We start from the raw sequence: 57671 nt of genomic DNA, 5'->3' as shown, positions 1-57671 counted from the left end.
CGACCCGCACGTCGGTGAAGTTCACATCGGCGGTGCCGGAGCCCTGCTGCCCCATCTTCGCGTCCTTGACACCCACCTCGATTCCCGCCGTGTCGGCGGGAACCAGAAATACCGCGATGCCGTTGCCGCTCTTCGGTTTCGGATCCAACTTGGCGAAGACGACGAACATGTTCGCGATCGGCGCATTGGTGATGTAGCGCTTGCTGCCGTTAATGACCCACCCGGTGCCATCCACCTTCGCGGTCGTCCTCAGACCCGCCGGATTGGAACCAGCCCCGTCCTCGGTCAGCGCGAAGGAGGCGACGATGTCGCCGGTTGCCATGCCCGGCAACCACTTCGACTTCTGCTCCTCGGTACCGAAGCCAACGAGCACCTGCCCGGCGATCCCGTTGTTGGTACCGAACATCGAGCGCAGCGACAGCGAGGTGTAGCCGAGTTCCATCGCAAACTCGACGTCCTGGATCAGATTGAGACCCAGCCCGCCCCACTCCTGCGGAATCGCGTAGCCGAACAGCCCCATCTCGGCAGACTGTTTCCGCAGATCGTCGGGAATCGAATCGGTGTTCATGATCTCGAGTTCACGCGACACGACACGTGACCGAACGAAATGCGAGATCTGCTTCAGCACGTCCGCGAAGACGTCATCCGGTACATCGGGATTCAGCGTATCCATGGGACAACTATCGGTTACTGCATTACCATCAGTCCAATACTTAATTGGTACTTCTGTTTTGACAATTTTGGCAACAAAGGAGCTCGAGTGGACGTCGAACAGCTTCGCGCGTTCCTCGCGGTGGCCGAGGAGCTCCACTTCGGACGTGCGGCCGCGCGTCTGCACGTCGCGCAGCCGCCGTTGAGTCGCACCATCAAGCAGCTCGAGAAATACCTCGGTGCCACCCTGTTCGACCGAAACACCCGTTCGGTGAAACTGACTGCCAGCGGCCAGGCCTTGATAGATCCCGCCCGGGCAGTGCTCGAAGCGATGCGCACCGCTGAGAACGCGGTCGTATCGGCCGACGGCGGCGAGACCGGACTCGTGCGGATCGCGTTCGCGGGTGTGTCGACACACCGCATGGTCGCCAGACTGGCTCGACTCGTTCGATCGCAGCACCCGGGTATCGAACTCGAACTCTCGAGCCAAAACTTCGCTCAGCCGGCCATGAAGAGGCTTCTGAGCGGGGACACTGACATCGCGCTCGGTAGATGGGACGTCATTCCGTCCACCGTCGAGTCCCAGGTCGTGATGCCCGACCACCTCGTCGTCGCGTTCGCCGACACACATCCTCTGGCCGATGCACGACACATCGGAATCGAACAACTGGCCCAGGAACACTTCGTGTCGTTGCCATTGCACGAAGGATCGGTACTCCCCGATCGACTACGCCGCTTGGCCGACGCGCACGGTTTCGTCCCCGACGTCGTTCAGATCGCGCCCGACACCCAGACCGCCCTCGCTCTGGTATCCGCCGAGGTGGGGTGCCACCTGACACTTTCCTCCGTAGCCAGCAACGTCACCGATCCGCACGTAGTGTTCGTTCCTCTGGACGACACCACAGCAGACGTGGACATGCGAGCCGCGTGGCGCCGAGACAACACCAACCCAGCGCTGCGCGTGGTACTGAACAAGGTTGTCGCTCTCGACGAGGGCGACTCGTGAGCGGCACCTACAGTGACGCCTCACCATCGTCCAACCCGAGCTGACGTAAACGGCGATAGAGGGTCGTTCGGCCGATCCCGAGTAGCTCTGCCGCCACCGACTTGTTCCCACCAGCGCGGTCCATTGCCTCGACGATGGCATCGCGCTCCGCCGATTCCATCATCGTCATCTTTCGACGTGCGGGAGCCCGTTGCAGGTGCTCAGGAAGGTGGTGGCGTTCGATCACCGACGCCGTCACGCTCGAAGCCAGGGTGGTCACGGTCGCCGTCAATTCCGCGATATTGCCGGGCCAATCCCACTGCATCAACGACTGCAGGGCTGTCGGCGACATCGAATGCCGCCGAGTTGTGTCCACCTGATCGAGAATGCTGCGGACCAGCCCCGGGATGCGATCCGGTGCGTCGGCGAGGGCCTCCGTCCTGGCGTCGATGCCCCAATGCTTCACCAGTGCAGCGACTTCCGGTGAGGACGCTTCGGCACAGGTGGTGATGAACAGGCGATTCCGCCGACCTGCGGCGACGGCCTCGCGGTGATCCTGCACCAGCGCAGCGACCGGACCGGCTTCGTGATCCCGCACCGATTCCAGTCTTCGTACGAGGACGTCACGGCCGCCGCCGAGGAGGTCAGCCACAGCGGACCAGGGTGTTGCGGTGTCTGTGGACAGAATGACGACCTCGAGTTCTCGGCCTCCTCCCAGACCGGCCCGCACATCCAGTGCACGAGATGCACGACCGGATCCACGCGGACCGTCGATCACCGTCACGGCTGCCTTGACTGCCTCCCGGGAAGCAACATCGACGTGCGTGCGCGGACCGCTGGGACCGGCCGTCGGAACCTCGTCTCGAGGAACGGGAGCGAAGTGCAGCACGTAGTAGTCGCGTGCTCCCTCGACGACTCGACGAGCTGTGACTGCCACCGCGCCTGCGTCGATATCCCAGCGAGCTGTGTTCGCGAGCGCCCAATTGTGTGCGCTGAGGCGATCCCAGAGAACTACATGCGAATCGACGCTCACATAGGGCAACCCGGGTGTATTCGCCAGCAGCGTCTCTCGGTCCATGATGACCGTGGGACGACGAGAGTTGGCGTAGCGCATGAACGACATTGCCAAAGCAAGGTCCTGCGGTCGTGCAGCCGCCTTCAGTCGTTCTTCGATCTGCTGACCGATTTCCTTGGTCAGGGTGACCATCAGCGAACTCGCAGTGGCCAACGGTCCCCCGAGCGACACCGATCCGATCACCAGACCCGACGGCGTGTAAACCGGAACGGCCGCGCACGCCAGTACGGACAGCGACTCGTTGAAGTGTTGGCTACCTTCGATATACACCGCTCGGCCTTCGATCATCGAGGTACCGAGACCGTTGGTTCCGATCGAGTCTTCCGAGTAGTCGAACCCTTCTGCCGCATTGACCCGATCTAGCTTTCGCTGCAGTCCCCGATCGCTTGCGCGCCTGGCCACGATACTGCCGGCACGGTCACTGAGGAACAGCGTTGTGCCGGTGTCCACGAGCTGGTCCTGCCAGCGGTCGAGTACCGGATCTGCCGCGCGGCGCAGGATCGAGTCGGTATCGATCTCGTCGAACTTCTGCGACGGCATCGTCGCGTCAGCGCTGTTGCCGATCGAGCGACGCCAGCTCCTCAAAATCAGGTCCGGAACAACCCCCTCGTCAGGAGCACCGGACAGCAGGCCTGCGCGCATCAGATGCCGCTTTGCCTCGCGCACCGCATCGCTCATAGGTTCTCGCCCTCTAACCATTCGTTCATACGCAACCTGAACACTCACAAGTCGCAACAATCATCACGCCATTGCTACTGCGCGAGCATAACTGCAGTTCAGAGCCCACATATCCGGGTGTTCCAGATTGGCACACACCAGACACCTGTGCCCCACCTCACCATTGTGACCAGAGGAAGTGAACTACACCACATAGGTCGCGAGACCGGAGGAGCAATCACATGGCGTCACACGAACCCGATCAGATCCGTGAGATCGACGCGCTTGTCGTCGGATGCGGCTTCGGCGGGATCTACATGCTCTACAAGCTACGGCGTGAACTCGGCCTGACCGCCATCGCGATCGACAAGGCTTCCGGTGTCGGCGGCACCTGGTTCTGGAACAAGTACCCGGGTGCCCTGTCGGATTCGGAGAGCTTCGTCTACCAGTACTCGTTCGACCGCGACCTGTACGACCAGACCACCTGGAACACCAAGTTCGTCCGTCAGCCCCAGATCTTGGAGTACCTCAACGGTGTCGTCGACCGCTACTCGCTGCGCGAAGACGTTGCGCTCGAGACCACCATGACCGCGGCCCGCTTCGACGAGGCCGCCGGCATCTGGACCGTCACCACCGACCGCGGAGTCACCTACAAGGCCAAGTACCTCGTCAACGGCCTCGGACTGCTCTCAGCGACGAACGTGCCCAACTTCCCCGGTATCGACAACTTCGAGGGCCGGTTGGTGCACACCGGTGCGTGGCCCGAGGATTTGGATCTGACGGGCAAGCGCGTCGGTGTCATCGGCAACGGATCGACAGGCGGTCAGGTGATCACAGCTGTCGCACCGATCGCCGGACATCTGACCTCGTTCCAGCGCACCCCTCAGTACAGCGTTCCCGCCGGCAACCGGGTGCTGTCCAACGAAGAGTTGGCCCGCCAGAAGGAGAACTTCGAGGCCAACTGGGACCAGGTCCGTAACTCCAGTGTTGCAATGGGATTCGTCGAAAGTGAGGTCGAGACGTTCAGCGTTTCCGACGAGGAGCGCCAGCAGATCTTTCAGCGGACATGGGACGAGGGCGGTGGCTTCCGTTTCATGTTCGAGACGTTCTGCGACATCGCTACCAATCCAGAAGCGAACGAGGAAGCGGCGAAGTTCATTCGGGGCAAGATCGCGGAGATCGTCAAGGATCCGGAGACCCGGCGCAAATTGACGCCCACAGATCTCTACGCTCGCCGACCCCTGTGCGACTCGGGACTGTACGAAACGTTCAACCGAGACAACGTCTCTCTCGTACACGTGGGCGAGAACCCCATCCGCGAGCTGACGGCCGACGGCATTGTCACCGAGGACGGCGTGCTCCACGAGCTCGACGTGTTGATCTGTGCCACTGGCTTCGACGCTGTCGACGGCAATTACGTCAAGGTCGACATCCGCGGGCGCAACAACGAAAGTCTGAAAGAGCACTGGCAGGACGGGCCGACCAGTTACCTCGGAATGGCCACCACCGGCTTCCCGAACATGTTCATGATCCTCGGCCCCAACGGACCGTTCACGAACCTGCCGCCTTCGATCGAGACGCAGGTCGAGTGGATCTCCGACACCATCGGGGCCATCGAGAAGAACTCCATGGGCTGGATCGAGGCGAAGCCGAACATCGAGACCGAATGGACCGACATCTGCGCCGACATCGCCGACCAGACGCTCTTCCCGAAGGCTGCGTCGTGGATCTTCGGTGCCAACATCCCCGGCAAGAAGCGCACGGTCATGTTCTACCTCGGCGGCATCAAGGAATATCGCTCGGTCCTCGACAACGAAAAGGCATCAGGCTACCCGAGCTTCTTGACGCAATCGGACGCGCTCGAACCTGCCTGACCCCTCCCTCGAGGACACTGCATCGACCACGCCGGCCGGGTGACCCACACCGGTCGCCCGGCCGGCGTCCTGCAACGAAAGACATGCCGATGAGCAAGTACGCAAGCACCGATCCCACTACAGGCGCCATCGTGGCGAAGTTCGAGACCCTGTCGGACCAGCAGGTCATGGCATCGCTCTCCGCCGCCGACAGCGCGTATCGAACGTGGCGGACCACCGGAGTGGCCGAACGCGCTGCGATTCTTCAGCGCGTCGCCGATCTGCATCGGGAGCGCGAAACCGTACTCGCCGAGCTGATGACACTCGAGATGGGCAAGCCGATCGCTCAGGCCCGCGGCGAAGTGAAGCTCTCGGCGTCGATCTTCGAGTATTACGCGACCAAGGGTCAGGACCTGCTCGCGGACGAGGAACTCGACATTGCCGGTTCCGGACGGGCACTGGTGCGTACGGCACCTATCGGAGCACTCGTCGGCGTCATGCCCTGGAATTTCCCGTACTACCAAGTCGCGCGATTCGTCGCTCCGAACCTCTTGCTGGGCAACACGATCCTTCTCAAACATGCAAGCAACTGCCCACAGCAAGCGTTGGCCATCGAGTCGATGCTGCGTGATGCAGGAAGCCCCGAGGGTGTGTACCAGAACATTTTTGCCGCCAGCGACCAGATCGCGGATCTCATCGCCGATCCGCGCATACAGGGCGTATCGCTCACCGGTTCGGAACGCGCAGGCAGCATCATCGGGCAACTCGCCGGGAAGTACATGAAGAAGGCCGTGCTCGAACTCGGTGGATCGGACCCGTTCATTGTGCTCGCCGACGCAGACCTCGGTGATGCGGTCGCCGCGGCCGTCCCCGGCCGGTTCGGCAACGCGGGCCAAGCATGCACGTCGTCCAAGCGAATGATTGTCGACGCCTCGGTGTGGGACGACTTCCTCGATGGGTTCGTGTCGGCGGCGCAGTCCTGGACGATGGGCGACCCGACGGATCCCGCGACGCGACTGGGTCCGATGTCGTCCATCGGCGGACGCGACGAAATCGCAGAGCAGGTCGCGGATGCCGTCTCGAAGGGTGCCACGGTGCACCTCGGTGGATCCGTCCCCGACGGCGACGGCGCGTATTACCCCGCGACCGTGCTTTCCGGTGTCACCCCGGACATGCGGGCATATCGGGAGGAACTGTTCGGTCCGGTTGCTGTGCTGCACAAGGTCGACTCGACCGACGCCGCAATCGATCTCGCCAACGATTCCCCGTTCGGCCTCGGAAGTGCCGTGTTCACCACGGACGACACTGAAGCTGCGTACGTCGCCGACCGACTGGACGTCGGCATGGTCGGCATCAACACCACCATCAAGAGCGCGCCCGACATGCCGTTCGGCGGAGTCAAGACTTCCGGCATCGGCCGAGAGCTCGGTCGATTCGGGCTCGACGAATTCGCGAACAAGAAGCTCGTTCGCACCCTCTGACTCGTCAACTGCATCAACTAATCTCAGGAGAAGAACCATGCGCGCAGCTGTGTACTACGGCAATCACAAGGTAGAGATTGAAGACGTGCCCGAGCCCGAAGCCGGTCCGGGGCAGGTCAAGATCCGCGTGTCCCGTAACGGTATCTGCGGCACCGATCTTCACGAGTTCTACGACGGTCCTATCTTCATCCCGCCGTCCGACCCGCATCCGTTGACTCACAAAGCCATGCCGGTGGTTCTCGGGCACGAGTTCTCGGGCATTGTGACCGCTGTCGGAGCGGGCGTCGACGACGTCGCCGAGGGTGATGCGGTCACCATCGAACCCATCTACCGCTGCGGCGAATGCCGCCCGTGTCGCAACGGCCAGTACAACCTGTGCAAATCGATCGGCTTCCACGGTTTGATGGCCGACGGCGGGATGGCCGAGTACACGGTGGTTCCCTGCAACCAGGTTCACAAGCTTCCGGATTCGATTCCGGTCGAGATGGGGGCGTTGGTCGAACCCATGTCGGTGGCCTATCACGCAGCCGTACTGGGCGAGGTCGGCGACCAGAGCCGCGCACTGGTCTACGGCGCCGGCCCCATCGGCATCGGCATCTGGTTTGCGTTGCGCGGCATGGGATTGACCGAGATCGATGTCGTCGAACCCTCGGAAACTCGCCGTAGGTCCATCGAAGCCCTCGGGGCTCGCACCCTCGATCCGATGTCGGTCGACGTTCCCGCCCTCATCGCCGATCGCACCGACGGAGACGGCGTCGACGCCGCGTTCGACGCAGCCGGCGTAGCTCCCGCAGTCGAGTCGGCACTGGACTGTGTCGGCGAGCGTCGCCCCTTGATCAGTGTGGCGATCTACGACAAGCCGCTCTCGACACCCCTGATCAACCTCGTTTTACGCGAGCGGCGCATTCAGGGGACCATCTGCTACACCAGCGACGACTACCGCTCGGTGATCGACCTGATGGCCAAGGGGCACTACGACACCACGGGGTGGGTCGACACGATCGCTCTCGGAGACGTCGTCGACGGCGGGTTCGAGGAACTGCGGGCCGGACGCAAGATGAAGCTCCTCGTCGATCCGACAGCCTGACATTCACCACTTCACAGCTCACACAACACGATTCAGGAGACGACCATGACCGTCGCACACATCACCGGCTCGGCACGCGGAATCGGCAAGGCCATCGCGCTGCGCCTCGCGCAGGACGGACACGACATCGCACTGTCCGACCTGCCTTCGATGTCGGAGGAGCTGGAGAAAACTCGCAGCGAGGTCGCAGCACACGGAGTCAAGACAGCCGCGCTGACCGGCGACGTCAGCGATCCCGATTCGGTGCGGGCATTGATGACCGACACCGCCGAACAGCTGGGATCACTCGACATCCTGGTCGCCAACGCCGGAATCGCGCAAACGAAAGCACTTCTCGACGTGACGCCGGAGGAATACGATCGCCTCCACGCTGTCAACGGCCGCGGCATCTTCCTCTGCTACACCGAAGCAGCTCGTCAGATGATCAAGCAGGGGCACGGCGGAAAGATTATCGGGGCCTCGTCGATCGCCGGCCACAAGGGATTTGCGTTGCTCGGCATCTACAGCTCGACCAAGTTCGGTGTCCGCGCGCTGACCCAGGCAGCCGCACAGGAGTGGGCGGAACACGGCATCACCGTCAACGCCTACTGCCCCGGCATCGTGGATACCAACATGTGGGTCGAGGTAGACCGCGACCTCGGTGCCATCAACGGTGTCGGGAAGGGCGAGTCGATGAAGGCAATGGCTGCCGGCATCACCCTGGGCCGCGTCTCGACCGGCGATGATGTCGCGGCGTACGTCTCGTACCTGGCCGGACCCGACTCCAATTACATGACAGGACAGTCCGCCCTCATCGACGGCGGCATGCTTTTCGTTTGATGTTCGCCTTACTCAACGTGGAGGAATGATGAACTCGCTCAACCCGTCTGCATCGAACTACCAGGTTCCAACGTTCGGTTTGTGGTATGACTTTCGCAATCCGGAGCAATGGCGAAAGCCACTAGGCTCTCTCTACAGGGAATCGGTGGACCAGGTCGTCTGGGCCGAATCACTCGGCTTCGGGTCGGCATGGTTGAGCGAGCATCATTTCGCCGAGGACGATTACGCATCGTCTCCCCTGGTCGTTGCTGCCGCGATCGGTGCTCGGACGAAGACAATGCGCATTGGTACCAACATCATCGTGGCAGGACTGCACGAACCGATGCGTCTGGCCGAGGATGCTGCCGCGCTCTCGTTCCTCACCGACAACCGATTCGAGCTGGGATTGGGACTCGGCTACCACGAGAAGGAATTCGCGGCGTTCGGGCGAAAAGTGAAGCAGCGCCCCAGTCTTCTCGAGGATGCCATCGCTGTGATTCGGCATGCCTGGGCAGGCACCGGCGAGGCCTACGAGGGCAAGAGATTCTCGGTACCTGCGTTGCCGGTGACCCCGCTACCCGAGACGGCCCCGAGGATCCTGATCGGCGCTCAGTCTCCGGTGGGAATCGATCGCGCCGCTCGTCTCGCAGACGGCGTGATCACACTTCAAAACGCACACTTCACGGACTACCAGCAGTCGATCGAGCGGCACGGGAAGAGTGTGGACGATGCCCGCATCTACGCCAGCCAGTGGACGGTGGTGGCCGAGGATCCGGAACGCACGTGGGCCGAGATCGGCGAGCACGCGCTCTACCAGATGAACAAGTACATCGAGTGGGGCTCGTTCGAGGGCCCCGATCAGCCGTCGTCGTTCGACAGCCCGCAGCATTTACTCGATGCCGGTGCCTACAAACTCATGGATGCCTCGATGGCGGTCGACGAACTGGTGACCATGGCCACCGACTTTCCCCAGATTCGCGACTTCCACTACTGGGCTCAGTTGCCCGGCGAGTCCGTCGAATCCGGTTCAGCTCGAATCCAATACATCGCCGACAAAGTCATTCCCGAGGTCACCCGCAAGCTGGGTGGTTGATCACTCCGGTATCTGCAGGACAACTCTCGACCGAGTGCCCGCGTCGACTCGGTCGTGAGCGTCGGCGATTCGGTCGAGAGGCATAGGGTCGTCCACGGAGATGGACATGGCTCCGACCGACACGGCTTCGGTGAGGTCGCGGGCAGCCATCATCTTCACCTCCCGCGAGAAATCGTCGCTACCCAGCAGCCGAATGGTGACGTTGTCGAACAACATCGGCCAGAACGGCAGGCTGGGACGATCCTCTCGGGTACCGTACGCGGCGATCACGGTGTCGTTCTTCGCCACTGCGGCATCGAAATCGATGTTCTCCGAGAACGCAACTTCCACGATGCGGTCGACACCACCTCCGGCGAACTCACGTACCTGAAGTGCTGCGTTCGGATCATCCAGTGCGACAGCCATATCCGTTCCTGACGCCCGAGCCTGCTCGAGATCCGCGGCAGTGCGCACTGTTCCGATTACCGTCGCACCCTTCCACCGCGCGAGCTGAGCAGCCAACGACCCCACACCGCCCAGTACTCCCTGGACCAGAACAGTTTTTCCCTCGACACTTCCGTCGCCGAACACTGCGCGGTGGGCAGTGATGCCCGGAATTCCCAGGCAAGCAGCCACTTCGGTCGCTACGGAATCCGGCAGTGCAATCGCCTGCCATTCGGGCACGACGGTGAACTGTGCAGCTGTTCCGAATGCCCGATACGACTGCGCACCGAATACCCAGACGCGCTCCCCCACGCGCGACTGCTCGACACCCGAACCGACAGCGTCGACGATTCCTGAACCGTCGCTGTGTGGCACGACCCGCGGATAGGTCATCGATGACCCCAGCCATCCGCGTCGCTTCTTGGTATCACCGGGATTGATCGAGGACAACGACAGTCGGACTCGCACCTCCCCCGGCCCAGGACGGGGCGTCGCAAGTTCTCCGAGCTGCAGAACATCCTGGGCCGGCCCTTGCGAGTCGTACCACGCGGCGATCATGCGGTTGCGGTCTGCGCGAGAACCTCTGCCGTGGTTGCGAACTCGGAGATGTTGGTCAGTGCGAAGCTTTCGGCCGCATGCTGCCATTCCTCACTGAGGCTCGAGGTCGCATCGGTGACAAGAATCGGACGGTAGCCATGGTCGGCAGCGTCCCGAACACTGTGCTCGACAGCCATGTTCGTCCAGACGCCCGCTACGAGCACATCCGTCACTCCCAGGTTGCGAAGGAGTGTGTCCAGCATGGTGCCATTAAATGCGCTCATACGGTTTCGAATCAGGACCGGCTCGTCTTCCCGCGCTTCGAGACCGTCGAGCGCCGCCGCTCCCCAGGAACCGAGCTTCAGCGAGTCCGGTCCGATCAGCTTGAAGATCGGGGCGTTGCTCCCGCCGAAGGGCCGGCCGGGCAGAGACACGATGTGATTGTGGATCACCGGGATGGATTTCTCGCGAGCGAAGGCCAGCAGCTCGCGCACGTGCTCTTCGAGGTTCTGGTGCTGTGCGTGATCGGCCGCGCCGAACGAGGCATATGCACCGTCCACATGGACGTTGTCGTTCTGCAGATCCACAAGAACCAGCGCGGTGTGTTCGAGATCGAAAGTGGTAGTCATCAAAGCCCTTACAGAGGAGGAGAGGCAAGCCGTCGGTACACGCCAACTGTACCTCGTTTCGATGTACACATCGAAAAGAGGTAGTTCTGTCACAATGGCTGCATGTTGGAACTCACCATCCTCGGGTTTCTGTCCGAAGGGCCATTGCACGGATACGAACTCAAGCGGCGGGTCGTCCAACTGACGGGGTACGCAAGGCCGGTGAGCGACGGCACGCTGTATCCGGCGATCAAACGCCTGCATCGGGACGGTTTGATCGAACGACGTTCCGAACCCGGCGCAGGCCCGGCGCGTTACGTGCTGACCATCACCGGCGACGGGCGAGAGGCATTGGTGGCACGTCTGCGAGATCCACAAGCCAACGAAGTCTCGGACTTCTCGCGATTCATCGTGGTGTTGACCTTCTTGTCCCTCGTACCGTCGGTCGAGGAACAGCACTCGGTGCTGCGCCGAAGACTGGACTTCCTGGAGCAGCCGGCCAGCTTCTTCTACGACGAGGATCGAACCGTTCGAGCCGAAGAGGTTACCGACGTCTACCGGCGTGGGCTATTGCTCGTCGCGCGCGAAACGAGCCGCGCGGAGCGAGCCTGGCTCACCTCGGTACTCGACGGTTCTGCTCCGCGTCACTGATCTGCCGTCTCACAGCCACCGAGGCGGTTCGTCTATCGCGCCGTCGACCGTCGAACCGATCGATCCACGCCCTGCCGCCCACCTGGTCACTGCTTCGAGTCCACCGCTGACCGTAGTGGTCGTCGCGTCGTCGGTCACTGCGACCGGCTCGCGTCCGTCCACTGCCAGGACCAACCCACTTCCCTCACTCTTCTTGCGCCACATCCCGACGATGTCGCTGAGCAAGCCCTCTTTCACCACCTCGGGAAAGTCCGCGAACCGCCCACCGTTGCCGAGATCCACTGCGTGGATCCACACTTCGCGGGTCCGCATCCAGATCGTTTCCGACGCTGGGACCGTGCGGCCCTGAGCCGTCCTGACCTCGGCCGCCCACGCCGACTCGGACGCAGTTCGCCACTTCTCGTCGAGCCGAGCAACCGTGTGATCGAACAGGTTTCGGAGAGCTGCGGCCGACAGCGTGGCACCCTCGTCGATCTCACGGCCACGCTGCTGCGGTGACTCGTACATCGGCGTCTCCACACCCGACGACGCCCAGTCCATCAATCTGCACAAAGCCGCAGCGTTGTAGCCGACGTGCGCAACCAGGTGGCGTCTGGTCCATCCCGCCAGCAGGGTCTCGCCGTCGAGTTCGGAATCGGTGAGCTCGGAGAGCCGCTGAGCGAAATACGAGGTACCGCGCCGGGCGATCAGAAGCCGCTCGACGAGCGACATGTCGTGAAAGGTCACCTCGAACGCGCCTTACTTGACGATGGTCTTGTTGCGGACCGAGCCGAGACCGTCGATGGCCACCTCGACAGTCTGCCCATCCTGGATGTAGACGCCAGGCTTGCGGGCATGTCCGACGCCTCCCGGGGTACCGGTGATCACGACGTCTCCCGGCTGCAAAGTCACGATGTGCGAGATGTACTCGACCAGCTTTGCAGGCGTGAACACGAGGTCGTCGGTGGTGGTCGTCTGCATGACTTTCCCCTCCAACGTCGTCTCGAGTGTGCCGCCGAAGGTGTACGAATCCGTCGTGGTGAGGAAGGGGCCGAAGCCGCTGGTCTTCTCGAACGTCTTGCCCTGGTCCCACTGCAGTGTGCGGTACTGGTAGTCCCGCATCGTGTAATCGTTCATGATCGAGTAGCCCGCAATGTATTGCTCGGCATCGGCCTCGGCCACTTGGTAAGCCTGCTTGCCGACGACGAAGGCCAGCTCTCCTTCCCAATCTAACTGTGCTGCTGCGTAACTCGGGACAACGACGTCGTCGTACGGGCCCGTCAGTGCTTCACGGAACTTGGCGAAGAGCGTCGGATACTCGGGGAGCTCGCGGCCCATTTCCTTGATGTGGTTCGCGTAGTTCAACCCGACGCAGATGATCTTGCCCGGACGCGGAACCACGGGAGCGTAATCCGCATCGTCCAATCGGAGCTGTTCCCCGTGCGCATTCTCGGCCAGTTCACGCCAGTTCGCTTCGTCCAGAAGGGCGGACAGATCGACGTAGCCGTCGATGACGGTGGCAGAGTCGTCGCTGTCGACGCGCACTGCGGTAGTGGTGCCGTTTCGGCGCAGAGTAGCGAGTTTCATGGCGGGTCAGGCTCCTTCGGAAAATACTGTGCGGGCAAAGTGCAGCTTTTCGACGATCGGTGCGTCCGAGAACGCGAAAAGGTCGAACTGTGTGTCGGCTTCGATGGACCATTCCGTCCATGACGGGACGACGATCATGTCGCCCTTCGACACCGAACGCTGTTCGCCTGCGAGAACGAACCGTCCGCTCCCCTCGAACACCTGGTACACCGTCGAGCCGACGTCACGTCGGGGTCGGGTGTGCGCACCCTGACGAAGTCGGTGGAACTCGGCGCGGATCGTCGGCATGACGTCACCGCCGTTGGTGGGATTGGTGTAGCGAACCGCGGCATGACCCGGTTCGGTGGTCGCCGCGAATCCCTCGTCCTCGAGGTCCAACTGTGCCTTCAACGCCGCGTCGGTGTGCTCCCACCGGTACGCGGCGATCGGCGAACTGGATTTGCTGTCGAGCCCGACGAGCGGACGCAGGCCCGGATGAGCCCACAGACGCTCGGACCGAGAGATGTCCGGTGTCGAATCGTCGGTGACGTTCTCGGACCCGAACTCGAAGAAGCCGGTGTCGGTGTAATGAACGAACGGAATGTCGAGTCCGTCGATCCAGGCCATGGGCTGATCGGTCTCGTTGTGGTGCCCGTGGAAGTTCCAACCCGGGGTGAGCAGGAAGTCGCCGCGCCGCATGGCGACGGGGTCGCCGTTGACCACGGTCCACACCCCTTCGCCCTCGACGACGAAGCGGAATGCGTTCTGCGCGTGGCGATGTTCCGGTGCCACCTCTTTGGGCCCGAGATATTGGATGGCCGCCCACAGCGTGGGAGTGATGTACGGAACTCCCGCCAGGCCGGGGTTGGCCAGCGCGATGGCGCGACGCTCACCACCTCGACCGACGGCAACGAGATCGCCTGCGCGCTGCGCCAACGGGTACAGCGTCGACCACTTCCACACGAAGGGAACAGCTTTGGATTTCGGTGACATCGGCATCAAGTCGCCGAGCTGGGTCCACAGCGGCATGAGATTCTCGGACTCGAAGTCACGGTAGAGCTGCTCGAGTGCGGGGTCTTCGGGGTGCACTTCGGTGTCGGTCATCGGTTGCCTTCCTGATCTGCGTCGAGTCGTGTGCGGATGTCCTCACGCATTGCCTTCTTGTCCAACTTGCCTACTTTTGTGGTCGGTATCGCATCCACGACCACCAACCGCTCGGGGAGTTTGAACCGAGCGACACCCGCGGAATTCATCACCGCGAGAACGTCGTCCAGAGTCACGTGGGCACCCGCGGTAACGGAGACGTACAGGCACAGGCGCTCGCCCAGGACTGGGTCCGGCATGGCCACGGCCGCAGCCATCTCGATGCCGGCGACCTGGTAGGCGAAGTTCTCCACTTCCTCGGCCGAGATCTTTTCGCCGCCGCGATTGATCATGTCCTTGTCGCGACCTGCTACGACGAGGTTCCCGTCGGGTCGGCGGATCACGATGTCGCCACTGGCGTACCACCCGTCCGCAGTGAAGGCACGAGAGTTGTGCTCGGGCGCGCGGAAGTAGCCGCGTGGGGTGTACGGACCGCGGGTCAGTAGCGCTCCGGGAGTTCCGTCGCCGACAGGCTCTCCGAGCTCGTCGACAACAGCGATCTCGTCGGCCTCGCTGACCGGCCGCCCTTGAGTGTTGGTGATGACCTCGAGGTCGTCGTTCAATCGGGTCATGTTGATCAGGCCTTCCGCCATCCCGAAGACCTGCTGAAGGCGTGCACCCAAGACCGGTTCCACTCGCGCTGCCAGCTCGTCCGGCATCCGCGAACCGCCGACCTGGAGAACTTTCAAGCTGGATCCGGTCAAGGTGCCATGCTCACGCTGATACTCGATCCAGGATTGGGCCACCGCGGGTACCACCGTCGCCACGGTGACCGACTCGCTGTCGATCGCGTGCAATGCCCGATCCGGTCTCGCCGACGGAAGCATCACCGTGCGTCCACCCGCGAACAAGGTGCCCAGAATTCCAGGACAGGCCAACGGGAAATTGTGACTACTCGGTAGCGCACCAAGATACACGGTGTCCGAGGTTATTTCGGAGATCGCGTTGCAGCGGATGATGTTGTAGGCGTAGTCGTCATGGGTACGAACGATCAGTTTGGGCAGCCCGGTCGTCCCACCGGACAACAGGAAGCACGCAACATCCTCACCTGCGGGGTCGTACTCGTCATCGGAGAACGAGGGAATTGTCGTGGATGCATCCGCCAGGCTGAACTCGGGAGTCGTAGCATTTTCATCGGTCGACAGCTCTCCATGGACCAGCACCGCGCGAACGGACGGAACTTCGGCGGCAACCTCCTGGGCGGTGGACCTCAGGTCGGTGTCCTTGTCGGTGTCTGCGACCACGATGGCCACCGCGTCCGACAGTTCCGCCAGGTGCGTCAGCTCGTGTCGTCGGTGAGCTGGCAGCGCCATCACCGGCACGGCACCGATGCGGAAGCACCCCAGTGTGAGAGCGACGAACTCCCACGAATTGGGAAGTTGCAGAACAATTCTGTCACCGGGCGTCACCTCGAGATTCAACAAAGCTTGCGCCATCGAGGCCGACCGGTCCCACAGTTGGCGGTACGTCAACCTGATCGAGCCGTCGACCAGCGCCTCGGCGTCTGGATGCAGTTCGACCTGCTCCACGATGTGCGAGCCCAACGATCGACCGCTCCAATACCCGGCCTCGCGATAACGGCGAGCATCGTCGGCAGGCCACGGCACGACACCGTCGATCGAGACGGGGGTCCGGGTACTCATCACCGATCTCCTTCTGTAGCAGTGCGTCCGGCCCCGACGACGACGGCGTCGAGCGCGATCAGACCGTCCGAGGTCAGTCGCAACGGATTGATTTCGAGATCGCCGATCTCGTCGTGATTCGAGACGTAGGCCGCCAACGCGACTGCTGCGCGGCCGAACTCGTTTCTGTCAAGGCTCGGTCCTCCGCGCCATCCATGCAGGAGAGCGGCCGTGTGGAGATCGTCGAGCATCGCCGTCGCAGCGGACAGCGTGAGCTCACCACTGCGGATGGCCACGTCGCCGATTGCCTCTGCCGCGGTCCCACCCAAGCCGGCCACGACGATCGGCCCGAACACCTCGTCTCTACGCACACCGAGGAAAAGATCGACGCCGGATCCGGCCATGGCTTCGAGCAGGTATGCCGGCGCTTCGATCGAATCGAGGGCGTCCAGTGCGGTGTCCAACTCTTTGGTCGTACGAACAAACAGGTGGACGCCGCCGATCTCGGTCTTGTGCAGCACCGACGCGTCGAGAATTTTGACTGCGACGGGATGCTCGAGTTCCGCGAGCGCTCGGTGCGCATCCTCTCTGGTGTGGGCCACACGCCGATCGGGCGTACGAATACCCAACGCGTCGAGCAAGTCCTTGCCTTCCGCCTCGTCGACAGGAAGCGTGATGGAAGGTCCGGTGGGAGGTACGAACGCCTCGGTACGCACCCGACCGTAACGGAGCTTTGCGTCGTCGACGAGGGCGCGCACGCCGTTGGCCAACGACGTCGGGCTCGAGAGCACCGGCAGGTCGAGGATTGCGGCGGAGACGGTAGCTACGGACACCGCCTCTCTCGGTCCGCCGATACCGAGCACGACAGGCAATCCCTTGTGCACCGACGACTTTCCGACAGCGTCGGCAAGATCGATCGCATCGGGTTCTGCCAGGGCGTACACGGCCAGCGCGTCGACTTCCGGGTCGTCCGCGGTGGCCTGGAGGACGTCTGCGAAGGTGGCCGCCGGCCTGCCGGTGTCGACGGGATTTGCCTGATAGGTCAACGGCGGCAGCAGGTCGGACAGCCGACGCTGTGTCGCATCGGAGAGCGTCGGAACACGCACTCCCCCGGCCAACAGCGCATCCAGAATCATCAGGCCGGGCCCCGCCTGCGCAGTGACGAGTCCTATTCCTGGAGAGGCAGAAGCGGGCAGACGCGTACGGGCGAGTACGGCGAGCGCGTCGACCAAGTGGCGTTCGTCCTCGGCGACCACGGCACCCGCTTCGGTGAGCAGTGCGCGCGTGGCCCGCCAGGACGTGGCGAGCGCACCTGTGTGGGACTCCGAGAACGCGGAGACATCACTTCGACCCACCACGATGGCCACCACCGGTTTCACTGCACTCACGTCTGCGACCGCCGACAACAGTGCGCGGCCGTCTTCGACGGACTCGACGTGCAATGCGATTGCCGTGATCGCATCGTCGTGCTGGAGGTAGCGCAGCACGTCGACATTCGTGACGTCCACGCTGTTTCCGAGACCGACACCGAGGCCCACACCGATGCCGTTCTCGGACAACAGGAACGACAGTGCGTGGTTCATGCCACCACTCGCTGCGACGACGGCGACCGTACCCGCGGCGATGTGTTCGACAGTCGGGACGAAGCTGACCGTGGAATGACCGGGACGAAAGAAGCCGGATGTATTGGGACCGAGCAATCGGATGCCGGTTTCGGACGTGATGTCCTTCAGCCGGCGTTGCAGCTCGATGCCGTCGTCGCCGGCCTCGGCGAAGCCACCGGAACAGATCAACGCTGCCCGCACCCCGGCGTCGGCCGCTTCCTGCAGCGCTGCGGGGGTCGCAGCGGCAGGAATGCACAGAACCGCCAGATCTATTGCTGTGCCGTGGGATCGAACTGCGTCTGCGATCGACGTGCTGAATCCCTCGGCGGTACCGCGTGGATTGATTCCGTACGTAGTGACAGCGCCGCGGCTTCCTCTGTCGATGGCGGCGAGCATCACCGAGCCGAGCTTTTCGGGTGCACTCGAGGCACCGAACACCGCAATCGACGTTGGACTGAACAGCGCGGAGAGGGAATCTGCAGCATCTTCCGCGCCCGGGACAGACAGCGGAACGTGAGTCGTTGTCATAGTTCCGACCTCGACGGTGCAGCGGCGCTCTCGGATTCGTCCAGCGTGTCGAAAGCGACCGCATCAGCGCGGCCGGACAGGACCAGTGTTGCTGCACAATCTTTTCGGTCGACCGCGCGGCGGGAGCGGACAGACGATTGCTGCTCGATTACGATCGCCGCGACGTGGTGTTGCAGCCGTACGTACTCCGAGGCCAGTACCCGCGACAACTCGGTTCCCCCTTTGATGATCACGGCCCCCGGTCCGCCAGCACACAGCTCGTCGAGGCGTGAGAGAGAGTCTTCGTCCAGAGCGGTGCGGTCGGAGTCGGGTGCCGAGAACAGTGGCTCGGCTTCGTGCGCAGCCTGGTTCGCAACGAGAATCGACGTGCCGTCGGTGAGTGTCACGGAGTCAGCCGTGCCAGCGGTGACGGAGAGAAGCCGCGAGTCGAGCGCGACTGCCCCTGCTTTCAGAGGAGTCTCGAGCGTTGCGGCACCGTGGTGTTCGTGCCAGGCGCGTTCGGCAACCTCGACGAACTGCGGGTCTCGAACTCGAATCTTCTCGGCGGAGATGGACCGCGTAAAGAAATGGAACCCGAACTGCCACGGTTCCAGTTCGCGGTAGTACTCCCCGAAGTGGTCCCACCACGCGAGGCTGGGAACCGACGAATTCTGGACCTTGGCCACCTGGGGACGCCGAATATGCTCGAACTCCGACAGAGCCGCATCGAGATCGGACGCGTGTTCGGCGACGGTCTGCGCGAGAACGGCTGCATCCTCCATGGCCATCTTTGTTCCCGACCCGACCGAGAAGTGGGCAGTGTGCATGGCGTCGCCGAGGAACACCACAGGCGTTCCTCGTTCGGTCCGGCTGTGCCAACGCGCGGTGCGGCGAGTTTTGAAGTTCGCCCAACGCGAATTGTTCGCCACCAGCTTCGCACCGTCGATGCGATCGGCGAACAACTCCTCCAGGTAACGCTGGGACACGGCATCGGACTCCCCAGGAGGGGACGACATGTCGAATCCGTCCAGACCGGCTCTGCGCCAGGTATCTTCGTCGGTCTCGACGATGAACGTACTCAGATCGGATCCGATCGGGTATGCGTGCACGGCGAAATTTCCATGCTCGGACTGCTTGTGCAGAAAGGTCAGGCCGTCGAATTGAAACGTCGTGCCGAACCAGATAAACTTCACTGTTGCTTCTTCGACCGAATGGTCCAGGTCCGCCGCGAACGAATCTCGCGAAGCGGAGTTGGTGCCGTCGGCTGCGACAATCAGGTCGTACCCGCCGTCCTCGTCGAGCGATTGCACAGATGCGGTGGTCGAGTAGTGCAGTTTCGCGGCCAATTCGAGAGCACGGTGCCGAAGTGCACCGAGCAACACCCGACGATGCACGGCGGACATGCCGTTGCCCCCGGCCGCAGTGACCTCCCCTTTGGCGTGGACTTCGATGCTGTCCCAATGGCGGCCGTGATCGGCAAGAGTGTCACGCAGAATGGGGTCGACTCGATCGATGTTGTCGAGCGTGGCATCGGAGAATACGACACCGAAGCCGAATACGTCGCTCTCGTGGTTTCGCTCGAAAACCTCGACCGTCGCGTCGGGTGCACTGTGCGCCAACGCGATTGCGGTGAAGAGACCGCCTGGGCCGCCTCCGATGCACGCAATTCGGAGCGGCGTCGAAGCGGCTGTTCGGTGTTGTTCTGGGATGGACATCGATGTCGGCCCCTAGCGTGGAGTGAGGGCCCGGATCTCGGGCGACCAATTTATTGTGTGTCATAAAACTACCCAAAGTCAATATATTTGTTACATAAAAGCCGTCTAGGGCTTCGCCGCCGGCGCATCTCCCGAGGCCTCGAGCACGAACGCCTCGGCACTCGTACGCAGTTCGTCGTGACATTCGGTGAACACCTCGTGCGCAGCACGGCCACGCCAACCCGGCGGCAACAGAGCGTCGGGCAGGTCGGGATCACGGAACGGGTAACGACGGTAGTTCTGAATCAGTTTCATTCGTTCGACCAGCGCCTGCCGACCACCGAGACCACGACGGAAGCCCGCCAATCGCGGCTGGAACTCCTCGATGAAGGCCTGGTACTCACCCCCGAGTTCGGCGAGGTCCCAGCAACGATCGGCTATGGAGCGATCGTTCGTCAGCCCGGATGTCTGACTCCGCAGGAATTGGATCCGTAGCTCGTCTTCACCACTGAGCATTTCGCGCAACTGCTTCTCCCTGTCATGCGGCGAGAACCATGTCGCAGAACCGTATTCGCCGAACCCGTACCAGTTCAGGGCCGTCTCGATGCGCTTGCGCTGCTCTCGCCCCAGCCCTTCCTCATCGACCAGGGCCTGCGTCCACGTGCGGTCCCAGTCGTCGAAGTGCCGTTCGAAGATGCGAGCCCGACCGTCGTCGAGCAGCCGCCAACTCTTTTCGTTGAGCAGGTAGGACACCTCTCGACCACTCTTGGTCGAGTCGAACCAACCCTCTTTGCGCAGCCGCGCCATCACGACGCGCACCGTCGCCGATTCGATACCGAAGACCTCCATCAACTCCGTCAGAGTGCCCAACTTGGCCGCTCCGCCGGTGTAACGGAAGTACTCCCCGTACAGGTCGAACACCAGAGCACGTGGTCGCATCGACCCCTCCTCCCACCTGTGTCGATCACCGATCGACTTAAATGTGTCATTCCTCTTGACTTTCAAGACCATTCTGTCACATAGTGACTGTACTCACATAGCCGACTCGCACATTTGGGGTCATCCGAATCTGCGCGAGATCGCATCGGCCGGTGTTCGAACACCTATCATCGGAGGAATCAGGTGAACCCCCTGGCCACGAATGGGCCAAGCCCGTCGGGCGCCCGCCGTTCCAGCTCGACCGTCGTAGCTCTCTGCTTCGTGATCATCGTCTTCGACGGTTACGACCTGGTCGTCTACGGAACCACTGTCCCGTCTCTACTCGCCTATCAGCAATGGGAACTGACACCGGGCCAGGTCGGCACCATCGGTAGCTATGCGCTGATGGGAATGCTCCTCGGCGCCCTGCTGTCCGGCTGGCTGGCACCCCGAGTCGGAGCCCGCGCGATCATTCTGACCTCGTTGATCTCGTTCTCCGTTCTCATGGGTCTGACCGCGCTGGCCCCCAACCCGGAGATCTTCGGTCTTCTCCGCTTCCTCGGCGGGCTGGGACTAGGCGGTGTCGTTCCGACTGTCATCGCGCTGACAATCGAGTACTCGCCCCCTGCACGTCGCCAGTTCAACAACGCTCTGATGTACAGCGGTTACTCGGTGGGCGGCGTGCTCGCCGCGCTTTCGGCCCTGGCATTGCTTCCCGAAAACAGTTTCCGCGTCATGTACGCGCTCGGTCTGCTTCCGCTCGTCACGATCGTGCCGCTGACGTGGCGCTACCTTCCTGAATCGGCTGCATTCCTTGTCGGCAAGGGCAGGATCGACGAAGCCCATGCTCTCGCCGAGAAATTCGGCATCACTGCCGCCCCGGCCACTACATCCGAGAGCCGCGGCACCATGTCATCGTTGTTCACCGGGGCACGCAGAGTTCCGCTGGCGTTGCTCGTCGTGGCATCTTTCTGCGGTTTGCTGCTCGTCTACGGCGTCAATACCTGGCTACCGAATATCATGCGCCAAGCCGGTTATTCGCTCGGCAGTTCACTGACATTCCTTCTCGTACTCAATCTCGGCGCGATAGCCGGCGCTCTGATCGCCTCCCGGATCGCAGACCGATTCGGAAGCAAGCCGGTGACCGTGACCTCCTTCCTGCTCGCCGTTCTCGCCATACTCTCCCTGAGCCTCGGATTGCCGCTCTACGCCGCCATGATCGTGGTCGCCATCGCGGGACTCGGCACAGTGGGGACGCAGATACTCGTCAACGGTTACGTTGCAACGTATTTCGGCGACAGAGATCGAACGTCCGCCCTCGGATTGTCCCTGGGACTCGGACGCGTGGGCGCGATATTCGGGCCGATTCTCGGAGGATGGATCGCATCCTCGGCACTGGGCGTCGACTGGAACTTCTACTCGTTCGCAGCATTCGCCGGAATCGGTTGCCTCGCTGTCCTACTCGTCAGTGATCGACACTCCGCTACCCGACAGCACTCCGACCATTCCACCGCCACCACTGTGTCACCCGCTATGCGGGTGGACACCGAATCGAAAGAAGCACACTCGTGAGCACCACCGTTACTGCCGCTGTAGCCCGCGCCACCGGCGATCCTCTCACCATCGAGAAGCTCGAGCTCGACGACCTCCGAGCCAACGAGGTACGGGTCCGCATCGTCGCGTCCGGCGTGTGCCACACGGACGCCATCGTCCGCGACGGCATCTACCCGACGCCCCTGCCCGCCGTCCTAGGGCACGAGGGTGCGGGCGTCGTCGAAGCCATCGGCTCCGATATCACCACCGTCGAGATCGGCGATCACGTCGTACTCTCCGCCGCCTACTGCGGCAAGTGTGTGCAGTGCCGATCGGGACGAGTTGCTTACTGCGAGAACTTGTTCGCCGAGGATTTCGGTGGTGCGCGACGCGACGGCTCGACCTCACTGTCTGCCGGAGAGGAGGCCATTTCCTCGCACTTCTTCGGGCAGTCCGCATTCTCCACCTACGCCAACGTGGTGGAGACCAGCGTGATCAAGGTGGACAAGAAGGCACCGCTCGAGATCATCGCGCCGCTCGGCTGCGGCTTGCAGACCGGCGCAGGCGCGATACTCAACGACTTGCGGCCGGCACCCGGCACTTCGATCGCGGTATTCGGCACCGGCGCCGTTGGATCTGCCGCCATCATGGCCGCCCAGATCGCAGGATGCACCACGGTGGTGGCGATCGATCTGCACGACTCGCGACTCGAACTGGCCAAGACGATCGGAGCCACTCACACCATCAACGGCAAGAGCGAGGATGTGCTCGCCGAACTGGACAAGATCACCGGAGGCAAGGGGCTCGACTACGCGTTGGACACCACAGCGGTTCCCTCGGTGCTGCAGCAGGCGGCGGCGTCCCTGGGGATCGGAGGAACTGTGGCGCTGGTCGGTGCGGCAGCACCGGGTACGGACGTCACTTTCGAGATCGGCGCGTCACTGGTCAAGGGATGGACGTTCAAGACCATCATCCAAGGGAGTTCGGTTCCCCAGCAGTTCATTCCGCGTCTGGTTCTTCTCTGGGAGCAGGGACGCTTCCCCTTCGACAAGCTCATCAAGAACTACACGCTCGACGACATCAACACAGCGTTCGCAGATTCCGAGAACGGATCGACCGTCAAACCCGTTGTCGTCTTCTGATTTTCGTCACCCTCACGTCGCACACAACCAGGAGAAACGCACATGACCACCATGAACGACCTGCTCACTGTCGGCCATCTCATCGACAACGAGTTGACCGATTCCGATCGGTACGACGACGTCGTGGATCCGGGCAGGTTGAGTGACGTAGCCGCCCGCGTCGCCGTCGGCACGCCCGACGATGTCGATCGCGCAGTGAAGGCAGCGCACCGCGCCTATCTGTCCTGGCGCAACGTGGACCCGGCGGAACGCGCACGCTTGATGCTCGCGGCTGCGGATGCGTTGGCGGGGAGCGGTTCCGATCTCGCCGCACAGCTCGTGCGCGAGCACGGAGGAATGCTGTGGGAAGCCCAGACCGACTTCGGCCTCGGCACCGGCGTCATGCAACATACTGCCAGCCTCGTCGACGGATTCTTCGATCCCGTCCAGTTCGACGACGACGAAAGCTTCATCAGTGTCGAGCGGGTTCCCCGCGGCGTCGTCGGTGCCGTCGTTCCGTGGAACATGCCCGTGGTGCTGACCATGATGAAGCTGGCTCCCGCGCTGGCCACAGGGAACACGATCGTCATCAAGCCGTCGCCTTTCGCGCCGGCCGCACTGACCGTGGCATTGCATCGTATGGCGCAAACCCTCCCTGCCGGCGTCATCAACGTCGTTCACGGCAATGCCGATGTGGGACAGGCCCTCACCTCGCATCCGCTCGTTCGCAAGATCGGCTTCACCGGGGGTACGGCTACTGCAGGCCGGGTGATGGCGGCAGCTGCGGGGACCATCAAGAACCTGACCCTCGAACTCGGCGGCAACGACCCGGCCATCGTGCTCGACGATGTCGACATCGATGCCGCCCTGGACCGGATGCTCAAGGGTGTGTTCACTCGCTCGGGCCAGATCTGCTTCGCCGTGAAGCGAATCTACGTTCCACGCGCCTTGTACGGCACATTTGCCGACGCCTTCTGCGAGCGTGTGGACCAGTACTCCGTCGGCCACGGCCTCGACGAAGGTGCCAGCTTCGGACCGATGAACAACAAGACTCAGTACGACTCGGTGAACGCACTTATCGAAGAGACGAAGAATTCGTCCGCGAAGATCGTGCAGCTCGGACGTAAGCTCGATTCTGCATCCGACGGTTACTACATTCTTCCTCACGTGGTCCGCGACGTGGAACACTCCGCTCCGGTCAGCAGCTGCGAGCAGTTCGGACCGGTCATCCCGTTGATCGCGTACGACGACGAGAACCAGGTCGTCGAGTGGGCGAACGACTCCGAGTACGGGCTCGGCTCCTCGGTGTGGACCACCGATCCCGATCGCGGTCTGGCCATTGCGCGTCGAATCGAAGCCGGCAGCACGTTCATCAACACTCACGCCTTCGAGTCACTCGATCTGCGGATGCCGTTCGGCGGAGTGAAGCAGAGCGGCATCGGCCGTGAATTCGGTGAAGCTGGAATGCGCGAGTACGTCGACGAGCACTCAATTCGCCTGCTCAAGTGACCGACCCTCCGTATCCTGATTGAACTTCGATGTTAGGAGTGTCCCTATGGCACAGCCTGATTCACCCTTAGAGGACATCACCACCGAGATGGTCACGTCGACCGACGGAACGTCGCTCGGGGTACATTGCCTCGGTTCCGGTTCGCCTGTCGTGATAGTGCACGGCAGCATCTCGACTGCGGAGTCGTGGCTGCAGGTGGCTTCGCATCTCGCAGTCGACCACCGTGTCTTCGTTCTCGATCGCCGGGGTCGAGGCCTGAGCGGCGATGCACCGGAGTACACACTCGCGACCGAGGCCGCCGACATCGCGGCAGTCCTCGCCCTGGCAGTCGAGTCGACCGGGGGCATACCGACCCTGGTCGGTCACTCCTACGGCGCGATATGCACCCTCGAAGCCGTTCGACAAGGTTCGCAGGTGGCGTCCCTGGTGTTGTACGAGCCGCCACTACCGGTGGAGGGGCCGGTCGCGGGGCAGTATCTCGCCCCGTATGCGGCAGCGATCGCAGCGTCCGACAACGACGCGGCGATGCGAATTGCTATGGAGCACTTCATTCGAGCACCCGCAGCCGAGACGGAAGCCATTGCGGCGACACCGTTGTGGGGATTGTTTCTCTCGCTCGCACCCACCTGGACTCGCGAGTTGGAACAGATCGATTCAAGCGCGTCGGTCATGCCGGAGTACGGCGAATCGACAACCAGGACTCTGCTTCTCGTGGGCGAACATAGTCCGAAGCATCTCGTCGGTGCTTCTGCCTACTTGGATTCCAGGCTCCGCGACGTATCGAAACACGTTTTGACGGGACAAGCCCACTTTGCGAACCTCGTGGATCCGGGTCAGGTCGCCTCGACGATCAACACGTTCCTCGACCGCTGACACTGGTACAGAGGCCTGCGACACCGCCGCCCCGGCACTCACTTCCAGGAGTGCCGGGGCGGCGGTGTCGATCCGGGGTCCGCTGAGAGCCCAAGTGGCACGACGTCAGCGCATCAATCGAAGACCAAGCCGCCGTCGACATTCATGGACTGCCCGGTTACCGAATTCGCCATGAGCAGATACGCAACGGCGGCAGCGATATCGGACGGTTCGCTGAAGCGGCGCAGCGGTACGTGTGCCACCATTTCCTCGATTCGGCCCTGTGCTTCGGGCGTATTGTGCACGTTCAGCAGCGGCGAGTTCGTAGGACCCGGGCACACGGCATTGACACGGATATTGAACGGGGCCAGCTGAATCGCAGCAACCTTGGTGAGTGCGAGAACAGCGCCCTTGGTTGCGGCGTAGGCAGCGTTGGATGTCTGCCGATAACCTTTACCTGCAACGGAGGCGATGTTGACGATGCTTCCGCCGGTTCCTGCATCCCTCATCCGGGCACCTGCGGCCTGCATGACGTGCATTGTCCCCAACGCATTTATATCCATCATCCACTGCCAGTCCTCTGTCGAGATTTCGAAGAAGTCCATCAACCGAGTAACGCCGGCACAGTTGACGACACCACGGATGGCGGAGTGCTCGCGGACAACGGTTGCGACGACATCCTCGACGCTCTCACGGTTGCGGAGATCGACCGTCGCGTAGTCGCATTTCAGGCGGCCGGCAACGTCCTTCGCGGCCTGCTCGTTCGCGTCTGCGACCACAACGGAGAGTCCCATGTCCACCAGACGCTCACAGATGGCAGCACCGATAGCGCCGGCCCCACCTGTAACCAGGTAGGCACCCTCATGTCGGGCAGTACTCACTTTGAACTCCTGAAGTCGATGGCCGCCACCGTCATCTGGGCATCGATGACCACACGGCGCTGCGCGGTGTTGCGCTGGCTTCGAGCGTTCACCCCACAGTGGATGTCGTCCAATACTCGATTGCGACGTATTCATATCAACGACGGATAACCGAGCCTGTCCGGATCAACGGCCTCGTCGACTGTCGACGTAGCCCGCCTCTTCGGGATTCATCAAATTTTGCACTGAAAGTACAGCTGATTGGTATTGGTCAGAGATGGCCGCGCATACCTATAGTCGCCTGAGCAGCAAGTGCTGTGGATCACACGAGCACGTAGAACGCGGCGCGCGGGAGTCCCATCCGCAACACCCCGCCTGCAGCCGCCACAGCACCGGACACGCACCGCACAATCGTATTCCCGAGGAGCCAACCGATGAAAAACCAACTCACGTCGGACGATTCACCCGTCGACGACATCGAAGTCCGGATCTACAAGAAGACTCTTCGGCGGGTGATCCCGGTCATCATGCTGGGAATGTTCATCTCGTATATCGACAGAGCCAACATCGGTGTTCTGGCCGGACCGATGTCGGAGGACCTAGGACTGTCCGCCGCAACATTCGGGCTGGCCGCTGGGTTGTTCTACATCGGCTACTGCTTCTTCGAGATCCCGTCCAACATGGCAATGGCCAAATTCGGAGCTCGAGTATGGCTTGCCCGCATCATGGTCAGCTGGGGTGCCTGCACGATGCTCATGGGGTTCGTCCAGAACGACGTCACGCTCTACATAGTGCGAATAATGCTCGGCGTCGCCGAGGCTGGATTCTCACCCGGTGCGCTGCTGTTCCTGGCCTTCTGGTGTCCCCCACGCATGCTCCCCAAGACTTACTCGATGTTGAACCTGGCGGTGCCCATCGCACTCGCCGTCGGATCCATCCTGACCTCGTCGCTGCTGTCGTTGGATGGACTTTTCGGACTGGCAGGATGGCGCTGGGCGTTCCTGATCGAGGGCATTCCCGCCATCGCCCTCGCGGCCTACATCTACCTCCGCCTTCCCAACGGACCGTCGGAGGCCAAGTGGCTCGATGCGTCCGAAAAGGAATACCTCGCCAAGCACTCTGCACAGCGTCCCGACGGCCCCGGCCACGAGATCAAGTACCTGTGGGCTGTGCTGCGTCGCCCCGCTGCATGGGCGTTCACGATCCTGTACTTCTGCATGACAATCGGTTACTGGACGATTGCGTACTTCCTCCCCACGATCGTTCGCAGCCAATTCGATCTCGGTTTCGTGGCATCGGGAATGGTGTCGGCCATACCGTGGGCATTCGCGGCCGTAGTCATGATCCTCGTCTCGAAGAACGTGTCCAAGACCGGTGAGCGCACCTGGCACATGACCATCCTTCAGATAGCCGGCGCAGTTGGACTGGCGACCGCGGCCTTGACCGGCAATCCCTACCTCGCACTGCTCGGCATCAGCCTCGCGGCCGGTGGTTTCTTCGGTTCACTTCCTTCGTTCAACTCCATGCCTGCGCAGGTGTTCACTGCGGGTCTGGCTGCTGTAGCCCTCGCGATGATCAACGGCCTTGCCAGCCTCAGCGGGCTGATCGGCCCGTACCTGTTCGGCTTCCTGCAGGACAGAACGGGATCGAGTGAGACCGGCCTGCTCATCATGTCCGGCTTCTTCGTCGCCGCCGCCATCCTGGTTTTCGCGATGAGTCGATGGACGGACAAGGTCACCGGAGGACTCCACACCAAAACGAAGGTGGATCTGGATCCCACTGCAATCGACGCTCGCTGAAATTGACCCCACGTGGGTGTGCGGTCGGGCCCGGCGGGCCCGACCGCACACCCATGCTCGACGCACACTGGATCGAAAGGTGCACCACGTCATGAAGATCGAAAAGATCGAGGCAATTCCGTACGCCATCCCATTCCGAAAGCCCCTGAAGTTTGCCAGCGGCGAGGTGACCGTCGCGGACCACGTTCTGATTCGGGTTCACACCAGTGACGGCGTCATCGGTATCGCCGATGCACCGCCGCGGCCCTACACCTACGGTGAGACCCAACGCTCGATCGTGGCCGTCATCGACGATGTGTTCGGCCCGGCCCTTGTCGGGCAGTCAATTCTCGAGCGTGAACGAATCAGCGCGATCCTCGACCGCACGGTGCACAACGACGTCGCCAAAGGAGCGATCGACATCGCGATCTGGGATGCACTCGGCATCACCCTGGGAGTATCGGTCTCGAAGCTGTTGGGTGGCTACTCGGATCACCTGCGGGTGTCACACATGCTCGGGTTTCACAGCGCGCAAGAGGTACTGGACGAAGCCCGATATTTCGTGAGCGAACACGGAATACGAGCATTCAAGATCAAGGTCGGTCGCCGCCCGATCGAGCTGGACCTCGAATTGTGCGCGGTACTGGCACGCGAGCTCGACGACGATATCGAACTGTACGTCGATGCCAACCGAGGTTGGACCGCGAACGAAGCGATCGCGGCGTTGCCGTCGCTGGTCGATTCTCGAACGAGCCTGTTCGAAGAGCCCTGCGACGCAAGGGAAACGATGGGCAGACGTCGACTGGTGTCGACGTCCACGATTCCTATCGTGGGCGACGAAAGCGTTCCACGCCCCGGTGACGTATCCCGAGAACTGATGTCCGGCGGATGCAATGCCGTGAGCATCAAGACCGCACGCGGGGGCTTTACCAACGGTGTTGCGGTCCTGGGCCTCTGCCAGGGAATGGGCGTCGATGTCCTCATGGGAAATCAGATCGACACTCAGATCGGTTCAGCGGCAACGGTCGCATTCGGCTCGGCGTTCAAGGCCACTCATTCGCGCCCCGGGGAGTTGTCGAACTACCTCGACCTCGCCGACGATCTGATCGCCGAGCCCCTGGCCATTCGCGACGGTGTCATGAAGATCCCGGTCGGTCCGGGCGTCGGGGTCAGCGTCGATCCGGACAAATTGAGTCGTTACCGAACAGACAAGTAGGGACCGACGCCGATGCCGGTGCAGGAACGTTGTCCTGCACCGGCATCGGCGACTGTCAGTGTCCGAGAACTCTAGATGTGTCGTCCTCCGGTCACCTCCAGTACCGTGCCGGTAACGTAGCTGGACATCGGACTGGCAAGGAAAAGCACCGCCCCGGCAACTTCGTCCGGTCGACCGAATCGGTTCATCGGAACTTCCGCCAGCTTGGACTCCATGACCTTCTGCGGTAATCCCGATGTCATCGGGGTATCGATGATCCCGGGCTGCACAGCATTGACTCGGACACCGGCAAATCCGACTTCCTTCGCCGCAGCCTTGGTCAGACCGACGATGCCGGCCTTGGCCGCGCTGTAGTTACTCTGTCCGATCATGCCCACCTTCCCCGAGATCGAGGACATGTTGACGATCGACCCGCCGCCGTCCTGTTCACGCATGATGGCCGCAGCTTCTCTAGTACCCAACCAGGCACCCTTGAGATGCACACGGATCACATCGTCGAATTCGTCTTCGGTCATGCGACGCATGGTCGCATCGCGGGTGAAACCCGCGTTGTTGACCCAGATGTCAAGCGAACCAAACTGATTCACTGCAGCGGCACCAGCCATCTTCACGTCGGACGCAGACGACACGTCACCGGTGACGCTGATGAGTTTGTCGCCAGCATCGAGATCCGCGCGCGCCCGGTCGAGGGCTGTCTCCGAAATATCGGTGAGGACCACATTCGCGCCCTGCGCGAGAAATGCAGACGCGATAGCCCGGCCGAGCCCTCCCGGCCCTCCGGTGACAACGGCGGTCTTCCCTTCCAACAGCACAGTATTTCCTTTCATGAGGCAGGGCGCAGTCGCTGCGGCCTGCACGTACGTCGGCAGAACTCAGAGAATGGCCAGAGCATTTGCCGGGGAGCCGACCCCGCCGAGCAGATTCAACGGCTCGGCCGTGACGAAGAATTCGAAGCGCCCGGTGTCCTTGCATCGTTGCGACAGTTCTTCGAGATCCCACAATTCGCCGATATAGATGCCCAGCAGGGGAATCAAGATGCGATGCAGCATTCCAGTATGCGACGAATGTGGCAGTGCTCCGGTGGCTTCTGCCTGCACTGTTGGCAGACCCGAGTGATCCGACGGCCAGGCCTCCAACGCGACATTGTCCGCGGCAACCAGCGCAAACTGGCTGTCCCACAACCAGGCGGCCATCTCCTCGGACTGCTCGAGTCCCACCGACCGACCCTCGTACGGGTTGGCATCGACGACGAAATGCTCGGTCCAGCCGAATCTCAGGAGCAGAATGTCTCCGGGCTCGAGAACGACGTTCTGCCAGCGCGCCGTGGCTTCCAGATCCTCGACACCGATCTGTTCGTTGGTGCTGTGGTCGATGGGCTTCCCACAGGACTTCCGATATCCAGAAACGTCGAGGAGTACGCCACGACCGGCGATTCCGTCGGCAGCGACGTGCTGGATTCCAAGGGACTCGTTGCCTGCGACGATGTCGTCCGGGTCTGCCCCGTTGTAGAAACCACGGTCGGGGTGGGCGAAGTGTCGAAGACTGTCGATCTGTGTCGACGCTTGTGGGTAGAAGCTGTCCACTCGATCGTCTCGATGAAACTCGTTGAGCCCGAACACTTCGTGCACTGGGTTACCGCGGTGGGCGATGAGCGGTATGGCGAAGGCCGACAGCGACAGGTTGAGGTTGACGCGATGGCCGGTCGTGACCAGACGGGCCGCAGCGACGACCCGAGCGGCGGTCAGATGATTGAGGCTCCCCAACTGATCGTCCCAGCCGAAGAGTCCCCACGCGGTGCCGCGTACATCATCGGGTCGTTGCTGCAGCTGTGCGTAGGTCGGCAACCCTGGTCCCGACGACGCGCCACTCATGACTGTTCTTCTGCCTCCATGACTTGATGAACCTCGATCATGTTTCCGGCGGGGTCGGTGAAGAAGATCTGGTACCACCCCTCCACCGACCAGATACCCCAGTCGTCGAAGGGGATGTTGTGCTCGCGCAATCGGCGCATCAATTCTTGAATATCGTCTGTTCGGAATGCGACATGCCCGCCGATGAGCGGATTCACGGTGTGACCTTCGGTCAGCGCAAGATAAGGCTGCCGCCGGGTCGCGTGGAGTTGGAGCTCATCCTTGTCGCCGGCATCGTAGAACTTTGCGCGAGTGGCCCATTCGTCGTCTCCCGATTCGCCGCTACCGGTCGAGCGCGAGGTTGCGATCATCGCTGGGCTGGGAATCTCGCCCAGGCCGAGAGCGTCGGAGTAAAACCTACCCAGCTCTTCCATGTCGTCGGACGTGACGTTGACGTGATGAAGTCGAAGCTCCACGGTGATTCCTTTCGAAGATGGTCACCCGAGTGTCGCAAGCCACAAAGCGACCCGTCCAATACTGTGACGACACCAATTCAGAGGCCCTCGATATCAATGTTTCTCGATTGATCTACCGTCCGGACGCAAGGGGTCCCGCTCTGACTGATCTCGCCAACGTCTTAAAACGACCATTTTGGATATTGGACTCGAAACAATTGAGCAGGCAGGCTCATCGAGCAGCGCACCGACAGGAGAAACCAACGTGACAACCGTAGACCGGAGCAAGGTCGCCTCGCTCGAAGATGCCATCGCAGAACATGTTCACTCCGGAGATGTGGTGTCCATCGAGGGCTTCACGCATGCCATACCGGTGGCGGCAGGGCACGAGATGATTCGCCAGGGCCTGACCGACTTGACACTGGTTCGAATGACGGCAGACATCATCGCCGACCAGTTGGTGGCCGCAGGATGCATATCGACCTTGGTGTCATCATTCATCGGCAATTCCTCGGCGGGCTCCCTCGGTGAGCTGCGACGCCGCATAGAACGAGCCGATCCCGCACCACTCGAATTCGTCGAATATACGCACCACAGCATGGTGTGCCGCTATCTCGCTGGTGCACAACGACTTCCCTTCTACCCGCTGCGGTCCATCACCGGCAGCGACCTCCCGAGTGTCAACCCCGACTACCGGCAGGTCGAGTCACCGTTCCCCGGACCAGATGGAACGCGGGACAAAATTTATGTGGTCCCCCCGATCAACCCGGATGTGACAATCATTCATGCGCAGCGATCCGACAGACTCGGCAACATCCAGATGTGGGGTCTGACCGGCATTCAGGCCGAGGCGGCTTTTGCCGCAGACCGTGTGATCGTCACTGTGGAAGAGATCGTCGACGACGACATCGTGCGTGGAGACCCGAACCGAACGATTTTGCCGTCACATGCCATCGACGCGGTCGTACCCGTGCCGATGGGTGCCCATCCGTCGTTCGCTCAGGGCTACTACGACCGAGACAACGCGTTCTATCTGGAATGGGCGCACATCAGTGCCGACCACGAGCGGCTCATCGCCTGGCTCCAGGAGTGGGTCGTCGAAACGCAGAACCATCTCGGTTATCTGGACAAACTCGGCTTCGCCCGCATCGATGGCTTGGCTGTCGGACGAGCCGAAAGCACTCCCATCGATTACGGAAGAAGGATCCCGCTATGACGAACGATGTAGACACAACGACACTCCGCGGAGCCACTCAGGCCGAAATGCTCACGATCACCGCCGCTCGAGATCTCGCAGCAAAACGGATCGTGTTCGCCGGAATCGGTCTGCCGACAGTGGTCGTCGCCCTGGCTCAGCAGACCGTGGCACCCGACATCGAGGTGGTCTACGAGTCCGGGGTCACTGGCGCGCATCCCAGCGAACTGCCCGCAACCATTGCAGATTCGGTGCTCATCACAGGTGCTGAGGCCGTCCTGACTCTGCCCGCGCTTTTCGGCTACGTACTTCAGGGTGGCCGCGTCGATGTCGGCTTCCTCGGCGCTGCGCAGATCGACAGATACGGAAACCTGAACTCGTCGGTCATCGGAGATTGGCACAAGCCGGACAATCGGTTGCCAGGTTCGGGCGGTGCCCACGAAGTGATGATGAATGCTCGGGAAGTCCACGTGATCATGCGTCGACACAATCCGCAATCCTTCGTCGACGAACTGGACTTCTGCACTTCTCCCGGACCCGAACGCATACGGCGCGCCGGTGGACGCCCATTCGGCCGGGGCGTCACCAAGGTGTACACCGAGCTAGGAGTTCTGGCCCGCGAAGGCATGTACGACGAACTCGAACTCGTCGCTGTCTCCCCGGGTGTCGACCCGACTACAGTGAGCGAGGCGACCGGTTGGCCTCTGAAGCTTGCACGCAATATCGTCGAGCTACCCGAACCGGACTTGCATCAGCTCGACCTGTTGCGGCATCACATCGACCCGAATCGTGTCTATCTGAGATAGAGCAACCAACCCTGAGGGTTGCTCTAGCTCATGCGTCCGGAGACTGCGTCTGCGAGTCACGTTGCGCAAACAGCGACTTCGCGACGGACACCACCGAATGTGTTGCCGGGGAAGCCGACTCGGTGTTCCATGCAAGGGCTGAGTGCAACGCTGGGGTGAAGTCCGAGATGGATTTGTACACCAGCCCGTAAGGCTGAATGTCCTTGCAGGAGCTCAGCGTGAGCGTGACGCCGACCCCGGCCGCCACCATCGCCAGAATGGTGTAGGAATCCGGCGCAGCTTGAGCTACCCGCGGCTGGAAACCTGCGTGCGCGCACGCCTGAACGCCGATGGCGTGCAAACTCGACCCCGAGTTCGCGGGAAAGGTCACGAACGGTTCGTCGACCAGATCCGACAGAGCGACAGTCGGTCGATGGGCCAGCCGGTGAGACGACGGGAGCGCACAGATCAACTCTTCACGCTCGATAACCACGTAGTCCACTCCCCTGCTGAGGAAAGGCAGGCGGACGAATCCCAGATCCAGCGAACCTTCCCGGACCTGTTCGAGGGCTGAATTCGCGTACGTCTGACCACGCAGTTGCAGGTCCACCTTCGGAAAGCGGTCGCGGACGGCACCTGCCAATTGGGGTAAAGCGATGCGACTGGAAGCACCGGCGAATCCGATGGTCACCCGCCCAGACTCGCCCGCAGCGCCCGACAGTGCCGCGTCCCGCGCCTCGGCGGCACCTGACACCACTTTGCGAGCCGGGCCCAGCAGCGATTCACCGGCCGGAGTCAGCGAGACCGCCCGTGTGCTCCGGACGAACAGAGCGACCCCCAACTCCTTCTCCATCTGCCGGATCCGCTGACTGAGCGGTGGCTGGGCGATGCGCAGCCGCTCCGCAGCTCTGCTGAAGTGCAGCTCCTCGGCTACGGCGATGAACGCTTCGAAGTGCCTGAGGTCCATACTCGGCCTCCACATTGATTCTTTTGCTGTCTCAAAATCTCATGCATTGATCCCTGAAAGATACCAAATGACTTCGATGCCGTTGCGTGCAATGGACAAGTGCGACCAGTGGTCCTGCTGACTGCTCTATCGACGACGACGCGCATGGGGACGAAGATCGTCTTCATGCGCGCCGGTTGTCACGTCTCATCCGGTCCGGGTCCATTGGCCCGAATTATCGGACTTGTGAAATCAGACAGCGTCGGAGAGCGTGGTCAGTCGGTCGATTTCGTCCGACTCAAGAGTCAGCTCGGGGGCGGCGAGCAGCGCGGCCAACTGGGAGATCTTGCTGGCACTGGCAATAGGTGCCGTAACTCCAGACTGGGCCAGCAACCACGCCAACGCCACCGAAGAGATTTCGGCGGAGTGAGCCGAAGCGATGTCGTCAAGGGCCGACACAACGGCAAGACCTGCATCGGAGAAGTATCCCTTGGCCATCGTGCTACGAACGTGCGTCGTGAAATCGTCCTGCGTGCGGTATTTGCCGGTGAGGAATCCTGCCGCGAGGGCAAAGTACGGAAACACACCGAGATCGTTGTCGAGTGCCAACTGCTGTCGCTCACCCTCGTAGTCGCTGCGGGCGACGAGGTTGTACTCGGGCTGCAGCGCAACCGGTGCGGCGAAATTGTTGTCCTTTGCGGTGGCCACCCATTCGCGAATGCGCTCGGGGCTGTAGTTCGAGATCGCAACGTAACGGACTTTACCGGCGGTCACCAGCGCGTCGAACGCACCGAGGGTCTCGACCAGCGGCACCGTCTCGTCGTCGTAGTGCGCATAGTAGAGGTCGATGTGATCGGACTGCAGGCGCTTTAACGACGCGTCGGCGGCCGCGGCGATGTTGGACGCCGAGAGCCCCATGAAGTCGGGGTGCTGGCTGACCTTGGTTGCGATCACGACATCGTCGCGGTTGTTGCGCCTAGTCGTCCAGTTGCCGATGACGGTCTCGGACTCTCCACCAGAATTTCCGTCCGCGAAGGCGGAGTACGAATCGGCGGTGTCGATGAAGTTGCCGCCGCCGGCGGTAAAGGCGTCGAGAATCTCGAACGATGCGTCTTCATCGGTGGTCCAGCCGAAGGTGTTGCCGCCCAATGCGAGTGGGTAGACCTCTAGCGATGAGGTGCCGATCGTAACCATGAAGAATTCCTTGCCTGTTGTGTGTTCCGGTGACAGCCGGAGTCCATGTGATCTTGAATTGTTTCGTATATCGATTGTCAGAGCGCGACGTACACAGCACCGAGGCTCTCGACGCGAAGTGCATAACGGCAGTCCGTGTTCAGTGGTACGGAGTCGGTCAGTGCACCTGCAAGCACAACTGAACCGGCAGACAGCGTCTCACCGCGATCGGCCAGATGTCGGGCGAGCACTACCAACGACAGCAGCGGGTCCCCGAGCACCGCAGAACCCAGTGCTTCCCGAACGTCGACCCCGTTCACCTCGACGACGCACTGCACCGCAGAAAGATCATCGATGTCGGCCAACCGATGCCGCGGTCCGACTATCAAACCGGCGGCGCTGGTGTTGTCGGAGATCACGTCGGCCAAGCCGAAACGATAATCGTTGAAACGAGAGTCGATTATTTCCGCCCCAACCGTGACGAAGTCGACGAGTGCCGCAGCCTCCGCGCGAGTGATGGGTCCGGAAATGTCACGAGCGGTGACGAATGCAATTTCGGGTTCTATGCGCGGTTGAACCCACCGCTCCAACTCAACCGACACGCGATCGGCTTCGACCATCATCGCATCGGTCAAGAATCCGACGACCGGGGTGTCCACTCCGATTCTCCGCTGCTTGGCCAGGGTCGTCAGTCCGAGCTTGGCACCGATGACATTCTCGCTGTTCGCGCGGCGGTTCTGTCGATCGAGATCCTGTACCGAATAGCCCCACGTGGCATCCACACTCGGATCGACATCACTGAATGGCTCGATCGTCATACCGGAACGGCGTGCTTGGGACAACCGCGCCGCTGCCGCTTCTGCAGCGATTGTCACGTCGCAGACCCGATTCTGCCTTGTGCGAAGTTGTAACTGGTCTCGACGATCCGACGAACGACGTCCAGCTCTTCGGCATCCCGCGGCCCGTACACCAAGACGAACCCGACTGCGAGTCGCGTTCCTGCCCAGGGGTGCATACGCCCGTACCCCTTCGTGACCAGATCCGCGGCCTGGTCAGAAGGCAACACTAGGTGCAGCGAACCGTCCTGGGGCGGATGCAGGTGAGCGAACTCGCCTACCGATGGAACGAGAAAGCCATCCACCCCAGCAGACGAGTCGTCCAGCGTGAGTGCACGCGCTCCGGGGACCGAGATGTGCGACGGTCCCACAGCCACACCGTCGAGAGATCCGATCTGTGCCAACAGTTGTTCCTGCAACTCCACCGGGGAATTATCCGACAACTGCTGCTGTGGAATTGCCCATGACACGTCCGGGTGGCTGCCGTGACGGGCAGGCAATGCGCCGCCCGCCATGGTCGACCACTCGATCGCTCGTCGGGGCCCCGGCACCGGAACCTGATGGTTCTCGCGAAAACGGAGTCGGTACGCAATCCATTCGCCCAGAGCCGATACCACCGACGCACTCATCCCATGCCCGCCCGGGTCTCGATGTGAGTCTGCCGGTGCGCCGGACTCGGACAGAACGTATTCCCAAGTACGCGAGAGCAATTCGACGGGAATGACCTGGTCGGCGTCTCCCTGCGCAATGAACACCGGAAGGTGCGCAAGGCGTCCAGCATCGACCGGAACACCCGCGTCGAACGGAAGCGTGCCGTACATTATCGCAACACCGGCGTATCGCGCCGGATCAGCGAGAGCAAGACCACCAGCGAATGCCGCACCGCCACTGAAGCCGGCGAGCATCACCGGCCGACCGGCCGCCGCAAAATCGTCCAACCATGTGCGGAACCACCCCATAGGGGAACCGAGGGACGCCGCGACAGGTCTGCCGATTCCACGGTTGGCAAACCACGCGAACCCACCACCTTCCGCTATCGGCGCACGCACTGCCACGTAGGAAGGGCCGATCGGCAAATGTGCTGCGAGCGTGATGATGTCAAGCTCGTTGGATCCTCGGCCGTGGAGCAGTACGACCAACGGCGCGTCAGGGTGGGTGGATCCGAAAGCCGCAACAACCGGATCTGCAAATTCATTCATGCGTGCGTGACTTCCGTCGAGAATGGGACGAGTCAGGACGTGAGCGCGAATCCACCGGTCCACGAAATCTTCTCGCCGGCGGCGAGTGTCATTTGCAGGAAGCCGACGCTTTCCAATTCGCGTGCCCGTCCGAGGGACCCTGCATCGACCGCGGCGAGCCCTGCCGAACCGACGACGTCGGCGAGTGAGGACTTGGCGTCTGCGTCGTCGCCGGCGATGAGCACGGTGGTGACGGCCTCTCCGATCTTTCCTTCGACCAGGGTACCGGCAAAATTGGTATTGAAAGCCTTGAGCACGTGTGAGTTCGGCAGGGCGGCTGCCAGGTAGGCGGTCGCTGAGCTATCGGCCGGAACCGTCAGAGAATCGAAGGTCTCGAAGTTCACCGGGTTGGTGATGTCGACGACGATGCGGCCCGCGAACGAGGAGCCGCGTTCGGCGACCACACTGTCGAGCGCTGCGAACGGCAATGCCAACACGACGATGTCTCCGGACACCGGTGTGTCGGAGTCTGCGCGGGCCAACACCTGAACGGAGTGTCCGCCCTTGACTGCCAGCGCTGCGATTGCCTTGCCCATATTGCCGGTGCCGATGACCGATACAGCTGCCATGTCTAACTCCTCGTCAAGATGCCACTTGGTTGATGCTTCAACCTTGCGCCCGTTTACTTGTAGCGTCAAGTAAACGGGCTATCATGTGACCATGGACACGAACTGGTTGAGTGACGACGAGCAAAGGTCCTGGCTACGGCTGCTTGCTGTCGTCGAACTACTCCCGGGAGTATTGGAACAGCAGCTACGAAAAGACTCGGGCCTCACTCACTTCGAGTACTTCGTGCTGACCAGGCTGTCCGAGACCGAGAATCGGACCCTGCGGATGACAACTCTGGCACGGCGCACCAACTCGACACTCGCGCGGTTGTCCCACGTGGCCAGACGCTTGGAGGCCAGAGGGCTGATGGAAAGAACCCCATGCCCCACCGACGGCCGCGCCACGAACGCGCTGTTGACCGAAAAGGGGTGGACGACGGTGATATCCGCGGCCCCCGGACACGTCGCAGCCGTCCGACACAATTTGGTGGACGCCGTGACACCCGCTCAGCTAGGTCAACTTCGAACCATCTGTGATGAGCTTCTCGTCCGACTCGACCCCTCCGGAACACTGACCGAACTGTACGACGAAGCACCATAGGGAGAAAAATTAACCGAGGGCTCACCCGTCCTGCAAAAAACGCTGCGCCATCGAGTATTTCGAACCCCGGACCCACGGTAAGCGGTAACAATTTAAGTGGATGGCATTCGCGTCCACCATCGGCCCGTTGAGCGGCGATCGACGAATGCGTTACGAGGCCGGTGACTTGCCCGGAATCCTTAGCATCGCGCATCTACTTGGTTCCCGGGCAGCGGAACATCTGGCGGCGCGGCAACCGTCTTGAGATCGATGCCGAGTCGCCCGCGTCTGGGGCTCCATCAAAGGTGGTGCTGCCGCCTCGACCGCGACGTGGTGAGGTTCGCCGCCGCCTGACTCCGTAGCTACTTGACTGCGAACAGCTGAATCAAGTGGCTTCGTCCACTCAGGTGCATTCGCTCAACACACGCAGATCGCCGGACACCAGTGGATATACCTGGACACGCCTCAGCGCCAAGTTCGACCGTGCAAGCATTGAGTAGTGACACCCTCGCGGCACGCAAACGAAAAAGACGGCTCCGGATTTCTCCGAAACCGCCTCTGAACTGCATCTATGTGTCGGGCTGACAGGATTTGAACCTGCGACCACTTGACCCCCAGTCAAGTGCGCTACCAAGCTGCGCCACAGCCCGCCGCGCCTCGAAAGGCGCTTGCTGAGATTACCCCAGCCCTACCCCTGAGAGGAAATCGCCTGCTCAGGTGCGGGGTCGGACTAGGTCAGCGGTTGTTGCCCTTGCCCGGCCGTTCCCGCTTCTCGCGGATACGCACCGAGACGCGCACGGGGCTGCCGTCGAAGTTGAACTCCTCACGCAGACGCCGCTCAATGAATCGGCGGTAGCCGGCCTCGAGGAAGCCGGTGGTGAACAGCACGAACGTCGGCGGCCGTGTGCTGGCCTGCGTCGCGAACATGATGCGCGGCAGTCGTCCGCCACGCATCGGCGGCGGGGTGGCTGCCACGACCTCTTTGAGCCACGTGTTGAGGCGTCCGGTGGGGACACGCTTGTCCCACGACTCGAGAGCCGTCTCGAGAGCAGGCACGAGTTTCTGCACAGCACGGCCGGTGTGCGCCGAAATGTTCACCCGCTGGGCCCACGGCACGCGCGCGAGATCGCGGTCGATCTCTTTCTCGAGCTGTTGACGACGATCGTCGTCCACCAGATCCCACTTGTTGAATGCCAACACCAGCGCACGGCCGGCATCGGAGACCATGCTCAGCACGCGCAGATCCTGCTCCGAGATCACCTGTGAGGCATCGAGAAGCAGAATTGCGACCTCGGCTGCTTCGATCGCGGACTTGGTGCGCAGCGACGCATAGAACTCGGCACCACTGGCATGACTGACGCGCTTGCGTAGTCCGGCCGTATCGACGAATCGCCATGTCTTGCCGCCCAATTCGACCAACGAGTCGACCGGGTCGACGGTGGTGCCTGCAACATCGTGCACCACCGAACGCTCGTCACCCGAGAGCTTGTTGATCAACGACGACTTGCCGACGTTCGGCTTACCGACCAGAGCGACACGCCTCGGTCCCCCACCGGGGATACCTTCGCGCGGAGTCTCCGGCAGAGCCTCGAGAACACGGTCGAGCAGATCACCGGTACCGCGGCCGTGGGTGGCGGACACCGATAGCGGCTCCCCCAGACCCAGAGACCACAGTGCGGCGACCTCGGACTCGGTGCGACCGTCGTCGACCTTGTTGGCCACCAACAGAACCGGAGTCTTCGACCGACGCAGCACTCGTGCCACTGCCTCGTCCGTCGTCGTCGAACCAACGCGGGCATCGACGACCAACAGGATCGCGTCGGCGGTGTTCATCGCCAATTCGGCCTGGCGCGCAACGGACTGTTGCAGCCCCTTGGCGTCGGGCTCCCAACCGCCGGTGTCCTGCACCAGGAAGCGTCGACCACTCCAGTTCGCCTCGTACGACACGCGGTCGCGAGTGACGCCCGGGACGTCCTCGACCACTGCTTCGCGGCGGCCGATGATGCGGTTGACGAGCGTCGACTTGCCGACGTTCGGTCGGCCCACCACGGCGAGAGTCGGTACGGCTACAGCATCTTCGCCGTCTTCACCCTCGTTGAGGTCGACGTACTCCCACTCGCCCTCGTCGCTCCATGTTCCGTCGCCCGCGGTTTCCGCTGCGCCGGAGAAGAATTCTTCACTCACTGGACTGCTCCACTTCTGTCGTTCACCACGAGCAGCAAACGCTCGATCACGCCGTCGAGATCCAGCTCGCTGGTATCGACGATCACCGAATCCTCGGCGGGACGAAGCGGTGACACTGCTCTCGTCGAATCTGCATGATCGCGGCGCTGCACATCCGCGAGCACGGATTCGTAGTCGTCGTCGCGACCCTGTTCGATGTTCTGTTTGTTCCGCCGTTCCGCACGCGCCTCCGGTGAGGCCGTCAGGAACACCTTCACGTCGGCGTCGGGAAGTACGACGGTGCCGATGTCGCGGCCCTCCACCACAATTCGCGTCGACGAGTTGGCGAGGTCGCGCTGCATCTGCACCAGCAGCTCGCGCACCGCAGGCACCGCGGACACGGCCGAGACGGCCTTGGTCACTGCGTCGCCGCGGATTTCGCCGCTGACGTCCTCTCCGTCGAGCAAGACGGTCTCCGACAGTGGATCCTTCCCGATCTCGAGGGGAAGGGCTGCAACAACTTTCGCGACTGCGTCTGCATCGGTGGGCTCGACGCCCGAACGCAGCACCCATACCGTTGCGACGCGGTACATCGCACCGGTGTCGAGGTAGCTTGCTTCGAGTGCCGACGCGAGCCGGCGCGATACCGACGACTTACCGGTGCCCGACGGCCCGTCCATCGCCACGACGAGCGCACTCATCACAGGCCTACGGATTCGTAGAGCTTGCCGATCTCGCCGCGGCCGAGAACACGCAGTGTTCCGGGACGCTGATCGCCGAGCACGATGTTGCCGACGTCAGTACGCACGAGGCGTCCCACCGGGAATCCGACCTTGTCGAACAACCTACGCACGATGTGCTTGCGGCCCTCGTGCAACGTCACCTTGACGAGCGATTTGCCGTCCGAGATATCGAGCAGCTGGAAGCCGTCGACCTTCACCGGGCCGTCGTCGAGAGTGACGCCTTCGCGCAGCTGCTTGCCGAGCGTGCGGGGAATGGTGCCGAACAGCGTCGCGAGATAGGTCTTGGACACCTCGTAGGACGGGTGCATCAGCCGGTGAGCAAGGTCACCGTCGTTGGTGAACAACAACAGTCCCTCGGTGTCGGCATCGAGCCGACCGACGTGGAACAGACGCTGACCCGCCTGCACGCGCTCGGCGACGATGTCGCCGACGCACGGACGACCCAGATCGTCCGACATGGTGCACTGCCATCCGCGCGGCTTGTTCATCGCGAGATGAACCAGTTCTTCCTTCACGACGACACGAGTGCCGTCGACGCGAACGACGGCGATGTTCGGATCGATGCGGATGCCCTGCTCGGTGACGATGCGTCCGTCCACCTCGACGCGACCGTCGGCGATCAGCTCTTCCGCGGCCCGACGCGACGCGACACCGGCCTGCGCGAGCACCTTCTGCAACCGAACACCCTCACCGGCAGGCACGTGCTTGCGCGGGGACGAGTCGGTGTACTGATGCTTCGCCGGCTTGGCGTTGCTGATGGTGGTTGCCGGAGCCTGCTTCTTCTGCGGCTTCGGCGGCTTGGGGCGCGACGGCTTCTTGCGGGGCACCGCGTCGTTGCTGCGATCGTTGATGCCCGTCTCGACGGGCTTGTTCTCGAACGATTCCCCCTGCTCGACGCCTCTGCGCGGGGCCGGTCGGCCACCGGTGCGGGGAGCGCCTGCGCGTGGTCCCCCGGTGCGAGGGGCGCCGGTTCGGGGTGCACCGGCGCGTGGAGCGCCGTCCCGGGGTGCGGCGTCGCGGGTGCGATCTCCGCGGCGTGCGTCACGCGGGGTGTCCGGCCGACCTGCGGTGGGCTTCCTGCGTGGGTCTTGTCTCTTGTTACGGTCCGGTGTGCCATCACGGCGAGCGGGCTTGTTCACTTGTCTTACCTATCAGTCGTCCGAGTCGAGCTCGGCTGCCGGATCGGGTTTCGATCCGCGGTTCTTGGTGGAGCGGGTCGTTCTGGGGTCGGTGTCCATGCTGTCACTGATCTCGTCGATCAGGTCCACTCCCGGCAACAGCGGTGCCAGTTCGGGTAGATCACCGAGCGATGCGAGCCCGAGCCGTTCGAGGAACAGCTCGGTGGTGCAGTACATCGTGCCGTTCGTCTCCGGGTCCGTTCCTGCTTCGGAGATCAGTCCACGGGCGAGCAACGTACGCATCACTCCATCGACATTGACTCCACGTACGGCGCTGACTCGTGCGCGGGTCAACGGTTGACGATAGGCGATCACGGCCAGGGTTTCCAATGCTGCACGTGTGAGCTTGGACCGAGCGCCGTCGAGCAGTAGCCGTTCGACGTACGGCGCATAGGCGGTTCGGGTGTAGAAACGCCACCCGTCGCCGGCGTAGCGGAGGTCGATTCCGCTGCGACGTTCGGTCAGTTCCGCGGCCATCCGGTTCAGGGCGGCGCGTACGCGGGCCACCGACGAGCCCACAGCCGATGCCAGTTGTTCGTCGGAGGCGGGAGTATCGACGATGAGCAGAACCGCCTCGAGTGCCGCCGCGAGCGTGTTGTCGTCGAGTTCGCCCGACTCGTCGACATCCTCGAGCTCGAGTTCCGGGTCGGCATTCATGCGTAGTCCTCTTCCGTGACCACGATGGGTCCTTCGTCCTTGCCGGTCCAGCTCACTCGAAGATCGCCGAGTGGTTCGGGTTGCTCGAAGGCGATCACCTGTTGCCGGAACAGTTCCAGCAACGCGAGGAAGCGCGCGATTATTTCGACCTGCACCTCGCAGTCCTGCACCAGCTCCGAGAACGATGCCCACTCGTTGAGTCCCCGGCCCTGCAGGTTCTCGAGCAACCACTCTGCCTGCTCGGGGATCGAAACCGCATGCTGATGAATGTGGTCGAGGCCCACTTGCGGGATCGGCTTGGGCCGAAACGCTGCGGCTGCGATGTCTGCGAACCTGGCCGGATCGACCCCCAGCAACACCTCGGGAATCAGATCGGCGAATCGATCTTCCACCGACACCGAGCGCGGATAACGCCGCAGCGCAGCGGCTTCCAGCTCACCGAACAGCAGCGCGACTTGCTTGTAGGCGCGGTACTGCAGCAACCGGGCGAACAGGAGATCGCGCACCTCGAGCAACGCGAGATCCTCGGCGTCCTCCACATCACCCGACGGCAGCAGACGAGCCGCCTTCAGATCGAGCAACGTCGCCGCGACGACGAGGAACTCCGTTGTCTGATCGAGTCCGACATCGGCACCGAGCGATTTGGTGAACGAGATGAAATCGTCGGTGACCGTGTGCAGAGCCACCTCGGTGACATCCATGCGGTGCTGACTGATCAGCGACAGCAGCAGATCGAACGGGCCCTCGAAGTTGAGCAACCGAACCCGGAATTTCGACGGATCCGCGTCGGCGGGAACCTCGATCGGGGCCTGGTCGGCAGCGTCGACCGTCACGGACCCGACCGGTAGATCACCTCGCGCGCAAGAGCGCGGTACGCCTGCGCGCCGCCGGATTTGGGAGCCCATGTAGTGATCGGCTCACCGGCAACGCTGGTCTCGGGGAACCGGACCGTGCGAGTGATCACGGTGTCGTAGACGACGTCGCCGAACACCTCGACCACCCGCGTCATCACCTCGCGCGAGTGCAGCGTGCGGGCGTCGAACATCGTCACAACGATGCCCGCCAGCTTCAGTCGCGGGTTCAGCCGATCGCGCACCTTTTCGACGGTGTCATTGAGGAGAGCCAGGCCGCGAAGACTGAAGTACTCGCACTCCATCGGAATGAGGACCTCGTCGGCACAGGTCAGCGCATTGACCGTCAGCAGGCCGAGCGAGGGCTGGCAGTCGATGAGCACGTAGTCGTAGCGGTCGAGAATGGGGTGCAGTACCCGTCCGAGCGTCTGCTCACGACCCACCTCGGTCACCAGCTGGATCTCGGCCGCCGACAGGTCGATATTGCTCGGCATCAGATCGAGATTGTCGACGCGAGTCCGCATGATGATGTCGTCGGCCGACACCTTCGCCTCCACGAGGAGGTTGTAGACCGTCAGATCGAGTTCGTGATGTGCGACGCCCAAGCCCGCGGACAGTGCGCCCTGCGGGTCGAGGTCGACAAGCAGCACGCGACGGCCGTAACCGGCCAGCGAGGCACCGAGATTGATGGTCGACGTCGTCTTGCCGACGCCGCCCTTCTGGTTGCACATCGCGATGATCTTGGCCGGGCCGTGACTGGCCAGCGGCTGCGGATCGGGAACCGGCCTCGTCTTGCGACCGGTGGGTCCGAGCTCGTTCGGAGCAGGAATGATGTCGCGTGTCTCCCGACTGGATTCCGGTTGACGTGTATGGAAAAGAGCGCCATCGCTGTGCGGATGAGACGGATGCGTTTCGCCGGTATCGGGGGTGACGGCGGGCTGCACGCCCCACGACGGTTCCGAGGCTGACTCCGCCGCTGGCGGCTGCGGTGTCGACACGTTCCAGCGCTCCCCTGTCCCGTTCGTCTTCGAGTAGTTCACGCAAACGCTACCGCTTGACGCGACGGCATTGTCATCGGACACGCTGACACACGATTGCCGACCGCGTGCTAGCGCGCTCGCGGGTGCGCACCCGCCCACACTTCACGCAACGTCGTGACGGTGACGAGGGTGTAGATCTGTGTCGTGGTCACCGACGCATGGCCGAGCAATTCCTGCACGACACGGACGTCGGCACCGCCGTCGAGCAGGTGCGTCGCAAACGAGTGCCGGAGCACGTGCGGCGAAACCCCGGCCGTGATTCCGGCCCGCTGCGCGGAGTCCTGCAGCACTTGCCAGGCGCTCTGCCTCGACAGTCGACCACCGCGCACATTGAGAAACAGCGCCGGATTCGAGCGGGCGACGAGCCCTGGCCGCCCGCGCACCAGGTACGCGTCGACCGCCTCGATGGCCGGCCGCCCCACCGGGACGACTCGGTGTTTCCCGCCCTTACCGCGCAGGAGCACCGAGCGAGCCTCGGTGTCGATGTCGTCCACATCCAGACCGACGGCCTCGGAGATGCGCGCACCGGTGGAGTACAGCAGTTCGAGCAGTGCGCGATCTCGCAGACCACGCGGTGCGTCGGGACCGGCAATGGAAGCCGATTCGAGCAGCGCCACGACCTGGTCGACGGGCAGCGACTTCGGTAGTCGTTTGGCCGGCTGCGGCGGCTTCACCTCGCTCGCGACGTTGCGCTCCACCATGCCCTCGGCCAGGGCGAAGCGGTGCAGACCACGCACGGCGATCAGCGTTCGAGCCGCCGAACTGGCTGCGAGAGCCGGGAATTCGTCGTCGCCGCGCCGGAGGTAGAGCACGAACTCGGTGATGTCGTTCTCGGTCACCTTGGCCAGATCGGAAATTCCGTACCCACTTAGAAACCGCTCGTACCGCACCAGATCGCGACGGTACGACGACACCGTGTTCGGTGCCGACCCGCGCTCGACCACCAGATGATCGAGATACGTCGCAATCTGATCGCCGATCACGGTGGCTACTTTCGTGAACTCTTCCGAGACTCGAATGCCGTGGGTCGATCCGCCCACGGGGCGTCGGCCGGACGCAACTCGGTGCCGGTGGCACGAGCTGCCGCCAACGCGAGCACTCCCGACACGGCCGAGGCGTTGACGATCTCCCCTGCCAACGCACGACGGACGGCCTCGTCCATCGGCACGAAGGACAGCTCGATGTCTGCCTCCTCGTCGTGTGCCTCCGGGCGATCGACCTCACTCAGATCCTCGGCGAGGAAAATGCGTACCGCTTCGTCGGTGAATCCGGGCGAGGCCAACACGTCCACCAACACCGACCACTTCCCGGCCGCGAGACCGGTCTCCTCGGCCAGTTCGCGCTGCGCCGCCAACACGGGCTCCTCCCCCGGCTCGTCGAGCAGGCCCGCGGGCAGCTCCCAGAGACGACGCCCGATGGGGTGCCGGTACTGCTCGATCATCGCCACGCGGTCCTGATCGTCGACGGCAAGAATGCCGACTGCGCCGTGATGCTCGATCACTTCTCGCTCGGCGCGACGCCCGTTCGGCATCGCCACCTGATCGAGCCGCAACGCGAGGATTGCGCCGGAGTACGGAACCTCCGAACCGAGCGTCGTGAATTCGTGTCTGGAGTTCTCGCTCATCCGACGGTCTCGGCCTCGGCGTCCGACTTCTCCGCCGCAGCGGTGTCACCGTGAATGTCGACCGGCAGCCGCTCGGCAGCCTTGTACTTCAGTGCCGCGTTGATCAGCGACGCGAACAGCGGATGCGGACGGGTCGGCCGGCTCTTGAGCTCCGGATGCGCCTGGGTAGCAACGAAGAACGGGTGCACCGATGCCGGCAACTCCACGAACTCGACCAGATGACCGTCCGGGGACGTGCCGCTGAAGACCAAGCCGCTCTTGGCAATTCGATCACGGTAGACATTGTTGACCTCGTAACGGTGACGGTGCCGCTCCGAGACGTTCTCGGTGCCGTACGACGCCGCGACGACCGAACCCTTCTGCAGCGTCGCGGGGTACGCACCGAGGCGCATGGTGCCTCCGAGGTCGGCATCGCCGGCGACAGCGTCCTCCTGGTCGGCCATCGTGGAGATCACCGGATCCTTGGTATCCGGATCGAACTCGGCCGAATTGGCATCGGTCAGGCCGACCGAACGAGCCGCCTCGATGACGACGCACTGCAAACCGAGGCACAACCCCAACAGTGGAATCTTGCGGGTACGAGCGAACTCGATGGCACCGAGCTTGCCCTCGATACCGCGAATGCCGAATCCGCCGGGAATGAGCACGGCATCGACATCGCCCAACGCAGCCTGAGCCCCCGCAGGCGTCGAGCACTCGTCGGACGGAACCCACTTGATCTCGACCTTGGCGCGATGAGCGAATCCGCCGGCACGCAGTGCCTCGGTGACCGAGAGGTAGGCGTCGGGCAGGTCGACGTACTTGCCGACGAGGCCGACGCGCACGGTTTCGCGAGGCTGGTGGACGCGCTCGAGCAGTCCGCCCCAGATGGTCCAGTCCACGTCACGGAACGGCAGACCGAGCTGCCGGACGACGTAGGCGTCGAGGCCTTCCTTGTGCAGCACCTTGGGGATGTCGTAGATCGACGGGGCATCGGGTGTGGAGATGCAGCCGTCGACGTCGACGTCGCACATCAGCGCGATCTTGTTCTTGAGCCCAGGCGGCACGTCGCGATCGCACCGCAGGATCAACGCGTCGGGCTGAATGCCGATGCTGCGCAGTGCTGCGACGGAGTGCTGGGTGGGCTTGGTCTTGAGTTCACCGGACGGTGCCAGGAACGGGACCAGCGACACGTGCAGGAAGAACACGTTGTTGCGGCCGACGTCGTGACGGACCTGCCGCGCCGCTTCGAGGAACGGCTGCGATTCGATATCGCCGACGGTGCCGCCGATTTCGGTGATGACGACGTCCGGCTGATGGCCCTGGAGGTCGGGACCGTTCATTGCCAGGATGCGACGTTTGATCTCGTCGGTGATGTGCGGAATGACCTGAACGGTGTCGCCGAGGTACTCGCCGCGACGCTCCTTGGCGATGACCGTCGAATAGACCTGGCCGGTGGTCACATTGGCGAATCCGGACAGATCACGGTCGAGGAAGCGCTCGTAATGGCCGACGTCGAGGTCCGTCTCCGAGCCGTCCTCGGTGACGAAGACTTCACCGTGCTGGAACGGATTCATCGTGCCGGGATCGACGTTCAGATACGGATCGAGCTTCTGCATGGTCACACGCAAGCCGCGTGCGGTCAGTAGCTGGCCGAGGCTGGACGCCGTCAGACCTTTTCCGAGCGAAGACGCGACGCCTCCGCTGACGAAGATGTGCTTGGTGTCGGAACGCGACTGAAGGCGTGACAATGAGGCTCCCGTGACGAGTCTGCAGGGCTTGCTCCTATCAGGGGGCTGATAAGAGAGGTAAAGCGTGGAAATTGGGCCTGCTACCCACGGGACTTCACGGTAACACCAGTACGTACCTCACCGCCAACGACACGCGTATTCGACGCGAGCGCCGATCAACTCACCGGCGCACCCACGGTGACGGCGTTCGCGTTCGCTCCGGTGCCGTAACGGCCCGAAGCACCGTCCAGTTGCTCCGCCAGGGCGAGAACTGTGGTGATTCGACCTGCTTCGCGATCGACGTTGTCCACCGTGCTGAGCGCAGACGACAACGCCGAGTCGGCTCGCACTACCGCGATCGAGCCGTTGCCCTCGGCCGCACCGGAACGACCTGCCAGTACCGCACCTGCTCCACGTGAATCGAGAGCTCCGGCGAAGCGAGCGACGATGGCACCGCGGTTGCCGTCCTCGACATCCGAGGCACCCGAACCGGTGACCACCACGGCCAACTGCGCCGGCGCGACCGCACCGTTGTCGTAAGCGATGAACCCGCCGCTACGCAACGTCTCGAGAGCGAGAGACAGCTCCTCGGGGGTCGATTGCGGCTGCGCCGTCTGCGCATTGAGCAGCAACACCGAACCCAGCAGGTCGCCCGCCAGACTTCCCTGGTCGACCGCCCCGGTACGCAACTGCACACCGGCCGGAATGACGTTGGTCAGTCGCGTGCGCAGATCGTCGCCGTTCGCCGCGGACACGAACGAATCCGTCAGCGACACCCGACCCGTGACCGTGGCACCGGACGCCCCGATCGAACGCGTGACTCCGTCGACATCGCCGGGATCTGCATCGGGCGTGGTGATGACCACGACACTGCGATCGACGAGGGTGTCTCGGAGTACTCGACCCGAGACCGCCGCATCGAAACCGTCGGCCGAGTTCAGCTGCTCGCCGAGCTGATTGTTGGTCGACTGCAGATCGTCGACCTGATTCTCGAGACCCGTCTTGTCGTCGCGCAGACCCGAGACCAGTCCGCTGGACAGCAGGCCCGAGCCGAGGACGATGCCGATGGCCAACGCAACGAACACGGCAGCCAGCGAAATGGCATGTTGGCGAAGCGAAATCACGAAAGCAACCCCTGGAACCACAGTGCGAATCGGTTCCACAGATCGATCGCCCAATCCAAGGATTCGCCGCCGATGTTGGAAACGGCCAACGCCACGATCACCGCAACGAGCGCAGCGAGAATGAGCAGGGCAATTGCACCGCCCGACACGCGGCTTCGGTACAGCGTGGCCACCGCCTTGGCGTCGACCAGCTTGGCACCGACCTTCAGACGCGTCATGAACGCGGCCGGGTTGGTGTTGCGTCGTCCGCGATCGAAGAATTCGTCCAGGCTGGCCGGGCTACCGACCGACACGATCAGCGACGCACCGTGGTGGTCGGCCAACAGTAGTGCGAGGTCCGCAGCAGCACCGGTCGCCGGAAAGGTCATGGCCCCGATACCGAGATCCTGGATGCGTTCGAGACCTTGGGCGTGGCCGTCCGAATCGGCCGGAAGTACCACTTCTGCACCACATTTGAGTGTCTGCGCCGTGACGTCCTCGGGGTCGCCGACGATCAGATCCGGGCGGTGTCCCGCTTTCATCGCTGTGTCCGCGCCCGCACCGACGCCGATGATGACGGGCGAGTACTCCTTGATGAACGGCTTCAGATTCTTCAGATCCTCCGCGTGCCCCGGCCCGTCGGCAACGATCACGACGTGACGACCCTTGAGGTCGATGTCGATGTCCGGCACCCCGACGCCGTCGATCAGCAACGGACTCTCGGTCCGAATGAACTCGATCGTGTTGCCCGAGAACGCTTCCAGATGGTCGACCAGCCCGGTCTTGGCCTCGATCATCTTGTCCGAGATCTCGGCTTCGCTCTGCTCCTCACCCTTGGCGAGGCGGCGATCGCCGGTGTAGACGCCACCGTCGTTGAGCCGGATCTTGGTGCCGTCCTTGATCTTCTTGAAGATCTCGGTGCCGGCCGAGTCGATCAAGGTGATCCCGTTGGCGACGATGACCTCGGGGCCGAGGTTGGGATAGCGGCCGGAGATCGACGGCGACGCGTTGACGACCGCGAGCACCCCGGCCTCGACGAGCGCATCTGCGGTCAACCGGTCCAGATCGAGTTCGTCCAGAACGACGATGTCGCCGGGGCCGACCCGCTTGAGCAGCTTGGCCGTGTTGCGATCGACTCGCGCGATCCCGGTGATTCCGGGCAGCGAATCCTGACTACGTGACAGCAGTGCCGGCATCTTCATGCCCACCATGATGACCCGATCGACACGCCCGGCCATGGAGGCGCGCCGAAACAACTACCACACTGATCACATCAGCACCAAAAGTTACAGGGCAGCTCGATCTGCGTTTGCGGTGGCCAACAGCTCCTCGGCGTGCGCGCGACCGGTCTCGGTGTCGTCGAGCCCCGCGAGCATCCGGGCGAGTTCGACGACGCGTTCCGAGGACGACAACGTCCGGACTCCGCTGTTCGCCGCCCCCTTCTTGGCGTCGGTCTTGTCCACCACCAGATGCGTGTCCGCGAATGCAGCAACCTGCGGTAGGTGGGTGACGACGATGACCTGATGGGTACGAGCCAGCCGACCGAGCCGACGACCGACCTCGACCGCGGCCCGACCACCGACTCCGGCGTCGACCTCGTCGAACACCATCGTCGCGCCCTTGTCGGAACCCGCCAGCACCACCTCGAGCGCCAACATCACCCGCGAGAGCTCACCGCCCGACGCGCTCTTGCTGATCGGCAACGCCTGGGCGCCGTCGTGGGCGGACAACCGGAACTCGACCTCGTCGACCCCGGTACTACCCGCATGCAACTCGGCACCGTCGACGACGATCGGTGCCGTGTCCGACGGTCCGGCCGGCAGCGATCGAACATCGATCTGCAGCTTGGCTTTTCCCATCGCCAGTCCGGCCAGCTCGACGCTGACGGCTTTGGACAGCTTCGTCGCCGCTTTCGACCGGGCAGCGCTGAGCTTGGACGCGGCCGCCGCTACATCGACCGCAGCCGACTCGACACGCGCACTCAGCTCCGCGAGCGCGTCGGCAGAGGTATCGATCCGAGACAAACGTTCGCGAGCGTCCTCGGCCCACGCGATGACACCGTCGACGTCGGCGGCGTACTTGCGCGTCAGAGACTTCAGCTCGGCCTGCCGGTTCAGGATCGTGTCGAGAGCTCCTGGATCCGACGGGAGATCCGACAGATACGTGGTCAGGTCGGCACCGATGTCGCCGACGACGGCCATCGCGTCGTTCAACCGGGGCAGCAGTTCTGTGAGAGCAGCGTCGTCGGCGTGTTCGAGACGCGATCGTGCCTCGCCCAGCAGATACAGCGCAGACGTGGTGTCCGACGCCTCCTCGGTACTCCCGACGAGAGCCGCGGCGGCACCCTCGGCCGTTTCCCGCAGCGAATCGAGGTCGCCGAGCCTGCGCACATCCTCGGCCACGGAGCGATCCTCACCCGGCTCCGGTGCCAGGGAGTCGATCTCCTGCAGGCCGAACTGCAGCCGGTCCGCTTCCTGAGCCAATTCACGGCTGCGTTCGGTGCGGTCGATCAATTCGTTGCGTGCGTCGAGCCACGTCTTACGGGCGGCGCGATACTTCGCCACCAGAGAGGCCACCGAATCACCGGCGAATCTGTCGAGTGCACCGAGTTGCTGATCGGGGCGCAGTAGCCGCAACTGATCGTTCTGGCCGTGCACTGTCAGCAGCGAATCGGTGAAGTTCGACAGCACCGATGCGGGGACGCTTCGTCCACCCAGATGTGCACGTGAGCGGCCGTCCGAATTGACCGTTCGCACGGCGATGATCGAATTGTCTTCGTCGCGTTGACCTCCCGAGGATTCGAGCACCTTCTCGACGTCCTCGATCACCTGTTCCGAGGCGGTGTCGGTGCTGAATCGACCCTCGACCACGGCCCTTTGGGCACCGAGCCGCACCCGACCTGCATCGGCGCGTGCACCCGACAGCAGATGCAAGCTGGTGACCACCATCGTCTTGCCGGCCCCGGTCTCGCCGGTGAGAACCGTCAACCCCTCGTGAAATTGTGCGCTCGCACCGGAGATGACTCCGAGGCTGTCGATCCGAATCTCTTCGAGCATCCCTACCTCGCTCTCCCCCGCCACCCGGTCACGGGCAGTTCGAATTTCTTGACCATGCGATCGGCGAACGGTGCCGAATCCAGGCGAACCCACTTGATGGGCGATGCTCCCCGTACGACCTCGACGCGTGCTCCCGCCGGCAACCCCAATGTGCGGCGGCCGTCGCAGAACACGAAACCATCGTGTCCGCCGGCATCGATCTCGACGGCGATGATCGACTCGGGGCTGGTGACGAGCGGACGCGCGAAGAGGGCATGGGCGTTACTCGGAATGACCAGTATGGCTTCGAGTTCCGGCCACACCACCGGCCCGCCTGCAGAGAACGCATACGCCGTCGACCCCGTGGGCGTCGACACGAGCACTCCGTCGCAGCCGAACGCGGAGACCGGACGCCCGTCCACTTCGAGAACGACCTCGAGGACCCCGAGCCTGGAACCGTTCTCGATGCTCGCCTCGTTCAGGGCCCACCCACGCTCGACGACCTGGTCGCCTACACGGATGGCAATGTCCAACGTCATCCGCTGTTCGATGCGATAGTCGCCGGCCATGACCCGCGCCAGCGCGTCCTCGAGGTGGTCGGCCTCCGCCTCGGCGAGAAACCCCACGTGGCCGAGGTTGATACCGAGAACCGGGATGTCGGCCGCCTGCGCGAGCTCGGCCGCTCGCAGGAACGTTCCGTCACCACCGAGAACCAGAACCATCTCGCACCCGGCGGCCGCATCGGGACCGAACTCGACGACGTTGAGCCTCATGTCCGCCACGAACACATGGTCGTGTTCCTCGGTGTCCGATGCCTCGATCTTGGACGGTTCCACTTCGTCGACGAGAACCCGCAGACAGATACCCGCTTCGTCGAACACTTTGCCCACTCGGCGCGCCGTCTCGGCGATGTCCGGCCGGCCGGGGTGTGCGACGAGAAGAATCTCCCGAACGGACTCCTGTGTCGGTGCTGCATGGGACGGAGTCACTGTGGTCCTTCCTCGATCGCGTGACGGACCAACTCGGTGACGTCCACGTCGGTACGCGGCGAACCGTCACGTGCGCCCGCCTTCAGCCACAAAAAGTACTCGACGTTGCCCGAAGGTCCCGGCAGTGGGCTTGCGGCGACCGCCTCGACTCGCAGGTTCGACGCAAGCGCGGCATTCGCGACGTCCTCGACGGCCTCCGCCCGCAACGCCGGGTCACGCACGACGCCGCCGGAACCGACGCGGTCCTTGCCGACCTCGAATTGAGGCTTGACCATCAACACCATGTCCGTACCCGACGTGGAGCACGCGACGAAAGCGGGAAGAACGAGTTTCAGAGAGATGAACGACAGGTCTGCCACGATGACGTCGACAGGGCCCCCGATCGTGTCGGCATCTATCGAGCGCACATTGGTGCGATCGATGACGTGCACGCGTTCGTCGGATTGCAGCCGCCACACGAGCTGGCCGTAACCCACGTCGACCGCAACGACCTCGCGCACACCGCGACTGAGCAAAACGTCGGTGAAACCTCCCGTGGAGGCACCGGCGTCGAGACACCGCGCGTTGTCGACGGTCAGACCCAGCGGCTCGAACGCGTCGAGGGCACCGAGCAATTTGTGCGCGCCGCGAGACGCCCAGCTGATTTCGTTGTCTTCCTCGGCCACCAACAGCGGAGTGCCCGGCTCGACGGCGGTAGCGGGCTTCGAAGCCACGGTTCCGGCAATCTTCACCCGGCCTGCTTCGATGAGTTCGGAGGCGTGTTCACGAGATCTGGCCAATCCACGACGGACCAGTTCTGCGTCGACACGTGCGCGACGGGCCACGTCAGGTCTTGTCGACGGTCGTCAAGGCCCGAACCAGCACTTCGTGCGCCCGGTCCAGCACACTCGCATCACGCGCCAGGGCGTCGGAATCGACGGCCTCCGAGTCGAGGCCTGCCTCCGACCCGATGGTGAGCTGCGCGAGCAGCGACGACACCTCGGCCCTGATGCTGTCCGGATCTGCGGACGACTGTTCGCCGGCCGCGTTCGGCCGGTGTTGTCCTGGGAGTGGAATCGACGCGCTCATCACCTCTCACGCTATCGGATGGGTCCGACCAACGCCCGCTCGCGGCCGACTGCACGAACCCGTGTCAACAACCCAACAACGAGCGCAGATCGGCGAGTCCATCCCCGTCGAAGCGAACATCCGAGAATTCCGAACCCGACCACGCAACATCGAGGACGGCGAGCAGACCCTCGAAGGCGTCCATCTCGGCAGCACCCTCGAACCGCACGGACAGGACCTCGTCGTCGATGCCGACCGTCCAGCCATCCTTACCGGCTACCCTCGACGCCGACTCGTCCTTGTTCAGAACCCCGAGATCACTACCGATGTGAGTGGGACGCAGGTGCTTCGGAGCACGAAGCAACTCTGGAGCGGTACTGACACCCGTCAGGACCAACAGCGACGGGAGGGCAGCTTCGTTCGCGCCTGCTATATCGGTATCGAGCCGGTCCCCGACCACGAGCGCCGACTTGGCACCACTTCGCTCGACGGCGTCACGCATGATGGGAGCCGCGGGCTTGCCTGCCACGGTGGGCTCGACGTCGGTGGCATTGCGCACTGCTGCCACCATCGAACCGTTGCCGAGAACGAGGCCGCGCTCGGTCGGAAGAGTCGCATCGACGTTGGTCGCGACCCACAGCGCGCCCGCACGCACAGCCAGCACCGCCTCGGCCAACATGGGCCACCCTGTATCGACCGAATGTCCCTGGACCACCGCAACCGGCTGGTCGTCGGCAGAGCGCACCGGCGTCAATCCGACCTTCGCAATCTCGGTCGCCAAGGCGTCGGTACCGACGACGAGGACGCGTGAGCCAGGATCGAGTCTGTCCGCGAGTACTCGGGCTGCTGCTTCGGAACTGGTGACGACAAATTCTGCTGTGGTGTCGAAACCGAGTTCGCGGAGGTGTTCGGCGACATCGCTCGGTGCGCGACTGGCATTGTTGGTGACGAAGAACTGCTTCTCGGAACCACCCGAAAGCGCCTCCACTGCACCCGGAATGGGTTCCTTGCCGGCGTAGACGGTGCCGTCGAGGTCGAGCAGCAGAACGTCGTGGGCGTCGCGCAGCAATGTCACCGACTGCCCCCGGACAACTCCTCGACCCGCTCTTCTGCGTCGGTTTCTCCATCGACATCTGCCGCGGCAGCGTTGAGGAACCACTTCACACCCTCGTCGACGCGACCGGCAGCAACGAGCGCATCGGCGTAGACGTAGAACAGACGAGCCGCAGCCGTACCCGACCGGGACGCGTCGAGATCGGGAGTCTGAAGGGTGACGACGGCCTGGTCGTACTGATTGAGATCCATACGAGCGCCGGCGACGACGATTCGAAGTTCCGACGCCTCTTCACCGGTCAATTCCCGTGCTTCGTCGCTGCGACCGAGTTCGATGGCCCGCTCGGGGCGACCGAGTCCGCGTTCGCAGTCGGCCATGACCGCGATGAGGCCGGGGCCGCCGGCCATTCGACGTGCCGCCCGCAGTTCCGACAGAGCCTCCGCCCATTCACCCGCGTGATACGCCGCGATACCGGCCGTCTCGCGTACGACGGCAATGCGGCCGGCCCGCTGACGAGCAGCGCGCGCGTGCAGCAGCGCCAACTGCGGATCGTCGTCGAGCAGGCGGCTGGTCATCACGAGGTGACGGGCCACAGCAGTGGCATTGTTCTTGTCCAAGCTCAGCAGATCCCGGCGCACTGCCGGCTCGAGCTGCCCGGCTTCGACTTCGTCGGGCAGATCCGGCTCGTCTGGCCGCGGGGGTCGACGGTCGGACGATGCGCTGTTACCGCGGCGATCGCCGGAGAACCCACCTTCCCCACCACGCCTGCGGGGAGGACCGTCCGAACGACGCGGGTCGGCGCGACGGTCCTGAGCGCGGGGGTTGCGATCTCGGGACTCGTTGGGGCGATTGCCACCGTCTGCTCGGGAGGGGCGACGATCGTTGTTGTCTTCCGACACGGGCGTCCTTTCGGATTTTCGGGTACAAACGCAAAAAGGGGACCCACCAAGTGGGTCCCCTTCTTACAACGGGTGTTCGGCGGTGTCCTACTCTCCCACACCCTGTCGAGTGCAGTACCATCGGCGCTGGAGGGCTTAGCTTCCGGGTTCGGAATGGGACCGGGCGTTTCC

Annotated in this window: 53 protein-coding genes, 1 tRNA gene and 1 rRNA gene (1 of these 55 running past the window's edge); 16 read left to right on the top strand and 39 right to left on the bottom strand. The window is 62.9% G+C overall.

What is annotated here, in order from left to right; genetic code table 11:
* Window positions 1–673 carry the 5' portion of an acyl-CoA dehydrogenase family protein gene (locus CH268_RS04460; protein ID WP_094662592.1) on the bottom strand. The gene continues 506 nt to the left of window position 1, outside the view, so the window shows 673 of its 1179 coding nt (coding positions 1–673); the start codon lies at window positions 671–673; its stop codon lies beyond the left edge, outside the window.
* Window positions 674–760: 87 nt separating this feature from the next.
* Between CH268_RS04460 and CH268_RS04455 the strand changes: the two genes are divergently transcribed.
* A complete protein-coding gene (locus CH268_RS04455) occupies window positions 761–1657 on the top strand; it encodes a LysR family transcriptional regulator (RefSeq protein ID WP_094662590.1) in 897 nt (298 codons plus the stop codon).
* 7 nt (window positions 1658–1664) lie between these two features.
* Here the strand turns inward: CH268_RS04455 and CH268_RS04450 are convergent, their stop codons facing one another.
* Window positions 1665–3389: a sigma-54-dependent Fis family transcriptional regulator gene (locus tag CH268_RS04450; RefSeq protein ID WP_176457840.1), complete on the bottom strand. Its 1725-nt coding sequence runs from the start codon at window positions 3387–3389 to the stop codon at window positions 1665–1667.
* 221 nt (window positions 3390–3610) lie between these two features.
* Here CH268_RS04450 and CH268_RS04445 point away from each other — a divergent pair, with 221 nt between their 5' ends.
* From CH268_RS04445 to CH268_RS04425, 5 genes are all read left to right on the top strand, one after another.
* Window positions 3611–5242 carry a flavin-containing monooxygenase gene (locus CH268_RS04445; protein WP_094662586.1) on the top strand — a complete coding sequence of 544 codons (1632 nt, stop codon included), beginning with the start codon at window positions 3611–3613 and terminating at the stop codon, window positions 5240–5242.
* Window positions 5243–5331: 89 nt separating this feature from the next.
* Window positions 5332–6702: an NAD-dependent succinate-semialdehyde dehydrogenase gene (locus CH268_RS04440; protein ID WP_094662610.1), complete on the top strand. Its 1371-nt coding sequence runs from the start codon at window positions 5332–5334 to the stop codon at window positions 6700–6702.
* Window positions 6703–6739: 37 nt separating this feature from the next.
* Window positions 6740–7789 (top strand): 2,3-butanediol dehydrogenase, encoded by a 1050-nt coding sequence (locus tag CH268_RS04435; protein ID WP_094662584.1) that lies wholly within the window; start codon window positions 6740–6742, stop codon window positions 7787–7789.
* Between the two features lie 45 nt (window positions 7790–7834).
* Window positions 7835–8608 (top strand): SDR family oxidoreductase, encoded by a 774-nt coding sequence (locus CH268_RS04430; protein WP_057479467.1) that lies wholly within the window; start codon window positions 7835–7837, stop codon window positions 8606–8608.
* A 25-nt stretch (window positions 8609–8633) separates the two neighbouring features.
* Window positions 8634–9680, top strand: coding sequence for an LLM class flavin-dependent oxidoreductase (locus CH268_RS04425; RefSeq protein ID WP_369597496.1), 1047 nt, complete (start codon window positions 8634–8636; stop codon window positions 9678–9680).
* On the opposite strand, the gene CH268_RS04420 is transcribed toward CH268_RS04425, so the two are convergent.
* The gene (locus CH268_RS04420) at window positions 9681–10661 is read right to left on the bottom strand and encodes an NADPH:quinone reductase (protein ID WP_094662582.1); all 981 of its coding nucleotides are present in this window, start codon (window positions 10659–10661) and stop codon (window positions 9681–9683) included.
* Complete coding sequence (locus tag CH268_RS04415; RefSeq protein WP_094662580.1) at window positions 10658–11269, bottom strand: isochorismatase family cysteine hydrolase; 612 nt, start codon at window positions 11267–11269, stop codon at window positions 10658–10660. The genes CH268_RS04420 and CH268_RS04415 overlap by 4 nt, the downstream gene beginning before the upstream one ends.
* A 102-nt stretch (window positions 11270–11371) precedes the next feature.
* Between CH268_RS04415 and CH268_RS04410 the strand changes: the two genes are divergently transcribed.
* Entirely contained in the window at window positions 11372–11899 is a 528-nt protein-coding gene (locus tag CH268_RS04410) for a PadR family transcriptional regulator (RefSeq protein WP_094662578.1), read from the top strand.
* A 9-nt stretch (window positions 11900–11908) separates the two neighbouring features.
* On the opposite strand, the gene CH268_RS04405 is transcribed toward CH268_RS04410, so the two are convergent.
* The 7 genes from CH268_RS04405 to CH268_RS04375 form a co-directional block, all read right to left on the bottom strand.
* Window positions 11909–12625, bottom strand: coding sequence for a maleylpyruvate isomerase family mycothiol-dependent enzyme (locus CH268_RS04405; RefSeq protein ID WP_094662576.1), 717 nt, complete (start codon window positions 12623–12625; stop codon window positions 11909–11911).
* A 12-nt stretch (window positions 12626–12637) separates the two neighbouring features.
* Entirely contained in the window at window positions 12638–13465 is an 828-nt protein-coding gene (locus tag CH268_RS04400) for a fumarylacetoacetate hydrolase family protein (RefSeq protein WP_094662574.1), read from the bottom strand.
* Window positions 13466–13471: 6 nt separating this feature from the next.
* Window positions 13472–14548, bottom strand: a complete 1077-nt coding sequence (locus CH268_RS04395; protein ID WP_037150292.1) for a cupin domain-containing protein — start codon at window positions 14546–14548, stop codon at window positions 13472–13474.
* Complete coding sequence (locus CH268_RS04390) at window positions 14545–16230, bottom strand: (2,3-dihydroxybenzoyl)adenylate synthase (RefSeq protein ID WP_094662572.1); 1686 nt, start codon at window positions 16228–16230, stop codon at window positions 14545–14547. The genes CH268_RS04395 and CH268_RS04390 overlap by 4 nt, the downstream gene beginning before the upstream one ends.
* Entirely contained in the window at window positions 16230–18341 is a 2112-nt protein-coding gene (locus CH268_RS04385; protein WP_094662570.1) for an acetate--CoA ligase family protein, read from the bottom strand. The genes CH268_RS04390 and CH268_RS04385 overlap by 1 nt, the downstream gene beginning before the upstream one ends.
* Complete coding sequence (locus CH268_RS04380; RefSeq protein ID WP_094662568.1) at window positions 18338–20035, bottom strand: FAD-dependent monooxygenase; 1698 nt, start codon at window positions 20033–20035, stop codon at window positions 18338–18340. The genes CH268_RS04385 and CH268_RS04380 overlap by 4 nt, the downstream gene beginning before the upstream one ends.
* Before the next feature lie 105 nt (window positions 20036–20140).
* Window positions 20141–20953 carry a PaaX family transcriptional regulator gene (locus tag CH268_RS04375; RefSeq protein WP_094662566.1) on the bottom strand — a complete coding sequence of 271 codons (813 nt, stop codon included), beginning with the start codon at window positions 20951–20953 and terminating at the stop codon, window positions 20141–20143.
* 261 nt (window positions 20954–21214) lie between these two features.
* Here CH268_RS04375 and CH268_RS04370 point away from each other — a divergent pair, with 261 nt between their 5' ends.
* The 4 genes from CH268_RS04370 to CH268_RS04355 are packed head-to-tail and all read left to right on the top strand — an operon-like array spanning window position 21215 to window position 25969.
* Window positions 21215–22504 carry an MFS transporter gene (locus CH268_RS04370; protein ID WP_255182288.1) on the top strand — a complete coding sequence of 430 codons (1290 nt, stop codon included), beginning with the start codon at window positions 21215–21217 and terminating at the stop codon, window positions 22502–22504.
* The gene (locus CH268_RS04365; protein WP_037150283.1) at window positions 22501–23607 is read left to right on the top strand and encodes an NAD(P)-dependent alcohol dehydrogenase; all 1107 of its coding nucleotides are present in this window, start codon (window positions 22501–22503) and stop codon (window positions 23605–23607) included. The genes CH268_RS04370 and CH268_RS04365 overlap by 4 nt, the downstream gene beginning before the upstream one ends.
* A 42-nt stretch (window positions 23608–23649) precedes the next feature.
* Window positions 23650–25095, top strand: a complete 1446-nt coding sequence (locus CH268_RS04360; RefSeq protein WP_094662564.1) for an aldehyde dehydrogenase family protein — start codon at window positions 23650–23652, stop codon at window positions 25093–25095.
* Between the two features lie 46 nt (window positions 25096–25141).
* Window positions 25142–25969, top strand: coding sequence for an alpha/beta fold hydrolase (locus CH268_RS04355; protein WP_094662562.1), 828 nt, complete (start codon window positions 25142–25144; stop codon window positions 25967–25969).
* A 113-nt stretch (window positions 25970–26082) separates the two neighbouring features.
* Here CH268_RS04355 and CH268_RS04350 read toward each other — a convergent pair whose 3' ends face one another.
* Window positions 26083–26829 (bottom strand): SDR family NAD(P)-dependent oxidoreductase, encoded by a 747-nt coding sequence (locus CH268_RS04350; RefSeq protein WP_176457839.1) that lies wholly within the window; start codon window positions 26827–26829, stop codon window positions 26083–26085.
* Window positions 26830–27242: 413 nt separating this feature from the next.
* On the opposite strand from CH268_RS04350, the gene CH268_RS04345 reads away from it, so the two are divergent.
* Window positions 27243–28607 (top strand): MFS transporter, encoded by a 1365-nt coding sequence (locus CH268_RS04345; protein ID WP_094662558.1) that lies wholly within the window; start codon window positions 27243–27245, stop codon window positions 28605–28607.
* A gap of 91 nt (window positions 28608–28698) precedes the next feature.
* Complete coding sequence (locus CH268_RS04340) at window positions 28699–29802, top strand: mandelate racemase/muconate lactonizing enzyme family protein (RefSeq protein WP_094662556.1); 1104 nt, start codon at window positions 28699–28701, stop codon at window positions 29800–29802.
* 71 nt (window positions 29803–29873) lie between these two features.
* Here the strand turns inward: CH268_RS04340 and fabG are convergent, their stop codons facing one another.
* The 3 genes from fabG to CH268_RS04325 are packed head-to-tail and all read right to left on the bottom strand — an operon-like array spanning window position 29874 to window position 32128.
* Window positions 29874–30629, bottom strand: a complete 756-nt coding sequence (fabG, locus tag CH268_RS04335; protein WP_094662554.1) for a 3-oxoacyl-ACP reductase FabG — start codon at window positions 30627–30629, stop codon at window positions 29874–29876.
* A 45-nt stretch (window positions 30630–30674) separates the two neighbouring features.
* Complete coding sequence (locus CH268_RS04330) at window positions 30675–31673, bottom strand: cyclase family protein (RefSeq protein ID WP_094662552.1); 999 nt, start codon at window positions 31671–31673, stop codon at window positions 30675–30677.
* Window positions 31670–32128 carry a VOC family protein gene (locus CH268_RS04325; protein ID WP_094641594.1) on the bottom strand — a complete coding sequence of 153 codons (459 nt, stop codon included), beginning with the start codon at window positions 32126–32128 and terminating at the stop codon, window positions 31670–31672. Before CH268_RS04325 ends, CH268_RS04330 begins: the two co-directional genes overlap by 4 nt.
* Window positions 32129–32372: 244 nt before the next feature.
* Here CH268_RS04325 and CH268_RS04320 point away from each other — a divergent pair, with 244 nt between their 5' ends.
* The gene (locus CH268_RS04320) at window positions 32373–33323 is read left to right on the top strand and encodes a CoA transferase subunit A (protein WP_094662550.1); all 951 of its coding nucleotides are present in this window, start codon (window positions 32373–32375) and stop codon (window positions 33321–33323) included.
* On the top strand, window positions 33320–34108 hold the full coding sequence (locus CH268_RS04315) for a CoA-transferase subunit beta (RefSeq protein ID WP_094662548.1): 789 nt from the start codon (window positions 33320–33322) through the stop codon (window positions 34106–34108). Before CH268_RS04320 ends, CH268_RS04315 begins: the two co-directional genes overlap by 4 nt.
* 28 nt (window positions 34109–34136) lie before the next feature.
* Here CH268_RS04315 and CH268_RS04310 read toward each other — a convergent pair whose 3' ends face one another.
* The 5 genes from CH268_RS04310 to CH268_RS04290 all read right to left on the bottom strand — a co-directional run bounded on the left by CH268_RS04310 (window position 34137) and on the right by CH268_RS04290 (window position 38849).
* Window positions 34137–35054: a LysR family transcriptional regulator gene (locus CH268_RS04310; RefSeq protein ID WP_094662546.1), complete on the bottom strand. Its 918-nt coding sequence runs from the start codon at window positions 35052–35054 to the stop codon at window positions 34137–34139.
* Between the two features lie 231 nt (window positions 35055–35285).
* Window positions 35286–36227 carry an aldo/keto reductase gene (locus CH268_RS04305; RefSeq protein WP_094662544.1) on the bottom strand — a complete coding sequence of 314 codons (942 nt, stop codon included), beginning with the start codon at window positions 36225–36227 and terminating at the stop codon, window positions 35286–35288.
* A 77-nt stretch (window positions 36228–36304) separates the two neighbouring features.
* Window positions 36305–37081 carry a 2-keto-4-pentenoate hydratase gene (locus CH268_RS04300; protein ID WP_094662542.1) on the bottom strand — a complete coding sequence of 259 codons (777 nt, stop codon included), beginning with the start codon at window positions 37079–37081 and terminating at the stop codon, window positions 36305–36307.
* Window positions 37078–38241, bottom strand: coding sequence for a luciferase domain-containing protein (locus tag CH268_RS04295; RefSeq protein ID WP_094662540.1), 1164 nt, complete (start codon window positions 38239–38241; stop codon window positions 37078–37080). The genes CH268_RS04300 and CH268_RS04295 overlap by 4 nt, the downstream gene beginning before the upstream one ends.
* 32 nt (window positions 38242–38273) lie before the next feature.
* Window positions 38274–38849: an NADPH-dependent F420 reductase gene (locus CH268_RS04290; protein WP_094662538.1), complete on the bottom strand. Its 576-nt coding sequence runs from the start codon at window positions 38847–38849 to the stop codon at window positions 38274–38276.
* A 91-nt stretch (window positions 38850–38940) separates the two neighbouring features.
* On the opposite strand from CH268_RS04290, the gene CH268_RS04285 reads away from it, so the two are divergent.
* The gene (locus CH268_RS04285) at window positions 38941–39429 is read left to right on the top strand and encodes a MarR family winged helix-turn-helix transcriptional regulator (RefSeq protein WP_094662536.1); all 489 of its coding nucleotides are present in this window, start codon (window positions 38941–38943) and stop codon (window positions 39427–39429) included.
* Window positions 39430–39984: 555 nt separating this feature from the next.
* On the opposite strand, the gene CH268_RS04280 is transcribed toward CH268_RS04285, so the two are convergent.
* The 19 genes from CH268_RS04280 to rrf form a co-directional block, all read right to left on the bottom strand.
* Window positions 39985–40058 (bottom strand) — tRNA-Pro (locus tag CH268_RS04280).
* Between the two features lie 85 nt (window positions 40059–40143).
* A complete protein-coding gene (gene der / locus CH268_RS04275; RefSeq protein ID WP_027497207.1) occupies window positions 40144–41592 on the bottom strand; it encodes a ribosome biogenesis GTPase Der in 1449 nt (482 codons plus the stop codon).
* A complete protein-coding gene (cmk, locus tag CH268_RS04270; protein ID WP_094662534.1) occupies window positions 41589–42272 on the bottom strand; it encodes a (d)CMP kinase in 684 nt (227 codons plus the stop codon). Before cmk ends, der begins: the two co-directional genes overlap by 4 nt.
* Complete coding sequence (locus CH268_RS04265; protein ID WP_094662533.1) at window positions 42272–43453, bottom strand: pseudouridine synthase; 1182 nt, start codon at window positions 43451–43453, stop codon at window positions 42272–42274. The genes cmk and CH268_RS04265 overlap by 1 nt, the downstream gene beginning before the upstream one ends.
* Before the next feature lie 12 nt (window positions 43454–43465).
* Window positions 43466–44149: an SMC-Scp complex subunit ScpB gene (gene scpB, locus CH268_RS04260; protein ID WP_094662531.1), complete on the bottom strand. Its 684-nt coding sequence runs from the start codon at window positions 44147–44149 to the stop codon at window positions 43466–43468.
* Window positions 44146–44982, bottom strand: a complete 837-nt coding sequence (locus CH268_RS04255; RefSeq protein WP_094662529.1) for a segregation and condensation protein A — start codon at window positions 44980–44982, stop codon at window positions 44146–44148. The genes scpB and CH268_RS04255 overlap by 4 nt, the downstream gene beginning before the upstream one ends.
* On the bottom strand, window positions 44979–45944 hold the full coding sequence (locus CH268_RS04250; protein ID WP_048320374.1) for a ParA family protein: 966 nt from the start codon (window positions 45942–45944) through the stop codon (window positions 44979–44981). The genes CH268_RS04255 and CH268_RS04250 overlap by 4 nt, the downstream gene beginning before the upstream one ends.
* A gap of 164 nt (window positions 45945–46108) precedes the next feature.
* On the bottom strand, window positions 46109–47023 hold the full coding sequence (xerD, locus tag CH268_RS04245; protein WP_027497213.1) for a site-specific tyrosine recombinase XerD: 915 nt from the start codon (window positions 47021–47023) through the stop codon (window positions 46109–46111).
* A 5-nt stretch (window positions 47024–47028) separates the two neighbouring features.
* On the bottom strand, window positions 47029–47664 hold the full coding sequence (locus CH268_RS04240) for an NUDIX domain-containing protein (protein WP_032366114.1): 636 nt from the start codon (window positions 47662–47664) through the stop codon (window positions 47029–47031).
* Window positions 47661–49394, bottom strand: a complete 1734-nt coding sequence (locus tag CH268_RS04235) for a CTP synthase (RefSeq protein WP_027497215.1) — start codon at window positions 49392–49394, stop codon at window positions 47661–47663. The genes CH268_RS04240 and CH268_RS04235 overlap by 4 nt, the downstream gene beginning before the upstream one ends.
* A 155-nt stretch (window positions 49395–49549) precedes the next feature.
* Window positions 49550–50497 carry a copper transporter gene (locus CH268_RS04230; RefSeq protein WP_032370606.1) on the bottom strand — a complete coding sequence of 316 codons (948 nt, stop codon included), beginning with the start codon at window positions 50495–50497 and terminating at the stop codon, window positions 49550–49552.
* Window positions 50494–51678 (bottom strand): putative cytokinetic ring protein SteA, encoded by a 1185-nt coding sequence (gene steA, locus CH268_RS04225; protein WP_032366203.1) that lies wholly within the window; start codon window positions 51676–51678, stop codon window positions 50494–50496. The genes CH268_RS04230 and steA overlap by 4 nt, the downstream gene beginning before the upstream one ends.
* 84 nt (window positions 51679–51762) lie before the next feature.
* The gene (recN, locus tag CH268_RS04220; RefSeq protein ID WP_176457838.1) at window positions 51763–53532 is read right to left on the bottom strand and encodes a DNA repair protein RecN; all 1770 of its coding nucleotides are present in this window, start codon (window positions 53530–53532) and stop codon (window positions 51763–51765) included.
* A gap of 2 nt (window positions 53533–53534) precedes the next feature.
* Window positions 53535–54500 (bottom strand): NAD kinase, encoded by a 966-nt coding sequence (locus tag CH268_RS04215; protein WP_027497219.1) that lies wholly within the window; start codon window positions 54498–54500, stop codon window positions 53535–53537.
* Window positions 54497–55324: a TlyA family RNA methyltransferase gene (locus CH268_RS04210; protein WP_094662525.1), complete on the bottom strand. Its 828-nt coding sequence runs from the start codon at window positions 55322–55324 to the stop codon at window positions 54497–54499. The genes CH268_RS04215 and CH268_RS04210 overlap by 4 nt, the downstream gene beginning before the upstream one ends.
* Window position 55325: 1 nt before the next feature.
* Window positions 55326–55568, bottom strand: a complete 243-nt coding sequence (locus CH268_RS04205; RefSeq protein WP_027497221.1) for a hypothetical protein — start codon at window positions 55566–55568, stop codon at window positions 55326–55328.
* Between the two features lie 64 nt (window positions 55569–55632).
* Window positions 55633–56622 carry an HAD-IIA family hydrolase gene (locus CH268_RS04200; RefSeq protein ID WP_094662523.1) on the bottom strand — a complete coding sequence of 330 codons (990 nt, stop codon included), beginning with the start codon at window positions 56620–56622 and terminating at the stop codon, window positions 55633–55635.
* Window positions 56619–57500 (bottom strand): tetratricopeptide repeat protein, encoded by an 882-nt coding sequence (locus CH268_RS04195; protein ID WP_080729252.1) that lies wholly within the window; start codon window positions 57498–57500, stop codon window positions 56619–56621. The genes CH268_RS04200 and CH268_RS04195 overlap by 4 nt, the downstream gene beginning before the upstream one ends.
* A gap of 74 nt (window positions 57501–57574) precedes the next feature.
* Window positions 57575–57671 (bottom strand): 5S ribosomal RNA (gene rrf / locus CH268_RS04190); the annotation flags it as partial.

Origin of the sequence: Rhodococcus sp. 06-1460-1B (assembly GCF_002258475.1) — a bacterium.
Lineage (GTDB): Bacteria > Actinomycetota > Actinomycetes > Mycobacteriales > Mycobacteriaceae > Rhodococcoides > Rhodococcoides fascians.
This window is presented reverse-complemented; position numbering and strand designations above follow the sequence as displayed.

Excerpts from the sequence above, each read along its gene's own strand:
- CH268_RS04400 (WP_094662574.1), bottom strand. The coding sequence starts at position 13,465 with ATGAAACTCGCTACTCTGCGCCGAAACGGCACCACTACCGCAGTGCGC.
- CH268_RS04420 (WP_094662582.1), bottom strand. The coding sequence starts at position 10,661 with ATGATCGCCGCGTGGTACGACTCGCAAGGGCCGGCCCAGGATGTTCTG.
- CH268_RS04315 (WP_094662548.1), top strand. The coding sequence starts at position 33,320 with ATGACGAACGATGTAGACACAACGACACTCCGCGGAGCCACTCAGGCC.
- scpB (WP_094662531.1), bottom strand. The coding sequence starts at position 44,149 with ATGAATGCCGACCCGGAACTCGAGCTCGAGGATGTCGACGAGTCGGGC.
- cmk (WP_094662534.1), bottom strand. The coding sequence starts at position 42,272 with ATGAGTGCGCTCGTCGTGGCGATGGACGGGCCGTCGGGCACCGGTAAG.
- CH268_RS04310 (WP_094662546.1), bottom strand. The coding sequence starts at position 35,054 with ATGGACCTCAGGCACTTCGAAGCGTTCATCGCCGTAGCCGAGGAGCTG.
- CH268_RS04305 (WP_094662544.1), bottom strand. The coding sequence starts at position 36,227 with ATGGTTACGATCGGCACCTCATCGCTAGAGGTCTACCCACTCGCATTG.
- CH268_RS04445 (WP_094662586.1), top strand. The coding sequence starts at position 3,611 with ATGGCGTCACACGAACCCGATCAGATCCGTGAGATCGACGCGCTTGTC.
- CH268_RS04385 (WP_094662570.1), bottom strand. The coding sequence starts at position 18,341 with ATGACAACGACTCACGTTCCGCTGTCTGTCCCGGGCGCGGAAGATGCT.
- CH268_RS04285 (WP_094662536.1), top strand. The coding sequence starts at position 38,941 with ATGGACACGAACTGGTTGAGTGACGACGAGCAAAGGTCCTGGCTACGG.
- CH268_RS04340 (WP_094662556.1), top strand. The coding sequence starts at position 28,699 with ATGAAGATCGAAAAGATCGAGGCAATTCCGTACGCCATCCCATTCCGA.
- CH268_RS04205 (WP_027497221.1), bottom strand. The coding sequence starts at position 55,568 with ATGAGCGCGTCGATTCCACTCCCAGGACAACACCGGCCGAACGCGGCC.
- CH268_RS04360 (WP_094662564.1), top strand. The coding sequence starts at position 23,650 with ATGACCACCATGAACGACCTGCTCACTGTCGGCCATCTCATCGACAAC.
- CH268_RS04330 (WP_094662552.1), bottom strand. The coding sequence starts at position 31,673 with ATGAGTGGCGCGTCGTCGGGACCAGGGTTGCCGACCTACGCACAGCTG.
- CH268_RS04450 (WP_176457840.1), bottom strand. The coding sequence starts at position 3,389 with ATGAGCGATGCGGTGCGCGAGGCAAAGCGGCATCTGATGCGCGCAGGC.
- CH268_RS04390 (WP_094662572.1), bottom strand. The coding sequence starts at position 16,230 with ATGAGTACCCGGACCCCCGTCTCGATCGACGGTGTCGTGCCGTGGCCT.
- CH268_RS04435 (WP_094662584.1), top strand. The coding sequence starts at position 6,740 with ATGCGCGCAGCTGTGTACTACGGCAATCACAAGGTAGAGATTGAAGAC.
- CH268_RS04410 (WP_094662578.1), top strand. The coding sequence starts at position 11,372 with ATGTTGGAACTCACCATCCTCGGGTTTCTGTCCGAAGGGCCATTGCAC.
- CH268_RS04425 (WP_369597496.1), top strand. The coding sequence starts at position 8,634 with ATGATGAACTCGCTCAACCCGTCTGCATCGAACTACCAGGTTCCAACG.
- recN (WP_176457838.1), bottom strand. The coding sequence starts at position 53,532 with ATGCTCGAAGAGATTCGGATCGACAGCCTCGGAGTCATCTCCGGTGCG.
- CH268_RS04375 (WP_094662566.1), bottom strand. The coding sequence starts at position 20,953 with ATGCGACCACGTGCTCTGGTGTTCGACCTGTACGGGGAGTACTTCCGT.
- steA (WP_032366203.1), bottom strand. The coding sequence starts at position 51,678 with ATGAAGATGCCGGCACTGCTGTCACGTAGTCAGGATTCGCTGCCCGGA.
- CH268_RS04430 (WP_057479467.1), top strand. The coding sequence starts at position 7,835 with ATGACCGTCGCACACATCACCGGCTCGGCACGCGGAATCGGCAAGGCC.
- CH268_RS04355 (WP_094662562.1), top strand. The coding sequence starts at position 25,142 with ATGGCACAGCCTGATTCACCCTTAGAGGACATCACCACCGAGATGGTC.
- CH268_RS04240 (WP_032366114.1), bottom strand. The coding sequence starts at position 47,664 with ATGAGCGAGAACTCCAGACACGAATTCACGACGCTCGGTTCGGAGGTT.
- CH268_RS04395 (WP_037150292.1), bottom strand. The coding sequence starts at position 14,548 with ATGACCGACACCGAAGTGCACCCCGAAGACCCCGCACTCGAGCAGCTC.
- CH268_RS04415 (WP_094662580.1), bottom strand. The coding sequence starts at position 11,269 with ATGACTACCACTTTCGATCTCGAACACACCGCGCTGGTTCTTGTGGAT.
- fabG (WP_094662554.1), bottom strand. The coding sequence starts at position 30,629 with ATGAAAGGAAATACTGTGCTGTTGGAAGGGAAGACCGCCGTTGTCACC.
- CH268_RS04295 (WP_094662540.1), bottom strand. The coding sequence starts at position 38,241 with ATGAATGAATTTGCAGATCCGGTTGTTGCGGCTTTCGGATCCACCCAC.
- CH268_RS04345 (WP_094662558.1), top strand. The coding sequence starts at position 27,243 with ATGAAAAACCAACTCACGTCGGACGATTCACCCGTCGACGACATCGAA.
- CH268_RS04380 (WP_094662568.1), bottom strand. The coding sequence starts at position 20,035 with ATGTCCATCCCAGAACAACACCGAACAGCCGCTTCGACGCCGCTCCGA.
- CH268_RS04440 (WP_094662610.1), top strand. The coding sequence starts at position 5,332 with ATGAGCAAGTACGCAAGCACCGATCCCACTACAGGCGCCATCGTGGCG.
- CH268_RS04290 (WP_094662538.1), bottom strand. The coding sequence starts at position 38,849 with ATGGCAGCTGTATCGGTCATCGGCACCGGCAATATGGGCAAGGCAATC.